This window comes from Petrocella sp. FN5, from assembly GCF_029210395.1.
Lineage (GTDB): Bacteria > Bacillota > Clostridia > Lachnospirales > Vallitaleaceae > Petrocella.
The window spans coordinates 1-57,671 of sequence record NZ_JARGDP010000012.1; the positions used below are offsets into that span (position 1 = coordinate 1).

Sequence of the window (57,671 nt, forward strand, 5' to 3'; positions counted from 1 at the left end):
ACTTTATTTACTTTTTACATTGTAGCATTATATATGAACTTCAACAATAGAGATTAACCGACCGTAGACCATAATTGACATTAAAATATTAGTATGGTAACATATCATATTATATTGATAGGAGGATTCCATGGTACTTAAGTTGATTGAAAGAAACAAATATGATTCTGTCAGAGAATATGTATATAATACATTACGTGAAAATATTATGAACTTGGACTTGAAACCAGGAACGAATATAACTGAGAAGGATATTGCTGAAATGATGGAAGTAAGCCGAACACCTGTTAGAGAGGCTTTGCTTAAATTATCTCAAGAAGATTTACTGAATATATATCCACAAAAAGGTACGATTGTGTCATTGCTTGATATTAATTATATTGAACAAGCGATGTTTATAAGAATGAGCCTAGAAGTTGCAATCGTCAAGCTGGCGTGTCAAAAATTTTCAGAAGAGATCCTATATGAACTCAGAAAAAATTTGAATGACATGGCTTTTCAAATCAAGCAATTGGATATTAATACGAAGCGCTTGTTTTCTTACGACACAGAGTTCCACAAATTGCTTTATAAAGGAACTGGGATGATGCAGGCATGGTTTGTCATAACTCAAGTAAGCACCCACCTTAATCGAGCTAGGTATCTAAAGCTACTCACTTCGGACATTCATTGGGAAGGTATTATAAAGCAACATACAGAATTAGTGGATGCTCTTGAAAACAGGGAAACAGAAAAGGCCATAAAAGTATTAAATGCTCATCTTGGAGGGTTTGATATGGAGATATACAGATTAAAAGAAAACCATCAAGACCTATTCGTATAAAGAAAACCAAATTTATTCCGATAAATTTGGTTTTCTTTTGTTCTCTAGGAGCGTCATACTCTAGTATTCAGCTTTAAAACATAGCTTCATTTCTTCTTTGTGGGGTATTGAAAATTCCATAAAAAATTGATAGGAAAAGGTTGACAAGCCATTACTACCATGGTACCATACATTTATTACTATGGTAGTTACACTAGAATACAAAGAAAGGAGGAGATGAGAATATGCGCAAACTAGGCATTGCAATAATTGGTCTAGGAGCAATATCCAGTGTACACATAGAAGGCTATCTTAATTTTAAAGAGCAATGTGACATACGCGTTCTTTGTGATATGAATGTAGAAAAAGCAGACAAGATCATAAAAGACTTCGATATTAAAAATGCTACTGTGATTACGGATTGGCAAAAAGTATTGGATAAGGATGACATTGATCTGGTATCAATATGCTTACCACCTAGTCTTCATGCTACGATTGCAAAGCGAATTCTTGAATCGGGCAAAAATGTCCTTATTGAAAAACCTATGGCACTATCTTTGAAAGATTGCGATGACATTATTAGAATAGCAGAAGAGAATAAAGTACTTGTTAGTGTTGTCTCTCAGAATAGGTATAAGATTCCTGTGATGAAAGTGAAACAAATCATTGATCGTAAAATTGCCGGTCCTGTTTTGACTTCAATAGTTAATTCTTTTTGGTGGCGAGGTGGAAATTATTACGATATCTGGTGGCGTGGTAAATGGCAGAGTGAAGGTGGTGGATGCCTGATGAATCATTCTGTTCATCATATTGATTTATTACAATGGATCAATGGCATGCCAAGTAGTGTAACGGCTGTTATTAACAATCTGGTTCATGATAATTCGGAGTGCGAGGATCATGCTGTGGTAATCCTACAGTATCCCCAAATGACAGCACAATTGACTTCCTCATTATTGGCTCATAATGAAGAACAAGAGCTGATATTTCAGACAACAAAATGTAGACTATCTATTCCATGGAAACCTGCTGCATCAAAGGCTTTGGCAAATGGTTTTCCTGAAGAAAACACTCAGTTCCTAGAAGAAATTCAAGCCTATTATGAGTCCGTTGAAGAAATAAAATATGAAGGCCATACGGCTCAGATTCTAAATGTCATAAGAGCTATTAATGGTGAAGAAGACTTGCTAATCGATGGTAATGAAGGTAGAAAGACGATTGAAATAATAATGGCGATATACAAATCAGCATTATTAGGTAGAACTGTGGATTTGCCTTTAGAAAAAGAGGACGATTTTTATAATTTTGACACTTTCATTCAGTCAATGCCACATTTTAATGAGAAAACAATTAGTACAGAAGGGTATTCAGAAAATGTAATTACCTTAGGTAGAAATGTAGGAAAATGATGTATAAAAATATATTGAATCGGGAGGAATAGAGAATGAAAAGAATAACATCAATGTTATTGGTATTAAGTTTGGTTGCTATAGTATTTGTAGGATGCGCTGGAAAGGATTCAAATGTAACAGAGCCAATAAAAGAGAATGAAGAAGTTGAAACATCAGAAAATGAACCACTAGTAGATGATACAGTATATAAACTTAGAACTTCCACCAATTTAGGAGAGGTAGGAACAACAGGTTTAGCCTTAAAATATTTTGTTGATCAAGTTAATGAAAGATCAGGCGGAAGAATCGAAGCAACAGCTAATTATGGATCTGAACTTGGTAGTCAACTTGAGCAAGTAGAAATGGCACAGTTAGGTGATTTGGAAATGGTATGTGCAGCACCCGGTACCGGATTGGGTGGATGGGTTCCTGAATTAGCTATGTATGAGTTCCCTTTTATTTTTGACGACAATGAGCAATATAGAAAAGTTCTAGTAGATACCGAAGACGAAGTTACTAAGCTGGTTTCTGAGTATGGATTCACAGCGGCATCGGGACAATCCCAAGGTGCCAGAAATATTCTGACGCTTAAGCCGATTAATACAATTGAAGATTTAGCGGGTGTCAAAATGCGTGGACCCAATGTTGTATATACAGATATGTTTGACGCCCTTGGTGCTGCAGGAACGATAACCGGATGGAATGACATTTATACATCACTTCAAACAAAAGTCATTGAAGGATGTGAAGCTTCACCAAGTGCTCTCTATTCAATGAATTTTCATGAGCAAGCAAAGAATATGACGGTAACCAATCACATTATTGCGTGTACATACTATTTCTTTAATACGGAGTGGCTTGAGAGTTTACCAGATAACTTGAAAACAATTGTACTTGAAAGCGCAGAAGATGCAAGAGAATACCATGCAAAACTATATGATGAAGAAGATGCAATAGCATTACAAGCGATGATCGATGAAGGTGTTAATGTGATAGAATTATCACCAGAAGAAAAAGCAAAATTTGTTGAAGCATGTTCTGGAATGTTAGATGAGTACAGAGCAAAAGGCGATAATTGGAATGCTTTTATAGATGTATTATTAGCCGCAAAAAATTGATATAATATGAAGAATTACTATTGTTGGCATGATTACATTCGTAATTATGTCAACAATAGTATTCTGATTTCTATTAGGAAAGAGCCACTTCCCTAACAGAAATCAGAATACTAGCTTTAATGCATGGTCCTCATATGTGCTAAGAAGAAAGATTTTTTGTAACGAACCTCTTAGGTTAATACTATTATGGAAGGAACTGAAGTGATGATCAAAAAAATATACATTATATTAGACAGAATACGTTCGGTTGGGATTGTAAGTATATTCTCATTCATGCTTTTATTAAGTCTTCTGCAAATATTTCTCAGATATTTTTCCTTTCTGGGTTTGAGATTATTTACTTGGGGAGATGAGATTGTTAGATTATCAAGTATATGGGTGGTGTTTTTGGCAGCAAGTTTGGGTGTAAAGGAAAAAGCACATCTAAGTGTAGCCTTTTTTTTAGAAAAATATCTTCCAAAAAAATTAATGGTCAGTGTACAAAACATTGCAAGTCTTATTGTCATAGTAACCCAAGTATTTCTTATATACTATGGAAGCAGATATGCTCTAAATGCTGTCGGTAAAACCTTGCAGAACATTGATATGTCCATTGCATGGTTTTATGCAGCAATACCTGTAGGCTGTTTTTATTTATTGATGGACTATATTCTCATTTTGGTATACAAAGAGCATCCGTATTCAAGAAAAAAATTAAGCATAGATAAGAATTAATAAAAAATGGGAGGAAAATATGATACAAATACTATTAGTTTTTGCATGCCTAATCCTTTTTATACTTTTAGGCTTTCCAATATATATGTCTACCATAATTACTGGCATTATATTTGTTCTAGCAATGGATATATCGCCGACACTTGTCATTATAAAAATGTTTGGTAGCATAAACTCATTTGCATTAATGGCAATACCTTTTTTTATCATTGCAGGTAATATAATGATGAAAGCAGGTATAACGGATAAGTTGGTTAATTTTGCGAACGCCATTGTTGGTCAAATGAAAGGCGGATTAGGACATGTCAATATTGTGACATCAATGCTTTTTGGAGGCATCCAAGGTTCAGGTGCAGCAGATGCATCAGCTATTGGAGGCATGCTTATTCCTGCAATGGAAAAGCAAGGTTATGAAAAAGACTATGCTGTTGCGGTTACAGCTGCTTCTTCACTACTAAGTCCAATCATACCACCGAGTATTGCAATGATTCTCTACTCTTTTTACACAGAGATGTCCGTTGGTAAATTATTTCTAAGTGGTATTATTCCAGGGCTTACAATCGGAATAACTATGATGATCATCAATGCGCTGCTATATCGAAAAAGAGGGTATAAGTTTGAACTTCAAAAATTCAATTTTAAGAATTTATTGGTCACCTTTTTGGATTCATTTGGAGCTCTAATAATGCCTCTTATCATAGTTCTTGGGATTGTATTTGGTGTTGTTACACCAACTGAATCAGGTGTATTAGCTATTATATATGGACTTTTCTATGGCTTTATTGTTTCTAGATCACTCAAGTTAGATATGGTACCCAAAATATTGTTAGAATCGGCCATTACGACATCGGTTGTCTTAATGACAATTTCGGCTGCCGGCATTATCAGTAATGTTTTTGTTAGGATGAATCTCCAAGGTGAGATTGTCAATTTCTCTGTAAATGTTATTGGAAATCCATATATAGCAACATTCTTCTTAATCTTAATCATGATGATATTAGGTTGTTTTTTGGATCCTACCATACTCATTGCAATGTTTGCCACAAGCATACTAAGTGTCGGAACCTCTTTAGGTTTTGATCCAGTACATTATGGTATTATTATGATTATTGTTATGCAAATAGGCGCCATCACACCACCTGTTGGAACTTTTTTGTTTATTAGCTGCGGAATAGCCGGACTTCCTATAGAAAAAAGTGTAAAACCATTGGTGCCATTTATTCTATGTGTTTTAGTAATAGTTACAATTATGATATTTGTACCTGGGATGGCAACCTGGATACCAAGTTTAATAGGTTAAGGATAAAGGATGGATAATATGAGTAGAGCAGACGGCATGAATTATGCACCAAAAGGAAAACAAAAACCAGTTTGCAAAAAGGGGGATTTTGTTTTCTCTGTAATAGGCTTGAATCACGGCCATATTTATGGGATGTGTAATGGTCTTATTGAAGCGGGTGCAGAATTAAAGTCGGTTTATGACACAGATGAAGAACGGCTAAAGAGATTTGTAGATACTTACAAGAATGTCAAAATAGCCAAAAGCGAAGATGAAATACTTAATGACCATAGGATAAATATGATTGCGAGTGCTACAATCACATCAGAAAGAGGACCACTAGGTATGAAAGTGCTGGAGAGTGGTAAAGACTACTTTGTTGATAAAGCACCCTTTACAACTTTAGAACAACTAGAAATAGCTAGACAGAAAACGAAATACACCGGTAAAAAGTATATGGTTTATTATAGCGAACGACTTCATGTAGAAAGTTCAGTATTTGCTGAAGAACTTATCAAGGATGGCGCAATAGGAAAAGTAATACAGGTCATGGGTCTTGGTCCTCATAGATTAAATCCATCGAGTAGACCGGACTGGTTTTTTGAAAAAGAAAAGTATGGTGGCATCTTATGTGATATCGGAAGTCATCAGATCGAGCAATACCTCACTTTTGCAAATGTTAAGGATGCTACAGTTGTAAGAAGTCAGATTGCAAATTATAATAATCCACAATATCCTGAGTTGGAAGACTTTGGTGAAGCCATGTTAATTGGAGACAACGGTGCTACCAATTATTTTAGGGTCGATTGGTTCACACCAAAAGGGCTTCGTACATGGGGGGATGGAAGGACGATTATACTCGGAACCAATGGTTATATTGAGTTGAGAAAATATATTGATATTGGTAGAGAAGACACTTCAGATCATGTATACTTGGTAAACAATGAAGGTGAAAAGCACATTCATGTAGCAGGGAATGTTGGTTTCCCTTACTTTGGTAAACTAATCTTAGATTCGCTGAACAGAACTGAAAATGCGATGACACAAGAGCATGCTTTCAAAGCAGCTGAATTATCCTTAATAGCACAATCCTTGGCAGTAAGAATTAACCACAAAATAAAAGGTTAGGGCTTTTATTATGCCTTGTTTTATGCTATTATAGTCAACAGTCAGTTCGTAACCATCCTGACTATAAACAAAACTAGGAGGCTTTAAAAATGAATAAGAAAACGAAGTATCTGGTCCAATCCGGTGTGATTGCGGCGATCTATGTGGTGCTGGCCCAAGTCTTTGGCTTTATTGGATTTGGACCGATTCAGTTTAGGATTGCGGAAGCTCTGACGGTTCTGCCATTTTTTACCCCGGCAGCAATACCAGGTGTATTTATCGGGTGTTTGCTTGCCAATATTCTATATGGCGGTGTTTTGCTTGACGTTGTATTTGGATCTTTGACAACACTTTTAGCGGCTTATCTATCGTTTAAGCTTAAGAAGAACAAATGGATGGTCACAGTACCACCAATTCTTCTAAACGCAGCCATCATACCCTTTGTACTGAAATATGGCTATGGTGTACCCGAAGGTATTCCTTTTATGATGGGTACCATTTTCTTGGGACAATTCATCGTTGTCGGCATTATCGGTATGGTACTGCTTCATGCCTTGTTGCCAATCAAAGATAAGATTTTTGAATAAAAAAATTGAATAAGTAACAAAAATACACAGAGTATAAAATTAGTTTTTCTTCTCTGTGTATTTTAATGCCAACTTTTATATTTCTTTGGATAGAATACTTTAACCTAGACTACTAGTATATGCGTTTCTTACTCTGACGATACTTATGAGGTGAGATACCGTATTCTTGTTTGAAAATATGATAAAAATAGCTTAAACTTTGAAAACCTACATCAAAGGCTAAATCTATAATTTCATGATCAGAGTGCATAAGCATGTTTGCGACATAGTTAAGTCTTTTTGAATTAATATACTTAACAGGTGTGGTATGAAGGTGTTTTCTAAATTCTCGACAGATATGTTCTTTTGTTTTACCAGAAAGATTTTCTAAGTTATCCAAACCATTTGCTAAATTATCAATACTATCAAGCGATTTTAGTAGACGTTCAAGCCAAATAGGTAATATTGCTTTATCTGAAGGTACCTTATTATAAGTAACGGGTATAAAATATTTGGACATTACATCTATTAATTGAATTCTAAGATAAGTACGTATTTTTTCTTCTTCCTGAACTGGAAAAAGACTTAAGCGTTCAAGACGAGATTGTAGAAGGTTTTTCTCATTATGGCAAAGGGTAGTAACGGGAACCAATGCTAGTGACAAAAGTGTTTCTTTTATATCTGAACTATAGAGGTATTCAAATAATGAATCAATTGTAGAAGATGGGAATGCTAAGTTAATATGTGTACATTCGCCTAGAGATATTTTTGAATGAACATCGCCAGGTCTGACAAAGACCAATGAACCTTCAGTTAGATTAAATCTTTGGTCGACCAACTCATAGAGCATTTTACCACGGGTTATTAATGTTAATTCATAGAAGTCATGTACCTGTGGATATTGAGATGGATCAATTTGTGTATGGAAGGCAAAATGAGTTTCACTATTCATGTTAATAACATTTTTTGTATTGATATTATGCATTTTTCATATCCTCCATAAAACTGTCATAATATCAATATACAGCAGTATTAAAAAAAATACAACAAGATTATTACATAGATATAATATACAATAAATCTATAAATCATGGTGTTGTGCACAAGAAATATAGATTTATATAAAAAAATTTATTCACTTTTATTGATTTATTCTGTAATAAGAGATAATTAATTATAATTATTAAAAAGATGCTTAATTAAAAAAATTAATACTGTCAGAAATGAGGAATAAAATGAAACTGGGTATGGGTTTATATAAACATATGTTAACGGATGAAAATTTCCAATTTGCAAAACAAACAGGATGTACACATTTAATTGTGCATCTTGCGGAATATTATTCAAAAGACATTGTAACAGCTACAGATGCAGTCAATAATTATGGAAACTCTAAAGCTTTTGATGAAATATGGGAATTGGATAGTATGCTAGAATTGAAAGCAAGGGCTGCTGAATATGATCTTGAAATATTTGGAATTGAAAATTTTAGTCCTGCTGATTGGTATGATGTTCTATTAGATGGCCCCAAAAAATATGAGCAAATAGAGTATCTAAAGAAACTAATCAGAAATGCAGGAAAAGCAGGAATTAAGTCTTTTGGCTATAATTTTAGTCTTGCTGGGGTTTGGGGACATCAAAAAAAGAACATCGCAAGAGGTGGAGCAATAAGTGCATGTTTCAATGCAGATGAACTTGATATTGAAGCTCCAATTCCTAATGGTGAAGTGTGGAATATGACTTATAATTCTAATGGAGAAGGTAAATCTACCGAAGATATCGGATATGATGAACTTTGGAAACGATTAGAATGGTTTTTAAACGAAATATTGCCTGTCGCTGAGGAAGCGGGCGTAGATATGGCACTTCATCCTGATGATCCGCCAATGCCTTTTTTAAGAAAAACACCGAGATTAGTGTATCAACCAGAGCTGTATGAAAAACTAATTAAATTGGTTCCAAGTGATTCTAATAAAATAGAGTTTTGTATGGGCAGTATCCAAGAAATGACAGAAGGTAATCTCTATGATGCAATAGAAAAGTATGCATCAATGAATAAGATTAGTTACGTTCATTTTAGAAATGTTATTGGAAAAGTCCCCGATTATAAGGAAGTATTCCTTGATGAAGGTGACATCGATATGTTAAAAGCCTTGAGGCTGTTTAAAAAACACCACTTTGAGGGCGTTCTAATTCCGGACCACACACCTTTAATGACTTGTGATGCACCTTGGCATGCTGGAATGGCCTATGCATTGGGTTATATGAAAGCTGCAATGCGAATAGTACAGGAGGAATAAGTATGGAAAATCAGAAGTATAAAAATAATGATGAAGCGCTTTTTGAGGTCATTAAGAAGGAATTATACACACCTGTGGTTGGAGATATTCTAGATAGTATGGGATACTGTCATCAATTTTTACCACAGCCGGTGCAATCGATTAGGGAAGATTTCATTGTCGTTGGTTGGGCAATGCCAGTCCTTATGATTGACGTATATGGACCACAAAAAAAACCATTTGGACTTTTGACGGAAGCACTTGACCAGTTATTACCGGGAGAAGTTTACATAGCAAGCGGGGGTGAAATGCGATGTGCCTATTGGGGAGAGCTTCTAACTGCAACAGCTCGAACAAGAGGTGCGGTTGGTGCAGTTATCAACGGTTGGCATAGAGACACACCTATGGTATTAAGTCAGAACTGGCCAGTCTTCAGTAGGGGACGTTATGCGCAAGACTCTTCTGTGCGTACACAAGTAGCAGATTATCGTTGCAACATTGAGATTGGGGATGTATTGGTTAGATCGGGAGATCTTGTTTTTGGCGATATAGATGGTGTTCTGATAATCCCAAAAGAAACCGTAGAAGAAGTGCTTGAAAAGTCACTAGAAAAAGTTAGGGGTGAAAAGGTAGTAAGAAAAGCCATAGAAGCAGGTATGAGTTCGACAGCAGCTTTTGAAAAGTATGGTATTTTATAAAAAGGAGGGCAATATGGTAGAACAATCATTTATAAATGCATTTAGTTTGGAAGGGAACATAGCGGTTATTACAGGCGCAGCAACGGGTTTGGGAAATGCAATGGCAAAATGCTTAACATCTGCAGGAGCGAAGGTTATTGTTGTTGGTATAGAATCTGAAGAAATCCTAAAAAAAGCTTGTGAGGATATTGGCAACGATGCTGGTTATTACCAATTTAATGTGACAGATACTGATCATTCAGAGGAATTAGTTAAGCGTATAATTGAAGACCATGGTAAGATTGATATATTAATAAATAATGCGGGCATACATTGTAAAAAGCCAGTGGAAGACACTTCTATAAATGATTTTAATCGTGTTTTAGATGTACATTTAGTTGGCGCTTTTGCGCTGACAAAGGCAGTGATTCCATCAATGAGGTCAAATAAAAGTGGAAATATCATATTTATTTCCTCGATGTCAGCGTTCTTTGGACTTACTTCTGTAACGGCATATTCCGCTGCTAAATCAGCCGTACTTGGGCTTACGAGATCAATAGCCAGTGAAGTGTCCTGCGACAATGTTCGTGTCAATGCCATTGCACCGGGATTTATTGATTCGATAATGTTTAGAAAAGCTGTTGAAGGTGATGAGGATCGCCAAAATAAGATTTTAGGAAGAACGCCAATGAATAAATATGGTGATGCAATGGATATTGGATGGGCTGCGGTATATCTGTGTTCACCTGCTGCATCTTTTGTAACAGGCACTTGCTTAGCAGTTGATGGTGGATGTTTAATAGGTTTCTAAAAAATATTATATAAAAAAGGAGAAAATTATGAAGAAAATATTAGGATTAATGGTAGCATTGTTAATTGCATTTGCAACATTGGTAGGATGTACCCAAAAAGATACAAAGGTAGAAGAAGCTGAAGTATCAACAACTGAAGCAACAGAAGAAGCTACGACTACGGAGCCAGAAAAAGTAAGTATGAGATTTGGTAATACTCAAGGAGATAAAGATACACAATCCATGGGGCTGGCTGAAGTAAAGAGAAGAATGGAAGAAGAAACTAATGGCAATTTCCAAATTGAACTCTACTTTTCTTCTGCACTAGGTGGAACAGATGACCTTACAGAGCAGGCAATGCAAGGAGCACCTATTTTAACGGTTTCTGACCCAGGTAGACTGGCATCATTTGTTCCAGAATTTGGTGTAATTCAAGCACCCTATCTTTTGGATGACCCTAGCCAGTTAAATAAGTTGGTTGAAACAGAGACTTATAAAGCATGGGAAAAAGAATTTGAAGATCAAGGCTTAAAGCTTATTACTTCCAATTGGTATTCTGGTGCTCGTAACATGGTGGTTGATAAAGAAATAAATACACCTGCTGATTTAAATGGATTAAAGATTAGAACAATTGGTAGCCCACTTTTTACTGAAACAATAAATGCTATGGGCGCTATTGCAACACCTATGGATTGGGCAGAGGTTTATCCATCAATTCAACAAAAGGCCATTGATGGGGCAGAAGTACAGACACCTTCATCCTATGCAACGCGTCTTTATGAAATCTCTAAGTACACGAATAAAACGGAACATTTTCAATTAATTGGTTGTTTGGTCATGAGTAAAGAAGTTTTTGATTCTTGGAGTACGGAATACCAGGAGCTTTTTGTTAGAATTTGTAAAGAAGTAGGGGCAGAAAACCAAAAACTCGTTGTTAAACTTTCTAAAGAGTACGAGGACGAAATGGTAGAGCAAGGCATGATCGTTAGAGAAGTGGATAAAACACCTTTCATAGAAGCGGTTCAACCTGTGTATGAAAAATTAGGTTATGCTGAATTAAGAGATCAATTATTAGAAGAAATAAGCAAATAGTTTCAGTTGAAATTAACACATCCGGGCTTTATGTAACTTTCAATACGGGTGTGTTAATTTTCTAAAGTATAATTTTTCATATAGGAGGTCTCCATGGGAAAAGTTCTAAAAGTGATTTTCAGAATTGAGGAATTCATTTGTTCCACATTTTTTATTACAATTATTGGACTGGTTTTTGCATCCGCGGTTTTTAGATACCTGAAAATACCGATCCAATGGTCAATCGACATTACACAGATTTTGTTTGCGTGGGTAGCGTTTCTAGGAGCTGATATTGCATTAAGAAATGGCAAACTTTTAGGTGTTGATATACTAACAAGAAAGTTTTCAGATGTAATACAATATTATTTAAAGCTTTTTTGTAATGTATTGATTATCGTTGTTCTTTTTATTTTCATAGTATATGGATTTAACTTAAGTATCAGTAGCTGGCAAAGGTCATTTCAAACATTACCAATTAGCTACTCATTTGTAACACTTAGTTTGCCTGTTGGTTCTATTTTCATGTTGATGTCCAGTTTCACTAATATTTACAAGAATCATATCAATAGAAAAAGCATGAAAAAGGAGGTTGTATAAGTGGGCTTGCTAATAATTCTATTTATTTTTCTATTACTAATTAATATGCCAATTGCCTTCGTTATAGGAATTTCTGGACTGGGTTATTTCCTAACAAACAATGATATCCCTTTTGCAATTTCTATACAGAGAGTAGTAACTCAGACTCAATCCTACGCTTTTTTAGCTGTCCCTTTCTTTATTTTTGCAGGAAATTTAATGAATGAAACAGGTATAACCAAAGGTTTGTTGAGCTTATCTACGGTATTAACGCGCAAGATGGTTGGAGGTTTAGCACAAGTTAATGTTATTTTGAGTACATTGATGGGTGGGGTCTCAGGCTCGGCTACAGCAGATGCTGCAATGGAAATTAGAGTTCTTGGACCAAGTATGATTAAGCGGGGGTATTCGAAAGGGTATATTGCTGCTGTAACTTGTCTTACATCACTGATTACAGCTACGATTCCACCAAGCTTGGGACTAATTCTCTATGGTTTTGTAGGTGAGGTTTCCATTGGTAAACTTTTTGCCGCTGGTATCGTTCCTGGGTTTTTAATGATGTCGACACTCATGATAACGGTTAATCTCACAGCAAAAAAACGCGGATATGATATACCGAATCCTGATATAAAAGCGGCGTCTCTAAAAGAGATTTTGATAAATCTAAAAAAATCAGTTTGGGCTTTTATATTCCCAATCATTCTTATAGTCGGTATTCGATTTGGCTTATTTACACCTTCAGAATCAGGCGCATTTGCAGTTGTTTATGCTTTATTTGTCGGAAAATTCATTTATAAGGAATTGACTTGGACGTCCTTCAAAAATGCATTACGACATTCCGTACAAGACACAGGTGCTGTTATATTGATCATATCCTTATCCGGAATTTTTGGCTATGCACTCACTTATGACAAAGTTCCGGTAAAATTATCTCAATTGCTTTTTGGTATAACAACAAATCCATCACTGTTATTAATTATTATTCTATTGTTTCTTCTTGTATCCGGCATGTTTGTCGATAGTAATGTAAATATCTTACTGCTCACACCAATCTTTTTGCCGATGGTTACCCAGTTGGGTGTGGATCCAGTTCATTTTGGTATATTAATGATGACGATTGTCACAATGGGTGTTATGACACCACCGGTAGGTACGGCACTCTATGTTGTATGTGGGATTGTTGAATGTCCGATAGAGGACTTTATTAAAGATGCAATTCCATTTTATGCTGCAGTGTTTGCATTAATTATTATCTTGGTATTTTTCCCTCAGGTAGTTATGTTCTTGCCAAACCTACTGTTTTAGAAATATATAAGGATTTGAAAACTAAACGGCTTAGATCCTATAGGAGAAAAAATGAAAAAATTTATGAGTGAAAATTTTATGTTGGATAATGAAGTGGCTGTAGAACTATATCATACATATGCAGTTCATCAACAGATTATTGATTATCATTGTCACTTGAGTGTGCGAGAAATATATGAAAATAAACAGCCTCAGAATATAACACAATTGTGGCTTTATGGTGACCATTATAAATGGCGTTTGATGCGTTCTAATGGTATTTCGGAGTTCTTCATTACAGGCAATGCGAGTGATTATGAAAAATTTGAGGCATATGCACAAGCCTTACCTTATGCCATTGGTAATCCTTTATATCATTGGACACATCTTGAACTTCAGCGTTATTTTTCAATAGATACATGGCTCTCTCCAAAAACAACAAAGAAAATATGGGACAGCTGTAATGATAAGATTGAAAAAGGCGATTATTCACCACGCAAGTTACTTGAAACATCAAACATCTACGCACTCTGTACGACTGAAGATCTAATGGATACATTGGAATATCACAAGCTTCTTGATCAGGATGAAAGCTTTACAGTGAAAGTTTTACCTGCGATGAGGCCGGATAAACTTTTAAATATTGAATCAGATGACTTTTCTATGTATATAAAGAATATGTCTGAAATCACGGACGTTGAAATCCGTAATTATCAAGATTTAAAAAAAGCTGTATTAATAAGAATAGAAGAATTTGTCCAATGTGGATGCATAGCAAGTGACCATGGTTTTGAAAAAATGCCTTATAGGCGATCAACAGAAGAAGAAGCTAACGCAATATTTGTGAAAGCTATGAACGGGCAGTCTATTTCTGAAGAAGATTCTGAAAAGTATAAAACAATGCTTATGTTATTTCTTGCCAAGGAATACCATCGTTTAGGTTGGGCAATGGAATTACATATTGGCCCTATACGAAGTAGAAACACAAGAATGGTAGAGATGGTTGGAGAGAGCTCTGGATTTGACTCGATAGGAGATCATAGTATGGCGATAGCGGTTTCTTCATTTTTGAATGATTTAGAGATGACGGTGCAGCTGCCAAAAACGATTTTATTCTCTATCAATGATAAAGATAATGGCGTAATAGCAACAATGTTGGGAAATTTTCAAGATGATAAATACCCATCTAAAATACAATTTGGTTCTGCATGGTGGTTTCAAGATCATAGGGATGGTATGGAAAAACAAATGCGTGATTTGGCGAATGCCGGCCTCTTGGGTAGATTTATCGGTATGTTAACAGATTCGCGAAGCTTTTTATCCTATCCAAGACACGAGTATTTTCGACGTATCTTCTGTAATCTGATTGGGTCATGGATAGAAAACGGTGAATACCCATATGATTTAGAAGCCATTGAGATGTTGGTTACAGGTGTATGTTTCAAAAATGCAAAAGAATACTTTGGAATATAATTGACCAATCAATTTCTGGTATTAAATAAAAAATTTCCAAAACTAATGTTGAGGTGATATATTCGCTTCAACATTTTTTTGAGCTTATACTGATTATTACGTTCCAGTTCCTAAAAGCCAAGAACAAAGAGGCTACGCCTCGCTTTGCAAAGCAAATTGTTCCGGCAGGAAAGATTCCCTTGATAGTTAATGCGTTGTTCCAACGCATTAACATAGCAGAGACTTTTTGGAGAAGAAAAAGGTCTCTAAGTGTTCACTTAGAGACCTGGTTAACTCACGAATATAGGGATTACCCCTAACTGATAAAGAGCCTTATTATTTTAGATTCTCTGGGTTCAGTGGCAAGAGGGCCTCATGTACAAATTGCCCGTCTTTACGAATCAGCACGCCGTCAAAATAGATCTCACCACCACCATATTCAGGGGTCTGAATACACACGAGATCCCAATGAATGGCGGACTTGTTACCATTGTTGCATTCATCATAAGCGCTACCAGGGGTAAAGTGGAAGCTGCCCATGATTTTCTCATCAAATAAAGTATCTTTCATAGGATCAAGGATATAAGGGTTGACACCAATGGCAAACTCGCCAATATACCTTGCGTTCTCGTCGGTATCAAAGACTTCATTGATTCTCTTAGTATTATTGGCTTTTGCATCCACAATCTTACCATCTTTGAAGGTCAATTCAATATTTTCATAGGTAAAGCCTTGGTATACGGCCGGCGTGTTGTATCTAAGTGCACCATTGACAGAATCACGTACCGGTGCACTGTATACTTCACCATCAGGAATATTGACTTGACCATCGCATTTGATGGCCGGTAGACCCTTAATTGAGAATCTCAAATCCGTTCCCGGACCTAGGATATGCACTTGATCGGTTTTTTTCATAAGTTCTACCAGTGCATCCATAGCGATGGACATTTTACCATAGTCTAAGTTACAGACATTGTAATAAAAATCTTCAAAGCCAGAAGTGCTTTGGTTGGCCAATTGAGCCATAGAAGCGTTGGGGTATCTAAGCACAACCCATTTGGTTGTGTTGACCCTGATGTCACTGTGTATGGGGTTGAACCAGTATTTCTGGTAGAGAGCCAGTTTTTCAGCGGGCACATCGCTCCACTCTGAAACATTATCAGACCCACGTACACCAATATAACAGTCCATCTCCTGCATACGAATGGATTCCCATTTACATTTGATTTCAAAAAATTCCTGAGTCGCACCAAGGAGCTGTTCTCTTACAACACGATAATCTGTTGCCTGAAGAAAAGGATACCCCCCAGCTGCTAATACTTCTTTGACCAGTTTCCTTGCCAAATCCTCTGTTTCTGAACCGATGTATTCTATAAGGACTTTTTCTTTCGGTTGAACTTTACATGCGTAATTGACTAAATTCTTAGCCAAGGTTATAATTCTTGCATCCATTTTATGTTCCTTTCTATTAAAGAACCCTTTAAGGGTTCAAGTATTATAGGTATCTCTAGTTCTGCATTCTTTTCACTCTATTATACCAAAGATGGTTAAGAAAGAAAAGAGCGTTAAAATATTTTTTACGTCTATGAAAGCTAGACTCATTTTTTTGATGCCCTAAATATTATTTAAAGAATTTGTCATATATGAAGTTAAGGAATATGCTACAATAGTCATAAGATCAACGAATAGAAAATAAGCCCACTTGGGAAAAACATTTTGAGGAGATTAGTGATGAATAATACTGAAGTAAAAGCTATTTACAAGCACCCGGAAGCCTACTATGGGGATAAAATTCAGATTTCAGGCTGGATTCGAAGCGTAAGGGCATCTAATGCCTTTGGTTTTATGGTGCTGAATGACGGAACATGCTTTAATACGATTCAAGTGGTTATGGACAGTGATCTTGAAAACTATAAGGAACTTTCCAAGCAAAACGTAGGTGCCGCTGTTGTTGTTGAAGGTGTAGTGGTAGAGACGCCGGAAGCAAAACAGGCTTTTGAGATCAAAGCCGATAAGATTACAGTTGAGGGTGAATCAGCCAGTGATTATCCCCTTCAGAAAAAACGCCATGGTTTTGAATACCTACGTACCATTGCTCACTTAAGACCTAGAACCAATACTTTTTCAGCTGTATTTAGAGTACGCTCTCTTACGGCTTTTGCCATTCATCAGTTTTTTAATGAAAAAGGCTTTGTTTATGTACATACCCCAATCATAACAGGCAGTGACTGTGAAGGTGCTGGGGAGATGTTTAGAGTATCTACTCTGCCACCTCTTGATGTACCCAAAAATGAAGAAGGTGCAGTGGATTACAAGGAAGATTTTTTTGGCAAAGAAGCCAATCTTACAGTCAGTGGTCAGTTAAATGTGGAAACCTATGCTATGGCATTTAGAAATGTATATACTTTTGGACCGACTTTTAGAGCGGAAAACTCTAATACGCCAAGACACGCGGCAGAGTTTTGGATGATTGAGCCGGAAATGGCCTTTGCAGATCTTAAAGATGATATGGACCTTGCAGAAGAGATGATCAAATATATTATTCGTTATGTAAGGGAAAAGGCACCGGAAGAAATGGCTTTCTTTAATCAGTTTGTGGATAAATCCTTGTTTGACCGCTTAGATAAGGTTGCCAATAGTGATTTTGAGAGAGTGACTTATACCGAGGCAATAGAATTACTTCAAAATAGCGGCAAAGCTTTTGAGTATCCTGTTAGCTGGGGCGGGGATTTACAAACGGAACATGAGCGCTACTTAACAGAAGAGGTCTTTAACAAACCAGTGTTTGTAACGGATTATCCTAAGGACATTAAGGCTTTTTATATGAAGATGAATGAGGATGAAAAAACAGTTGCTGCCATGGACCTTCTGGTTCCGGGTGTTGGAGAGATTATTGGTGGTAGTCAAAGAGAAGATGACCTAGATAAGCTGCTAAGCAGAATGGAAGCGATGGGTCTTAATGAAGAAGATTATTGGTGGTATTTGGACATCAGAAAATACGGTGGCACGCGTCATGCCGGTTTTGGCCTAGGCTTTGAGCGTATGATTATGTATATCACCGGTATGAGTAATATTCGTGATGTTGTATCATTCCCTAGAACAGTTCATAATCTGGAAATCTAAATTAATGGAGGGTTAAGTTATGTCAGAAGAAAAAAAAGATGAATTATTGGATAACTTAACAGTGAAATTGGAAAAAGGAATCAAGTCGATGGCTACCTTAAAATCATTTGCCATTGGCCTCTTTATTCTTTTTGTGCTTGGGTGTGCCATATTGACCTACATGCAATTTGCTACATTTGAGCAGTTCCAAAAGGGTGAGTCTGCCATGGAATATATAGAAAAAGATAAAGAAAATTGGGTATATGAAGATCATGGTCTGGATATTCTTATTTCTGAGAATGTTATTGCCCACGAACTGTCCATCTTGATTGCTAAAGATGTGAAAGATACAGCCTATAATTTGGAACATCTCTATTATGATGGTAAGAAGCAAGCTTTGAAGTTGAATCTGACCTTTGCCGGTTTCTATCTTCCGATTGTATATTATATGGAATATTCTGAAGATGAAGGCAACCTTAGAGTGTCTTATGATAAGGTTGGTATAGGACGACATGAATTCAAAGTCATTGGTCCATTGAAATATCTGATAAATAGAGGTAGAGTAAGCCGGCTGATTCATGAAATGCGTATTGATTTGACCCAATATGGCAAGCCATCAGGCCTTGATCTTATGTATGTTGTGCCCATGGACCAAGACTTGAAGCTTAACTTTGTCGTGAATGAAGAAGAGATACAGGTTGTTATTGAGCAGATGAGAGGTGCCATAAACAAAGAACTACTACCTATTTACAGGGCCAGTTCATCCCCTCTAGCAGCAGAGGCTGTTGATCTATTAGAACAGATTTATCCTTTATCAGCAGACCAAATGAAACGTATGATTAAAGATGTAACCGGTGGGCGAGAACTGGTCAGACATTTATTGGTGTTAACCAATGAAACAATGACCAACCAGATTGTATTAGAGCTCCAGAAACAAGGATTTGATCTTGACAGGGAACAAATTGCCCTTGATCGAAAGGCACTTGAAGGCCAGATTATTGATGAGTATGCTGTAGAGATTTTTAATGGTTTGGAAGCATATTTTTCAGATCAGATTGTGGCTTATAACAACGGACGTCCTTTTGATTTGCTCAATATGAAAACAGTCACGATCCAAGATATCGTCAGAAACTATAACATTAAGATTGAGGATAGCATATTGGAACGTATGAACTTTGTATTAGTGGATGGCTTTAGTATTGCCTATGAAGTCGACCCATCGACCTATTATATTAAGTCTTTAGATGGTTTTGAGGTACTTTCAAAGGAAGACTATGAACAGCTTCCGGGATCAGGACCCTATATCGAACCAAAACTTGTAACAGATTTAGAGATGTGGCAAGAAGTTGAGACTATCCTTATGGAAAAATTCGAGGTGGAACGGATATTTATTCGTTATATGAAGACAGATGGTAGATCAATTTTTACCATAGCATCTCCTGTTAATAACCCACAGATATATTTGAGTGTTGCCATGATAAAAGACGACACCATTAAAATATTAGAGGATAATGTACAATCTATAGAAGCTTTATTAGAGGCACATCCCGACTTTAACATTGAGACGGTAACGCGAGAAATTGAGACCGTTCAACTGAAGAAAATATCTGAAGAAATACAGGCCTATATACTTGAAGATATGTATCAACAGGGAAAACTTAACCACCCTAGTAATTATACGATAGAATACAGCTCATTTGACGGTAAGTATATATCATTTTTAGTTTCAAATGGAGAAGAATACGTCTATAGGGTTGAGGATACATCTTTTGGTACCTATTTGGCAACGGTTTATGACAAGGAAAAGGCCATCAGAAATTGGCGAGACATACCTAAGATTATTTTATTACAAGACAAACCTTAAGAAGGACTATAATATGATGGATATGAACTATATTAAGGAACAACTCAGTAGTTTGGTTGGCATTCACAGTCCCAGTGGTTTTTGTGATGCTGTCACCGATTATGTGAAAAAAGAAGCCAGCCGTCTTGGTTATGAGGTGAACTATACTCAAAAAGGCGGTATCTATATCACCATAAAAGGCGTCAATGACAAGGAAGCCATTGGCATGGCTTCTCATTTGGACACCCTTGGTGCTATGGTTAGATCCATTAATGACGATGGTACGATTCGGTTTACCAGTATTGGTGGCTATATGATGTCAACGATTAATGGTGCCTATTGTAGCATTTATACAAGAGACGGTAAGATCTATAAAGGTACTATGCTGTCTAAGAAAGCTTCGGTTCATGTTTATGAAGACATAGATGATTATAAGCTCATAGAAGAAAATATGTTGATTCGTGTAGATGAGCAAGCAAGTACTAAAGCAGATATCTTAAAGCTTGGCATTGAAGTTGGGAATTTTATTGGAATTGATCCTATGTACCGAGAAACAGAATCTGGCTTTATTAATTCCAGACACTTGGATAATAAAGCAGGTGCAGCTGTATTACTTGGTTTGCTTGAGACCATCAAAAGCGAAAAAATAGTATTTAAAAATACCTTGCAGGTTATTTTTACAACCTACGAAGAAGTGGGGCATGGTGCTTCTTTTATTCCGGATAATATTAAAACACTGATTGCTGTAGACATGGGTGCCATAGGTGAAGACCTTAGTTGCACAGAACAAGACGTTTCCATCTGTGTAAAGGATTCTTCCGGACCCTATGACCATAAACTGGTATCAGAGCTTCTTGAGATTGCTAAGGACAAGAAGCTGAATTACGCACTGGATGTCTATCCCCACTATGGTTCAGATGCCAGTGCAGCCCTTAAAAGTGGTGCTAATATCAGAGCCGCTTTGGTAGGGCCTGGGATTCATGCATCCCATGGTATGGAGCGCACCCATGAAAAAGCCTTGGAACAGACCCTATTGTTGTTACTAGGTTATTTGGAAAAGATTAAATAAATCGTCATTTCGTCAATAAAAAGCTTATATTTACATACATTAGCAGCCTATAATACCAGAAGAAGCCAACATCGACCATGAAGTTCCTGGAAGCAGTGTATGTGATGAAGTTAGTCAGCATGGATGCTGACCGTCGACTTTTGGTGCATGGATGCATCAATCGGAGACCGTAATCATATACACTGTGGAAGAGTTTTCATGGGACCCATTTTAACACAGCATACCATCTTATTCATGAAACTGTTCTATGGTGAAGATATTCTTGTCCCCACGATAACGGGATATGGTGTACTCTACCGGTGTATCAAACTTATTATAACCAGTATAATGGAAAAGTTGGATGGCTGTGGTTTTGGTGATGTCCAAGAGGTCACAATCTTCTTTGGTCGGAATGACAGCTTCAATATTTCTTACAACACGATAGATTTTTGTATTAACATTTTGTGCCAGTATTTTGTAAAGAGATTCCTGACCCATGTCATGATCCAAGATATGCTTACAAAAGGAATAAGGCATATATGTCTGAGTAATGACGATGGGTTGACCGTCAGCGTAACGCAATCTTTTCAAACTAATGACATCTGTGTTGGCAGTGATACGAAGTGCACCGGAAACCTCAGTGTTGGCTGGTATGACTTTTAGGTCGATGACTTCGGAAGAAGGTGTGTACCCTTTACGCGTCATTTCTGCATTATAGCTTTCAATCTTGCGGATAAAATCTTGATTGATTTTGTTCTGAGCTACAAAAGTACCACGCCCTTTAACACGGTGAAACTTGTTCTCATTCACCAATTCGGTTAAAGCTTGTCTTATTGTGGTACGGCTAATTCCGAATATATCACATAACTCAAACTCGGTTGGAATCATATCACCGGCTTGAAGTTCGCCATTTTTCATCATATTTAGTAATATATTCTTAAATTGGAAATAGAGGGGAATGGGTGTTGTTTTATCGACAACATACTGCTTGAATAAATCAATTTTTGTCATTTTCGTCACCTTGTCATCATAATATAGTTGTAATATGTTATGCTTATGCTACATACACTATTTTACAGGAATCTTAGGAAAAATCAAGCGTTATTTAGGACAAATCAAGGTTTATAAGATTTTATTATTGAAGACTTGGGTACTTTACAAGGTAAAACGGATGAATAGGTATGTATGTAATGACATAATAAGTGAAAAGTTGGGTTATAACTTAGCCTTTTGTCATGAAGAGGGATATGGTATCATGATAATAGTGTATAACACAAACCCATCAAGTTCATAAGGATTAGGAGTGGTAGAATTGAAAAAACGAATAGGTATTTTAACCAGCGGCGGAGATTGTCCAGGTCTTAATGCAGCCATTAGAGGTGTTGCAAGGGCTTCTTATGATTTGCTGGATTGTGAGATTATTGGGATTAAAGGTGGATATAAGGGCTTAATTGATGGCGATTATAAAGTTATGGCTTCTCATGATTTTTCAGGTATATTGACACGAGGTGGTACGATTCTTGGGACCCATCGAACGCCTTATAAACAAATGAGAAAAATAGAAGAAGACGGAATTGATAAAGTGGCCAATATGGTCAAAAACTACAATCAATTAAAGTTGGATTGTTTGGTGACCATCGGTGGTAACGGCACCCACAAAAATGCTAATCTCCTAAGAGAAGAAGGCTTAAATATTATTGGTTTACCAAAAACCATTGATAATGATATCTATGGTACAGAAATGACATTTGGGTTTCATAGTGCGGTTGACATTGCTACAGAGGTGATCGATCGAATCCATACAACAGCGGATTCTCATGACCGGGTTATGTTGATTGAGCTTATGGGACATAAAGCCGGATGGTTGACTTTATTTTCAGGTATTGCGGGTGGCGCCGATGTTGTATTGATACCGGAGATTCCATACAGTGAAGAGAAAGTATATGAAGCACTTGAAGAAAGACGTAGAAAAGGCAAAGACTTTTCAATCATTGCCGTGGCAGAAGGTGCTGTTAACAAGGCAGAAGCGGCTATGAGTAAAAAGGATTTTAAACGTTATAGAGAAGAAATGGCGGATCAAACAGTTTCTTACCGTTTGGCAAGACAAATCAGCGCCAATCTGGGCTTAGAAACAAGGGTCACCATCCCCGGACATCAACAAAGGGGCGGTTCTCCATCTGCTTATGATAGGGTATTAGCCACCAAACTAGGTGCCTATGCAGCAAGACTGATTGCAGAAGAGGATTATGGCAATACGGTTTCTATTGTAAACAATAAACTAAGAGCAACACCTCTTGAAGAAATGGCAGCAAAGCTTAAGCTGGTTACACGGGATGATGATTTGGTCAAAACCGGTGAAGCGGTTGGATTAACATATGGTGATTAAGAACTCATCTTTCTCAGATGATTTCTATATTCTTGGTAGCACATTAGTCTAATCTACTTATAGAAATCCAATAAATAGGAAGTTGAATTTATAATTAAGGAAGTGAAGCGGTTGATGGTCTTAGATAAGAATATAATATTTCAGGTGGGATTATTATTGACATTAATCGTGGTATGGACCTGTTTTCTCATTTGGTACAAGGTTAGAAAGGTAAAAGAGATGGGTTTTCCGAATCTAAATATCCTTTCGATAGTGGGTATAACAATATTAATCTTGCAAATGATGGATACCGTGACAATTGGTTTACCTATTGATGTTTTTTTTAAGAGGCTGATTCGGTATTTGAGTGTTATTTTTTATGGACTCATGATCATATATTTGTTGGTTAAAGTGAATCGAATAAGAAAGAAAGAATATTTTGTCGATCAATCAACGGACTTAAAAACAGTGTTCTATTCAATGGATGATTTGGCTGTCATTATTGATCATCATGGGGTTGTCGTAGAGTTAAACCATCCGATGGCTTATCAAAGCATTTTTGGAAACGATACCCATATAGATGAAATTCTTAATAGGATTGTAAAGACGACTAAAGACTTTGACTTCATTTCCATAAAAGAAAGCCTTATAAAAGAAGGTAAAAAAAGACCGATTAAAATCATACTTAAGATTTCAGAAAAGACATTTTTAGTTACATTTTCTTCAATTATGAGTAAAGATACCTTTATTGGAAATGCCATGGTTGTTTATGATGTTACCGATCAAAAACAAGTGGAGAAAAAACTGGAAGATCAAATAGCCTATATGGCGTTGGCCAATAAAAAGCTTAGGGATTCAGTAGCAATCACAAATAATTTGGAAAGTGAAAAAGTAAGGCTTGAATTGGTGGATCAAGTTCAAAAAAACCTCATAGTAAAAATAGAGAAAATGGTGACTCAGGTACATTATATTCAAAAAACACATTACAATACGATGCAAGAATATCATAAAGCGATTCATGATGTTGCAGACTATTTAAGAGAGATATATAAAGATGTTCGAGATTCAATCAAGGAATTGTTCTCAAATCAAAAGGGGGTTTTGTAAAATGAGAGTTCTATTGGCAGATGATCAGCTGCTTTTTCGAACCATGTTAGAAGAGATGCTAAAGAAAGACCATGAGATTGAAATTGTTGCTTCAGCATCTAATGGAGAAGAAGCTGTAAAAATGACAAAAAAATATAAACCGGACATGGTATTGCTGGACATTCAGATGCCTGTTCAAACTGGTATTGAAGCTTTAGTAGAGATAAAATCCAGTCTACCAAATACTAAAGTTGTCATGTTAACAACCTTTGAAGATTCAAAAAATATATCGGCGGCCTGTTGCTCCGGCGCTGATGGGTATTTGGTCAAAGACATGAAGCCGGAGGCCCTTGTTTTAGCAATTAAATGTCTTCAGTATGATATGGTTATCTTTCATAAAGCTGTTTATGAGACTATTTCTATACATAGTTCATTGGGACTTAGGTGTTCATCTGAGAAGTTAGAAATAGATGATTGTGTATTTGATGCCATTGACCTGGCGATTATCAGACAAATTGTTGAAGGTAAGACAAACAAAGAAATTGCTAGTAGCATCAACTATAGTGAAGGTACAATCAAAAATAGAGTCTCTAAAATACTGAGTATGACGGGACTGCTTGACCGAACACAAGTCTCTGTATTTGCAATCAAAAATCAGATTGTATAATCATAGAATCGGTATAGAACTTTGGTAATGTAGCGTGAATATTAAAACCATGAACCCCATCTGAACCGAAGTTAACATGACCGCCAAGAGATGAAAACCTTTCTTCTATGCCTTTTAATCCATAGTTCTTAATGATTGAAGTACATCCATTACCATCGTCAATAATAAACAGATGGATGAAAGCGGGTTCAAAACGAAGAACAATATGTAGATTTTTGGCTTGTCCATGTTTGATTGCATTTGTCATGGCTTCTTGACACAAACGAAAAACAGCCTCAGTCTGAGGACTATCAAGTTCATATACTTGCCCTTGAACCAGAAAATCTAATTGGATTTTCTGGTTTTTTAAACAATGAATGGCATGGGTGAGTGAGGTCGTACCCCATGAGGATTCTCCATTAATAAAAGTGTTTTTTAAATCATTTAAACCGTTGGTAAGAAGCTCGCTAATTTGCATGAGTTTTTGATGAGAGGCTTCAAGATGCTGGTCTGTTGCTGCAAGTTCAGCTGTGCCGATTACAACCGTCAGGCTATGGCCTAAAATATCATGCATATTTTGTGCTATTTTTGATTTTGCTTTTGCAATAGCTAATTCTTTTGTTTTTTGAGCCAGTGTATCTAATTTATGATTGGTAAGGGTTAATTGATGCTTTTGATTCGATAAAGCGTTTTGTTTGGAGACCAGATTAGAAATGTCTTTAAAGCATATCAGAAATTGTTTTTTTCCTATATTTTTTTTAGATACTTCATAAACAATAGAAGGCTCTAATTCTAAGCTATAGGGAATCATACTTTTTTGATCCGTTAAAAAGGCATGTAAATGCTTATGTTTATCTTTCTTTTGAAAAATACAATTTTTATAGAAAGTATTTAGTGAGTTGGCATCTGTATAATCCGGAAACATTTGAATAAAAGCAGGATTTGCACCATACATATATTCTTTAGAACTATGTATAAATACAATACCTTGAGGAAGTCCAGAATAAATATGATAATAGGAAATGGGTGAGTGATCAAAAAAACGAAAGCGCAGAGCCGGTATCATAAAAAGAACAATGGCAATAGAACCGGATATAGGGGTAAAATCAAAAACTGGAAATGGAAAAATCCAAGTCATAAGGTCCAACTTAAAAAGTATATAATAAAAATTGGTAAATAAGGGTAGAAGCGTAATAAGGGCAAAGAATCTTCCCCATATGCGTCTGCCAAAAAATCCGGGTTGGCGCGTATAATTTTTTGATAAATATATAATAGCAATAAAAATATAAAGGTACTGAAAAATCTGTATAGGATAGAAAAAAGGACCAAACCGATCTCTATAAAAGTCAAAATATGAATAGAAACCCATATGCAAAGGATTTGTTAATACAGTTACAAAAGCGAGAAGAGGGAAAAGAGCTAAAAAAAACAGTAATCTTTTAGAGGGAACAGTATTTTTTTGATAAATATAGGCAAAAACCAACATGAAATAACCAAGAAAACAAACGCCAACATATTGAGTCACAATAAAGAACCATCTTAAGTCTTGAGTTGGTGCGATGGTTTTAAACAGTTTTGAAACAATCCAAATAAGTAACATCATTACAACTATGAGATAGCTATAGAGTAAGGGTGTTTTTTTTGCTTTCAAATAGATATAAAAGCTAAAACCTAATAAAAGCATTAGAGAAACAATATGAAAACTAAAAATTGTCAAGATTTCAATCGCAAGTTTTTCAGATACTTCCATTAAAACAACCCCTCTTTATTGGCAATATTATTGAATGCATTATAGCATTCTAAGTTAAGGCTTTCAAGGTAATTCATTTTTAGAAGTTTTTGTACAAGAAGATAATGCCTACCTAAGTCACTTAAAATGACCACCTATACAAAAAGCAATGACTTTAAATAGGACAAATGGCACTATAATAACAACAGAATAAAGAATAAAATGATAAAGAGGCAGATAAAAAAATAGACAGGAGGATTAAAAAGGATGTACAAGAGGAAGGAGAGCAAATGAGATTCAAACAGGTAATTGTTATACTTCTTTGTTTTTTGTTGGTAGGATGCGGGGAAGAGCATGCTGACAAGATAGAAACAAAAACAGATAGGCATCAGGAAAATAAAGAGATAGAAGAGGTTTTAAAGGATGATGTGACATCCCTTAGCCAAATTAATTCAAGTTCAGAAGAAGATATACAAACAGAGGATGGGATAAGTGATGAAGGGGTTAATAATACAACTAAGCAAGAAGAAACAAGTGCCGACAGACTAAAAATCCAAGAGAAGTCAAAGACAGAAATAATGACAAATTGGGATAAGGCATTGATGGAAAAGTCTAAAGAACTAGGTTTTGTAGACGTTGAAGACAGTGTAGAAGAAAAGCTGAGTCATGCTTTGGAAAAGGATACACTAAGTTATGATGGACGTTTAAAAGGCTTGGAATTATTCCAATCTGTTGTCCACAAAGGATTTGATCAACTTAAGATCATTTATGAAACACAAACCTATAATTGGACAGAATTTTTTGGGGAATATAATTACAGCCTGCAAGAAGAGGAACGTATTGTTTATCTGAAAGGGAAAAATATTCATGAGGCAGTCCTAACCAATCCAATGGCCAAACAGTATAGGTATTACCGTGAGGATCATGGTATGCACTATGAAGTATCAGAGTTAGTTATGGATTCTATGGATGAAGCTTCAGACCAAGATGCTACAGAAAGAAACGTAAAAAAATTTGGTATGTGCTCATACTTTGATGTCTTTTTGGATATAAACCCACCAAGCCACAATCCCTTTTTATTAGAAAAAGATATGTTTGTGGTGGATTGTAGGATAAGTACAATAGAAGATGAACCAGTTATCTACATAGAAAAAAGTATGCGTGTGGAAAATGGTCATAAGCTAATAAAGGAATGGGTTTCCATAAAAGACGGTATCGTTATTAAGAGGGAATCTTACAATGAAAAAGGCGTTATCGAAAAATTGGAAGTTGCCAAAGCCGTTTCCTATGAAGCAATAGAGGATCAAATATTTTTTGAACCTACAGATGTCGATTATAAGGATTTGACTTTTTTTATCTATTTGTATGATGAAGAAAATAAAAAAGAGTTTCAGGAAGCATTTAGAAATACTTTTATCGATGAACCCTTCTCCATGGCGCTAATAAACCTTGATACTAAAGAAAAGCTTAAGCTATATAGTACAAGTGGCGAAATGAAACAAGTACTAATAGAAAGTACTGCCAGCAATGCAGCAGGAAAAAGCATGAAGGCTTTTTATTTTCGTGATGTTAATGCGGATTACTTTACAACCATTATTCCGGAGCTTAAGCTCATAGAACACTATAGAAGTTCAGTAGTAGATATGAAATGGTTTGCTTTTGAAGCATTAGGCTTTAGAGGTAGGCGCGTAGACGATGGCAAAGCTGTATTCACGTTTCAGGATTTAGGAATGGGCGGCGTTCATGATTATTATACTTTCTATGACTATAGTATTGATTTAAAAAGCGGTAAGTTTGTACAAATCGATAGCTATTTGAAGGAAAGCCTTAAAGGAAAAGAAGTACCTGGTTACAGAAAAAGATATGTACTATCAGAGCTTAAAAAAGAAAGCATCGATATTTTTGATCAATTAGGTGGGTACAAAGAGATTAAACATGAAACACATTATGATGGTGAACATCCACCATCTTGGTGGGACTAACATAAAGTGGTTAAAGGGTCAAAACTAAGTTTCACTATATAGTTTTGACGCCTTAACCATTAAGTAAATAAATGAATATTTTTATTAGAAATGGGGTAAAGAAATGAAGATGATTAAAGTTTTTGTATGCATGATTGTAGTCGTACTTTTGGTAGGTTGCGGTAAAGATGAAACACCAACACAAAACACAGTTTCAGAAAATAGTACCCAAGAAACAGCAAATACAGAAGAAAGTAGCAAAGCGCTTACAGAAGAAAAGACGGAAGAGAACGAAGATAAAGAAGAGGTAATGGATTTGTCAGAGGTTAAAGGCAAGGCTAAGATTACTTATGATTCTAGTTTGACAGGGGAAGATTTATTAAAAAGTATTGAGCTTAAAGGTGAAGGTAATTTCTTTGATAACATAGCTTATAAATCAATCATGGAAACAAAAATGTATACAGGCTCTGACATTCAGACGACGCAAATAGAAGTGGTTCAAAACAAAAATGGTGATCTGTATATGAAGTCTATTTCACCGCTAGGTGTGGGAATTACTTTAACTAAAGAAGTTGACGGAATTGACATGACATACTCATACATGGAGGGTGAAGCGACGGGCTATTTAATGAAAGATTCAATGGAAGATGAAATGTATGATGACTTTTATGAAGAGGGTCTTGGATTCTATGATTCTGAGTATGAAATATTATTGGAAGCCAAAGTCGAACAATTAGATGGTAAAGAGGTCATTTACTATGAAGTGGAAGATGGAGATACCATAATGAAAAATTGGTTTTCACCTGAGGTTGGTAGTCCTATAAAGACAGAAGTGTGGGTTGGCGACCTGTTGGTCATGGAAAACAACATAGCCAAATTTGAAATCTTAAATAAGGTCGACGACAAATATTTCCAAATCCCGAACAATGTAACCTTTCAAGAGATGGATTATTAATCCGATTAAATAATGAACCGGTGGTGGGTATAGAATGAAACGTGCTGTTTTTGAAATAAAAAGAAACGCTGTGGGACAATACTTCTTTGTTTTTAAAAAGATTGAAGGAAATAGCGCAGTTGTTTCTATGAGCTTTTCTGAAAGGTCTAGTCTTGAACATTGTCTATCGCAAGTTAGAGAAAAGTCTAAAATAGCATGTATTGTCGAGGCGTCCATTGATCAAGACAAGTTGCCTCAGTTCTTAATCCGGTTGGAATCATCTGGTTATGCTTTTTACTTAATTGGTTTTGAATGCGAGATTATTCTTGCAAGTGAGCATTATGAAGATAAAGAACCTTGTATTCAAGGCATATTGGCCCTTAAGGCCTTGTCTTATGATGCAGGCATATTAGACTTGACGGACTAAAAGAAAGGAGATATGGTGACGTAGTCATCATAAAAACAAATGAAAAAATATGGTATATGGATAGGTATGATTAGTTTATTGGTTTTTATATTTGCAGGATGTGGTAATAATAAAGAAGATGAGGTAGCTCAAGGACTAGGTGCTTTAATAGAAAACGTTGAATCATTAACAGATGAAACGCTCATACAAGATACCATGGAAGTTGTAGCACAAGTGGAAGAAGCTGTAACAAAAGAAGATAATTTTGCAAGTATAGTGCAACTTTCTAACAAGTTTGAAGATTTTTATAATGTATTAGAAGAGGCAGGAGAAGACATTGATGATTTTGCGTTTTTAGGAGATATGATGACATTTAGTACCTTGCAAATGATTAATGCCGATATTGAACTTGAACAGGCACTACATTTAATGGCAGATTCATGGGAAGATGCTAAGAAGGATATGCCAAATGGTGCCGGTCAATATGATAGCGCATTAGTAAAAGAAGGCGATCAATATCATTATAGCTATAATGCCTACTGGAATTCAGGCAAGGTATCTAAAACGATGTTAACCTATGATCCTAAGGAGAAGACGATTGATTATAGTCGTGTGAGTGATGATGAATCAGATACCAACCGTTATATGCAACAGTTCATCGACAAAGACGGTAAATTCTATGTAACCTATAGTGAAAAAAATTTAGCAAACAATGAAGGTGGAGAGATAATCATCTTCTTTGATGGAACTCAAGCTTCCTATGCCCGAAATGTCAAAATTGAAGGTTATGACGTCACAAGTAGATTGGATATCATTTTGGATAAGCCAAATACGTGGGAGGCGCTGGTGAAAGATAAAATCTACACGACCATGTTTATATTTGATGGCACTCAAGTGAACTATCAAAATAATTAAGAAGAAATCTATAGATGCCCAAGATAATTCGAAGCCTAAAGCAATAGTTGTTTAAGTCAGAGAAAAAGTCTGCTAAGTATCCGAAAGGATCAAAGCAGACTTTTTCTTGTGAAAAATCATTTTTAGAGCTATGATATAAATATGACTATAAGATATGGCATGATGAACCCATGATAAGAATAGATCATTAGAGGAGGAGGCAAATAGATGAAAAAAATCATAGTTATGATTATGATTATGGCTCTAGCGTTATCAGTAAATACAGATATAAAGGTCCATGCTATGGGTGAAAGTAATTTCATAGCAGCAGGGTGGGGTACAACTTTTTTTGTTAAAGAAGATGGAAGTCTATGGGGATATGGAAAAAATGACCAAGGCTTGCTTAGAAGCGAATTGGCGTATATAGAGGAACCAAAACAACTCCTAGAAGATGTAAAAAGCATAAGTGTAAACCGTTATGCAGTCCTTGTCGTTAAAAATGATGATACATTATGGTATTGGGGCAGGCTACCAAGTCACAAAAAAACAATAGTACCTATCAAAATCCTTGAGGGTGTTGCCATGGCCACATTAGATGGGTATAATAATCAACTCATTTTTGTTCTTAAAACGGATGGGACACTTCTTCAACTAAACAAAACCATGTTTGAGTCAGTATTTCATAGTAGCAAAGTCAAATTCATAACAATTGGGGGGTATAACCGATTTTTAATCAATGAAGCAGATGAGTTATGGGGTTGGAACGATATTAGCAACACGACGTACGGTGCTTTAGGGGTTGGACACACAGAACCGATGCTTCAACCAGTGAAAATATTGGAAAATGTCGAGTATGTCGTTGGTGATTTGACCAGTACGATGATTATTAAGAAGGATGGAACATTGTGGATGTGCGGTAGGGGCAATCAAGGAAGATTTTTTGATGGTACGAAAGAGATTAATGGACCGATACTTGAGCCGGTGAAAATCATGGAGAATGTCATGCATGTGGCCTTACGAGATACTGCCTTTTTTGTTATAAAAAATGACTACACGATATGGACATGGGGTAAAAACAACAATTATGGTTTAGGCATGACGCATCTATCTTCTCCGGTAATATGGACAACAGATGTCTACAATATGACCGTAGGCTATCAACACCAAGTGGTTCTAAAGTCGGATGGCACATTGTGGACAGGTGGTAGAAGAGATGGTGTTTATAAAGCACTTCATAGTACCCAGAATGTATTAAGACAATCCGCCACAGGTCTTGTGGATGTCCCTGCATCATGGGCGGTGACTGAAGTTAGAGAAGCAGAAAACATCGCTTTGATACCGAATTTTTTGCAAATGGACTATGCAAAAACCATTAATAGAAGTGAGTTTTGTACTCTGGCCATTACGAGTATTGAAGTGACAATGGGTATGACCATTGAAGCTTATTTGGATATAATGGACTTGGAAATGCCTTCTAAATCACCTTTTGAAGACGTAGCAGCCTTAACAGAGACATCTAGAAGAAATATACTGGCAGCATATGCCCTAGGCATTGTCGAAGGTACTTCAGAAACAACTTTTGAACCTAAGAATCCTATTACGAGAGAGCAAGCCGCAAAAATGCTTACAGCGACAGCCGCTGCACTGAATATGGAGACAGAAGCGACACTCCCGGTTTTTGAAGATGGATCACTCATATCTGAATGGGCCAAACCCTATATTGGATATATGTTTGACACCAAAATCATGGGTGGCGTTGGTGAGAATCGCTTCGACCCCAAAGGTGGTTTTCAACGGCAACAAGCGTTTATGACGGTATTGAGACTAAATAAAATAACTAAAAATTGACAATGTTTTCCAGCTGATATATACTTAATAAACAAAAATCACAAAGATATCTACGATTACCGGAGTGTGAGTAGATAAGTATAAGCGAGGTTCAAATGAAATCAATCATAATTGGTCTTGTTTTATGTCTTGGAATATTATTAAGTAGTACCGGCTGTAAAAGCCCAAATCAAAATGTTGATATAATAAATCCCAAACCTCTAGAAATAGAATTTTGGTATGGTTTAACAGGCGTACAGGGAGAGGCAATGGAAGCATTTATTGCGGAATATAATATGATTCAAAAGACACACATAATTAAAGGTGTGTCTTTTGATAGTTATGATGTTACTTCTAAGGCCCTTGAAGCTGCGCTTGCAAGAGGTAAAGGACCGGGCGTTGTTCTCTTAGAAGATTATCAAATGTATAGTTTTGCAAAAAAGGGAGGGTTAAGATCTTTAAATATGTTTATTGATCAAAGACCGGACTTTGATTTGAGAGATATTTTTCCTAAGTTTCTAGCCCAAGTTACGGTAGATGAAAAGATATATGGTTTACCCATATATGGGACAACGCAGATTCTCTATTATAGAAAAGATTTGTTTAAGCAAGCAGGACTTAGTGAGGCCAATCTCAAAACATGGGAAAGTCTTGCAGAGGCAGCTGAGAGATTAACCGTTACCGGACAAGACGAGATTCTGGTATATGGTTGGGAACCAATGCAAGGTAGAGAAAACCTGATTGATGCCACCATCAATCGTGGTGGTAGGATACTGAATGAGGAGGGTACGAAAGTATTGATTAACGAAGAGCCCTGGATTTATACATGGGAGCAGTTTCGAAAATGGATACATGAAGACCAAATCATGAAAGTACATTATGGTGGTGAAGGTTGGCAATATTGGTATGCTACCATCGACGATGTATTACAAGGAAGGGCTGCCGGTTATACAGGTTCGGCAGGCGATGCAAGAGAACTGGACTTTAATATTATTGGAGCGCAAATGCAACCTCACTGGGAAGGCTTTGAAGGTCAACCGGTTGGTGTCCATAATGCGCATACGATTTGTATTCCTACTTTTACGAAAGATGAAGTAGCCATGGCGGCGTTTGAATGGATTGAGTATTTTACCAGTAAAGAAATGACCGGCAAATGGTCCATGGAGACAGGGTATTTGCCAATTCGTATGTCAGTCATTGATCATAGTGAATTTAAAAGTTATATGGAGAAGAATGAGCATCTTAAAGTGGCCATGGAACAAATGAAAAAAACAACCAGTATAACGTACGATCCTACAGGCGGTGCAATATATGAAGCTTTAAGAATTGCAGCTGAGAAAGTAGAGATTCTAAATATCCCGACAAAAACAGCCCTTGATGAAGCTCAAAATGTTGCCCAACAGGCTTTGGATGAGTATCTTATTAGAGGTGCACAATGAGAATCAAACATCTAAGAAACAAGTATTTTTTATTCATAACAGTTTTAACTATTGGTATCATTGTTATACTTGGTGCTATTTCGATCACTATATTTTCCAATGCCATGCTAAAAGAAGTTAAAACGATTGCAGATCAAAAAATTCAAATAATAAGTAGTGATTTGGAAGATGAATTAAAGAATGTGTTTAGCTTAAGTGAAAGAGTTCTTAACAACCAAGAGTTGGAAAGAAGGTTGTTACTTGCTGAAAACAATTATGAAAGTATGTATGAGAAAATGCGTGCTATTTCAGAAATAACAAGAGCCTATGCTTATGCGGATGTAGGTATAAATTCTATATTCTTTATGGATAAAGATCATCAAATATATGATCCATTCTATATGATATCGCCATACAAAGAAATAATTGATCAGTATGAAGCTTATCAAGACTTCAAGGCTTCAGGAGTCTACTCATCATTTTCATTACCAACAAACTTTCCAAGTAAATTTGACACTGAGCTAGGCAACAAATCTACCATAACATTTTTTGAGATGTATTTATCAAGGGATGATTATCAAGAGATAGGGACAATTTTAACCAATGTAAAAATAGATTATTTATTTATGACGTTTAGAAATGCCTGTAAAACTGAGTTTCATTCAGCGTATGTGGTTGACTCTGAGGGGAATGTCATTTATAAAGTTGAAGATGACAATAGAGATGATGTCCTATCAGTAAATGAAATAATTAGACTAGGCGGTCAAAGTGGTATCTTAAATATTAACGATAAGGACTTTTATTTTATTAAAAAGGGCTTGGATAGCTACTCTGATTGGCAAATTATAGGTATCATGGAATATAATCATTTAAAAACAGGCATAAATGCTATATTGAAATATTACTATGTTATTGGGTTTTTGAGTGTCATCGTTATTATTATAGCATCCTTTATATTTGCAAAAAGAATTACAAAGCCAATTTTATTACTAAAAGAATCTATGGATATTTTGGCTACAGGAGAGTGGCCACAACCATTGGTACCGACAACCCATGATGAGATAAGATCGCTTATTGAAGGCTATAATAATATGTTGGCCGAACAGCAAAAGCTCATTGAACAGATTTATTTAGAGCAAGAAGATAAAAAGAAAAAAGAAGTTGAAACAGTAGAGCTTAAATTAGATTTATTACATTCCCAAATCAACCCTCATTTTATTCATAATACTCTACACACTATGCAATATTTGTTGAAAATAAATAAAACAGAAGGGTTACTGGAAATATTAACATCCTTTAATCGTTTATTGAGATTCAATATGTCTATTGATAAGACATTTATAACTCTTAAAGAAGAAAAAATGTGTATTGACAGTTATATCAAGATTTTAGAATACCGTTATAATAAAGTGTTCGATATTACCTATGAGTTGGATGAATCTTGTCGTCATTTTATGATTCCAAAACTTATCTTACAACCCCTTGTTGAAAATGCAATCTATCACGGTATCATACCGAAAAAATCAGATGGGAAAGTTATCATAGCGATGGCACTGGATAGAACTTTCTTAAAAATCAAAATAGAAGATAATGGTGTTGGCATTGAACCCAATAGGATTAAGGATATACTTTTAAACAAAGAAAAAGGTAGTAGCGGTTCCTTTAATCAAATCGGAATTCATAATATCGATAAAAGGTTACGCCTTATTTATGGCGATGAAGCCAGGCTCAAAATCATAAGCGCAGTAGGTGAAGGTACTGTGATATCTTTTTGCATACCACTGAATCAGCTTGAAAGTGAACAGCAATAAAAAGTTATGGAGGTTACGGATATGAAAAAGTCCATTATAATTATTGATGATGAAATGCCATCTAGGGAATCACTAAAAGCGTTTATGGCTTGGGATAAGACAGACTATTATATTTTGGAAGAATTCGATAATGGTCCTGAGGCCATAGCATTTTATCGGAATAATAAAGTAGACATCATTATTACGGATATTCAGATGCCGATTATGGATGGCTTGGCGTTCATCAAAATCATTAAGAGTATAAACAAGCAACAAGAGATTATTGTGCTAAGTTGCCATGAAAAATTCTCATACGCTAGAGAGGTCATGCGCTATGGTGTCAATGACTATCTCATTAAGGATATGCTTACCAAGGAAGACCTTCTTGAAGCGCTTAATAAGAGCAAAAGACAGCATCAAGATTTTATTGAAGAAAAAGGATTTACTACCTCTTTGGATGTATCTATTGATAAGCTATTAGAAGAGGATGCTACTTATGACTGCTCACCAGAGGTTGTAGCGTGTTATCATATTCTTTTAGTTGTAGCTTTTGATGCGCCTGTAGTTAGCAATGATACGATGAACTGCGATGTTGATTCGGAAGGTATAGAAAAAGTTAGAAACGCTTTAGGAGTGAAATTAGGTATTTCAGGAAATCGATTGGCACAAAAAGGAAGTCTTGAATGGGTCCTCCTTACAGAAATAAATCAGGTAAGCAGCCAGCTAAAGTATATTTATGATAGTCAGAACATGGCAACAAGGGTCAGGAAAATCATATCTGAAATTATGCTTTGTGATTTCACCATTGGTATCAGTCGAGGTTTTAAGGGCGTCACGGATATCGTATCAAGATATGAAGAGGCAAGTGAAGCATGTAAATACAGGGTTTTTCTTGGTGAGAACAAAAATATATTTTATAATACAGTTTTTACACAAATGACGAACTTCAATCCAAATCGTTTGGATAAAATGATCGATAGGGCACAAAAGTATATGGATGAAGGCAATTTAAAGGCGATGCTGGAGACGGTTGAAACGATTTACTTAGAAGACATTAAGGGATTCATGCAGTACAATTATATTCGTTATGTGAATGCGCGTATTGTTTCCCTGCTGGTTGACTATATCGGAAAAAATGATTTATCTTATGCGTGGGTCTTTGGCAAAAACTTTATTCCACTAAATGAGTTGGAGGAAAGCAATACCATTGAGGAAATCATTGCTTGGTTTTCAAGAGTTATAGAGAGAGTTGTTAAGAAAGATCAGACTGAAGTGGAAATGAAATATAGCTTGAGGGTTATGCAAACCATTCATTTAATCAATAAACATTATACAGAAGGCATACAGCTTACGGATTTATCTCAAAGGTTAGGCATACATAAAGTATATTTATCCAGAATTTTCAAAGAAGAGACAGGGAAAAATGTAACTCAATATATACAGGAACTGAAAATTAATGATGTAAAAAAGATGTTGATAGGAGCCAATCAATCTATCCAGGAAATAGCTGAGACGTTAAATTATTCAAGTTCACAGCAACTCTCATCCGTATTTAAAAAAGAAACCGGTATGACCCCAAAAGCCTACAAAAAATTAATGTTTGGAAAATTGGTTAAGGCGTCAAAACTATATAGTTGAACTTTCTCATACCATATATAGTTACGAATGTATCAACGTAATCTATATATGGCATGTGAATTAAGTGAAACTTAGTTTTGACCCTTTAACCAAAAATAGAGTTAAATTAACGTACAAAAGGTTAATTCGGGCTCTTTTTTTTTTGTGCAAAAAAACATATACTCATATAAATTCAAGGTAGAAAGCATGAAGAAAGGGGCAAATAATGATTATTGGACACAAAGGAACCTCCGCATACGCACCGGAAAATACACTGCCATCCATAAGAAAAGCTGTTGAGATGGGTGTGAAATGCATAGAAATCGATGTGCAGTTGACGAAAGATAAGGAAATCGTCGTTATTCACGATTACACCCTTAATCGAACAACCAATGGAAAAGGTTGGATCAAAGAAAAAACTTTGAAAGAAATTAAAGATTATGATGCAGGTAGTTGGTTTGGCAAAGCATTTGAGGATGAAAAAGTACCGACACTTGCGGAAGTGGCTGAGATTATACCGAAGGATGTATGGTTGAATATCGAAATCAAAAGCATTGCCAGAGAGCGAGGCGATATTGAGGCGCGTATATGGGCCATTATAAAAGCTCATGACATTTTAGATAGGGTTATCATATCATCTTTTGACCATGTAAGCCTGCTTAAGTTTAGAAAGCTGGATCAGGATATAAAAATAGGTCTTTTAATCTACGCTTATTGGATACACCCATGGGAAATGATTGAGCAATCCGGTATCAAACCCTACAGTATTCATCCGGCAATAGAATATTTAGATGAGGCTTTTGTAGCAGAAGGTAAGAAAAGAGGTTACAAAGTGTTTCCATATACGATCAATACAAAAGATGAATATCTCTATGCTATGAAATTAGGTGTAGATGGGATTTTTAGTGATTATCCGGATATGGCAGAAAGAAATCAGTAAAGGGCTAGAATGCAAAATTCATTTAATGAAATTGCAAATATAAGGAGGAAGTGAAATGAACATAATTAAGAAATTCAAAGAAGGACCGAAGATTGATAAAGCAATTTATTGGCCTTCAGTAATCATCACCATTGCACTTGCAGTCTATTTTGTATTGAATCCAAAGAGCAGTTTGGTCAAACTGAATGCCGTATTCAATTATATGACAAATGAGTTGGGATGGACTTACATTTGGTTTACCTTAGCGGCTTTTGCCAGTGCGATTTATTTGATATTTGGTAAGTATGGTAAGGTTATATTGGGGGCACCTGGGGAAAAACCCGATTTTTCAACCTTCTCTTGGATCGGTATGATTTTTACCGCATCGACAGGTTCTTCATTGCTTTATTGGGGAACCATTGAATGGATTTATTACTGGCAGTCACCACCTTTTGGTGCAGAAGTAGGATCATGGCAGGCAGCTGAATGGGCATCTACTTATGGTCTATTCCACTGGGGAGCAACAGCTTGGGCCATGTATGCAGTTGTATCGGTCGCCATCGCTTATGTCTATCACGTAAGAAAAAAACCGATACTAAGATTATCAGAAGCCTGCAGAGGTTTAATGGGTGACAGAGTAGACGGTTGGATGGGTAAACTTATTGATATATTTTTTGTGTTTGGTCTTATAGGTGGTGTTACAACTTCCATGGGACTTGGAACACCGATGCTTACAGCAGGTATTTCTAAGCTTACTGGTATTGTGCACACTCAGGAATTGGAGATTATAGTTATTACAGTATGGACATTATCCATCGGTGTTACAGTATTCCTTGGTCTTGAAAAAGGTATTAGAAGACTTTCAGATCTTAATATTTACTTGGCATTTGGTGTGTTGACATTTTTGCTCGTACTTGGTGGGCATACAGTATTCATTCTTAATCAATCAACGACAGCAATGGGACTTATGTTCTCAGAACTCATTAATATGAGTTTTTGGACAGATGCCGTAGGTCAATCCAAACATCCACAATGGTGGACAATTTTCTACTGGGCTTGGTGGGTAGTCTATGCTCCGGCTATGGGTCTGTATATTGCTAAAATATCAAAAGGTAGAAGCATTAAGCAAGTTGTTCTAGGTTCTGTTTTTTGGGGATCTCTAGGTTGTTGGGTATTCTTCTCAATCCTTGGCAACTACTCCATGGGTCTTCAGTTGAGTTTTAATAATCCGGAATTATTTCCTGGCAGAGGTTTAGATGTCATATCTATATTTGAAAATCTAGGTCCTGCATGGGCAGTTGTGGAGACGATAGCAGCAGCACCTCTTGGAAATATACTTCTGTTTGCATTTATTCTACTGGCCTTTATTTCTATGGTAACCGGACAGACGACAATTGCTTTTACTTTGGCATCGGTTACGACAAAAGAGTTAAAAGAAGACGATGAACCTGCCAGATGGAATTCCTTTTTATGGGCATTGATATTAGGCTCCATATCTATCTCCCTCCTATTATTCAATGCATTAAAGCCATTGCAGACCACCTCTATTGTGGCCGCTTTCCCCTTAATGTTCGTATTGATCATTGTAGCGGTCTCATTCTTTAAAATGATAGAAAAAGATAAGGTGGTTGAAAAAAGGGAAGGAAATAAGGAGTAGTATTTCCAGATTTTGGAGAAAGCCATGGATGACTCCATGGCTTTCATTAATAATAGGGGTGTGACTATGTTTGAACTAATTATAGAAAGAATAAGAAACAAAGTTGTATTTATTTTATCAATTTTAATTATTTCAGCTACTTCATTATGGGGAATATTTTCCCCTGATTCCTTAGGAAAAATGGCTTCATCTGCTTTTGGATTTTTAGTAACAAGATTTGGTTGGTTTTATCTTTTGTCGGTATCTATTTTTCTTTTCTTTTGTATATACTTAATATTTAGTCCATACCGTAACCTGAAGCTTGGACAAGATGAGTCAAAACCTCAATTTTCTAACTTCTCATGGTTTGCTATGCTTTTTAGTGCAGGTATGGCCATTGGTCTTATATTTTGGGGTGTGGCAGAACCACTCAGTCATTTCATAAATCCGCCCTATGGGCTTGCAGAAGCTGGTAGCCAAAAAGCAGCAGAGTTATCACTTCGGTTTTCATTTTTTCATTGGGGTTTGCATGCTTGGGCGAACTATGCATTATTTGGTCTTGCTATAGCCTATTTTCAGCTAAGAAAAGGTTATCCGGGTCTCGTCAGTAGTATATTTATACCAATTATAGGTGAACGACATGCAAAAGGGATTATCGGCATGTTAATAGACTTATTAGCCATTTTTGCTACGGTAACAGGTATTGCTACAGATTTGGGATTAGGAACACTTCAGATTAACAGTGGATTAAACATGCTTTATAATGTACCTGAAACAAGAACCGTTCAGGTAATCATCATACTCGTAGCGACAGTTTGTTTTATCACTTCAGCAGTAAAAGGCCTAGATAAGGGTATAAAGAAGTTGTCAGTTTTTAATTTGGTATTGTCCATATTCTTGCTTGTTATAGCAGTTGTAATTGGCCCCCAATTAGAAATGGCGAAAGGTCTGATAAAAGGTATACAAGATTATGGTTTGCATTTTATCGGTGATGGTTTACCATGGTTTGCTTTGAAGGATCATAGTGAGTGGTTGGGCAATTGGACAATTTTCTATTGGGCATGGTGGATAGCTTGGACACCTTTTGTTGGCACTTTCATAGCACGCATCTCATGGGGAAGAACCATAAAGGAGTTTATTCTTGGTGTTTTATTCATACCTACTCTAGGTTCCATGGTTTGGTTCTGTGTTTTTGGTGTACTTGGAACCCATCAAGGCCTTGAAGTTGCTAAAACTGCCTTAACATCCATTCCAACAGCTTACTTTACTATAATGGATTGGTACCCCTTAAGTGGATTAATTTCCTTTGTCACGGTGCTATTATTATTCATTTTTTTTGTGACCTCTGCAGACTCATCTACTTTTGTTCTTGGTATTTATACATCAGGTGGGAACCCTAATCCCTCAACAAAAAAGAAAGTGGCTTGGGGGGTTACTCAATCTTTTTTAGCCTTGGCATTATTGCTTGCAGGAGGGCTTGAGGTTTTGCAAACAGCCAACATTGTAGCTGCATTTCCTTTTGCTATTATTATGTTACTTTCGATTGTTGCATTAATGAAGTCTCTTAGGGAAGAAGTAGTGACGTGTACGACAAAACTAAAAACAAATAAATTAAGTTCTTATTATTTGACAAAAAAACAGGATACTTGATTGTTGTTTTTTAGCATAAGGTGTATAGTAGCAATAATAGTATTTGAAATTCAATAAAATGAAACTAAAGATAGGTAAGAGATACTTTGATGGAGAAAGAAGCTTTTCTTTTATTTTGCGTTCAGTTGGATACAATTAGTTTAAGTAGGGGTGTTAAAATATGAATAAAATGAGTCAAAAAAACATTGCCATTAATGAAAGCAACAAAAGTCATATATGGAATATACCGGCTTTTTTGGTCATCAGTGTATTAACGATGGTAACGGGCGTTTTACTACTGATTGACTTACCAAGACTTCAATTACTGGATTATGTCGTAGATTTGAATGCTTTGATTAAAAGCATGTTTACCATATTTTTAGCTTGCGTTATTGGCTCTACCATTGGCTGGGAGCGGGAGAGCCGAAATAGACCAGCAGGTCTTAGAACGTACGCACTTGTGTGTATGGGTTCAGCGCTTGTTATGATTACTTCATTTAGTATTTTTGAAGCCTATCATACAGTGGTGAATTCGGACCCAGCTAGACTCGGTGCTCAAGTTATAAGCGGTATTGGTTTTCTTGGCGCTGGTACCATCATCAGGGATAAATTCTCTGTTAAGGGACTTACAACAGCAGCTTCCTTGTGGGTTGTGGCTTGTATTGGATTGGCTATTGGGTCCGGTATGTACTTGACCAGTATGATTATCAGTATTGTGGTTTATTATATCTTACATAATTTAAGGTGTATGGAAGACATTAAGGCTGAAAAAATGAACTATGAGATTCTCATTCGTTTAAAAGAAGAGAATGGGCAAATAAAAGCCATTCACAAAATTATGGATAAATATGAAATTGTTGTTAGGGATATTAACATTGTTTATGGTCAAACCAGTTTTTTAGAAGAGGACAATGAAGATATTAATATTGTGATTCATGCCATGATTTTGGATCATTTTATTGATAAATTGATTGTTGAATTGAGTGGCCTAAGTGGTGTTGTATCGTTTTCATGTGGTGAGGAGTAGGAGGGGGCATGGTCGATTTAGGCTTTTGTAACATCCTTTTGATAGTAGACAACACTTAGTAATTCATTGTGTTTTTCTGCAACATTAACAAGTCTGCCGCCATATATAAAGCCTTTTTTCTCATGCAGTAGGATACTTCCTTGATTGCCTTCCGTAATAACAGAGATTAATTGTTTTATTTTTGGAGCATGATAAGCGGCTTCTATAATAGCATCCATTAGACGACTTCCTACCCCTTTGCCTTGAGCCTTTTTACTAACATATATGGAGATTTCTGCACTACAATATGCAGTCTCTCGTTTTCTACCATATGGCGATAAAGATGCAAAACCAAGGAGTTGACCATCATCTTCAAAAATCAGAATGGGATAAGCTTCTTGGTGTTCTTTTAACCATCTTTGACCTTCTTCATAGGTCAGCGGTTCCTCTTCAAAGGAGGCAGTACCGTTTAGAATACTATCATTATATATGTCCAGTAATACCGGAATATCATTTTCCATTGCTTTTCTAATCATATCGCTCCTCCCAAATGCCATAAAAATTTAAAGTACTAACAGTTTATCACATAATCTGTATAAGGTACAAAATGAGAATGAAAAAAGTATAAAATAGGGAGACAAAAAAGCTGTAAAATCTTATAGAATCAAGGTTTTACAGCTTTTTCATTTAGCGCACGCAGTAGGACTTGAACCCACAACATTCTGATCCGAAGTCAGACGCTCTATCCAATTGAACTATGCGTGCTTATATCTAAACCTTATGGGTTAAGATCTATAAAAACTTTTGTAAGCGAATATCGGAACCGATAAAGCCTACAGATAAGTAATTACCATAAATACGTGAAACAATACGATCGGTATATTGGTTGCTCCATGCACTTGGTGGTAAGTTTGTTGAGATGACAACAGGCTTCTTGTCCAGCATGCGTGTGTTAATGATATTAAACAGCTCCGATGTAGTAAAAGCATTGTTGATCTCAGTACCAAGGTCATCAATAATGAGTAAATCACATTCGTATAGGTTTTGAATCTCGTCTAATGTTACATGGCCCTCTTCGTTATGAAAGCGGTAAGTCTCAAGAAGCTTGAACAAACCAAAGGCCGTCAGATAGATAACCGTGTGTCCTGTATCTAGTAATACTTTTGCAATACAGTTACACAGATAAGTCTTGCCTAAGCCGGCTTGACCGTAGAGAATGAGATTGTTGTATTTTGTGTCAAATTGCTCAGCAAAGTTGTAACAGATTTTATAATTGAAGGCTGCAATATCTCTTGGTGATTTACCAATATTTTTATCTACCTCATTACTATAATGGTCAAGAGAGAAATTGTCAAAGTTTTCTTTTTGTAAAATGGCATTTAAATGACTTTGCTCATAGGAAAAGTTGATGATTTCTTGGTTGAGGCAATGACATTTAGCATGTTCGATGTAGCCGGAATCCTTACAATCTTCGCAATCATAGATGGGTGCCAGATAATCACTTGGGTAACCTGCATCTTGCAAGACTTTCTTTTTCTGTTGAGATAAACGACTGACTTTTTCTTGCAGATCTGTTAGGAGTGCCTGTCGCTTATTTGGGTTTTCCACAATTTGCCGTGTTAAGGAAGCGGATAAGGATGAAATCTGCTCATCAATGGCCTGAAGTACAGGGTACGCCTTATAAACCTTATCTTTTCTGGCATAATAAATCTGCTGGTTTTTTAAACGACGTTGGTCGATAATATTTAGGATATGTTTAAACTGTGATCTAGTAAGACCCATATTAAGACCTCTTTTCCACCGTTTCGACTTCAATCATCTGTCGCATGCGTTTTTCTATCAGATCATGGTCATATTGACGTTGGTTATGGTTGTGAAATCGATTACTGGCTTTTGCAGCTACGTCTTTTTTTGCAGATTTTTTATCGACTTGGCCTGATTTATACTGTATATCCAATTCTTTAACAGCATTAATGGATTTTGCACCTTTGTTTTGCCAGTTGGTTAAAATTGTATCCACATATTTGAGCTCAGGTTTATTAATAGCCTCAATGGTTTTTTCGCAGGCGATTTCAATAACTTCGATTGCAAAATTATATTCAACCAGCCATTTTTCCATTAGTTTTGTCTGAGCCGGTGTGGGGTTACGACTTGATAAACCTAAGGCTTTGAAGATTTTGTAATAGTTCTTATTGAAGTTCTCCGTTAAGTCTTTGGCCTGCTTTACATTTCGTATGCCCTTATCGGACCAGTCCATAGCCACTTTTTCTATGTAATTCATATGACGATGATCGTTGGATGCACAATATTCAATCAAATATTCTACAACTTCTATAGTTAAACCTAGCCAATCCATAAAACCAACTAAGATATTTACATCAACCTGTGTTAATTGCTTGCCCAAATATTTTTCGGTAATATAAATAAGCTGTTGAAATTCTGATTGACCGGCTATAACGGCAATCTCTTCCATGGTGTATTCCGGTCTCTCATAGAGCTTTGGCTTTGGAGTATTGGCTTTATTCTTTCCGGTTTTATTGGAAGCGATAACTGTATCTTCTGTCTTTTCAAGACTTAATAAACCGATAGAGGTAATCTGATCATCTTCGTACTGAACTTCAATGACTTTAAGTTCGTCCCAGTAATTAATAGCACGAATGACATCGGATTCTATAAGATGTAACTGCTTTGCGATTTGTTTTGTCGTAAAAGCACATTGATTGCTACAAATCAGCCTAAGCAAATACAAATAGACTTTCACATAGTCCCCGTTGGATTTAGGCATATAATGATCAATAAATAGGTTATTTATGAGCGTGTGTTGATGAATGTTTTGAGATTGTAAATTTATTTGACTCATATGAACCCTTTCCCACATTATGTAAACCATTACCATCCATGTGTATAACTTTATATTTATTATACCATCATAGCATATACTATACGATGGGAAGTATAATGATATAGAACTATGGGCTATAAGTCAAGAGGAAATAGGAAAAAAATATGAGAAAGCCCTATAAATAAAGGCTTTCTTCAGAAGACCTATCGATTGGCTAATAAATGTGTAAAGTGTGGATAAGATGGTGTATAACATTATCTACATGGATAAGATGGCTATAAATGGCGGCTAAACCCAGTGAAATAAAGGTGTTCAGGTATCGCAATAATATACGTTATGTAAACCAGTTATACACGTCTGTTTTTGTACGATATGTGAACAAGTCTGTGGATAATGTGGAAAACTATGAATCTAGTAGGTATTCGCCTAACAAATACACGTCTCCGGCGCCCATAGTTATCAACAGGTCATTTGGGATACAATGGGTCAAAATATGGTAGCTGATTTCATCGAAAGAAGAAAAATATTCACAAGGTGTACCATAGGCCAAAATTCTAGATTGTATATCCCGTGCATGAATGTCACCAAAATCCGCTTCACGACCTGCAGAATAGATGTCCATTAAGATGACGTGGTCAGCTAAACTTAAAGACTTTGCAAAATCGTCTAAAAAAGCTTTTGTTCTAGTGAAAGTATGAGGCTGAAAGACAATCCAAAGCTTGTTGAAATCCATATTAGCGGTTGATTTTATTGTGGCTTCTATCTCGGTGGGATGGTGTGCGTAATCATCTACAATATGTACACCTCCAAGAGAGCCTTTGTATTGGAAACGGCGATGGGTACCGGTGAAAGCACAAAGGCCTAAAGCTATGGAGGCCAAGTCAATATTAAGTTCCACAGCGGTTGCAATGGCAGCAAGTGCATTGCTGATGTTGTGATCACCAGGTACGGACAATTGGAATCGACCAATAGACTGATTTTTATAGATGACATCAAAGGCGCCGTGACCAAGTGAGTTATACACAATATTGGTGCCATAAAAATCACAGTTTGCATTGGTCAAGCTATATGTAGTGATTTTTTTTGTTGTTTCCCTTAGTATAAGGTGTGCATCCTTGATGTCGGCATTGATAACAATGCTACCATCTGTTTTTGTATTCTCTAAAAAAGTGTGAAATGAATCATGAATATGATGGATATCTCTAAAATAATCCATATGATCTTCTTCTACATTCAGTATAACGGATATTTTTGGGAAAAAATGATGAAAGCTATCAAAATATTCGCAGGCTTCTGTTACAATAAATGGTGATTTACCTACGGCCACATTGCCACCTATTAATGGCAATATACCGCCAACCATAACCGTTGGTTCGGTCTGGGCGGATGTTAGAATATGCGCTATCATAGAGGTGGTGGTGGTTTTACCATGTGTACCGGATACAGCAATACTATTTTCATAACCGTCCATAACCTGACCCAGCAAAGTACCACGATCTATGATGGGTATGTCCATTTTGTTAGCTTTTTCAATTTCAGGATTGTCTAATTTAATAGCTACAGTGTAGACAATCAAGTCGATGTCAGAGGTTATATGATCTTGGTGATGTCCTTTATAAATATGTGCACCCATGGTTGTCAACTTTTTTATAGAGCCATTGTTACCGATGTCAGAACCGGTTACTCTAAAGCCACGATTAAGCAACAACTGAGCCAATGCGCTCATGCTAATACCACCGATGCCTATGAAATGAACATGTATGGGTGTTTCAAGGTTGATTTTATACATTTTTATCTCCTTAAGAATCTGTAGGAATTCAATTAACAATCGATTAGATTCTTCTATATTATACATTCTTTTTATGAAATATGAAAGAGTCGAATATTTCGAAGAAAAGGACTTATAATATTCGGAGATGTAAGTTATAATATGGTTAAAGTGTTAAAATCAAGCTTCTCTAGATACACATATGAGACATAGCTTTAATACCTTAGCCTATAGAGAGAATAGAACTAGAGGAATAGTGATGAATAATAAAATAAGCAAGACAGAGCGTATAGCTTTGATTACAAAAACTTTAATAGAAAATCCATCTCAGATATTTACACTAAACTATTTTTCAGAGATGCTAGACCATGCCAAGTCAACATTAAGTGAAGACATAAAAAGTATTGAAACATCCTTTGAAAAACACCATTTGGGTAAGATATATTCCATATCCGGAGCAGCAGGAGGGGTATACTATTTACCAATTGCTAACAAAGAATTTGTTCATAAAGTACAAATGGATTTATGCAATAAGTTATCAGAAACCAGTAGAATTATACCTGGTGGTTATTTGTATATGAATGATCTCTTATACGATCCTTCATGGTTGGAAAAGATAGCCCTATGTATAATTGCTTATTATGAAAGTGCTTCAATTGACTATGTTGTGACCATTGAAACAAAGGGTATACCTTTGGCTTTGGCGGTGGCTAGAATCCTAAACAAGCCAATAGTAGTTATTAGAAAATCAGCAAGATTAACAGAAGGTACGACCTTACAAATGAACTATGTAACCGGATCGAAACAAAACATAAAAACCATGTCTATGCCAATAAAATCTATTAGGAGAGGTGCGAATGTTCTATTTGTAGATGATTTTATGAAGGCGGGTGGAACGGCAAAAGGTGTTGTGGATTTTATGAAGGAGTTTGAAGCTAAGGTGGTTGGAGTTGCGGTTATGATGTCCACTATTACATCTGACGAAAAACTGGTTCAGTCTTATTATTCCTTAATCGATTTTAAGGGTATTGATGAAAAAAACAAAATCATACATATGACCCCCTCCAATATGAAGAAATAAATACTTACTATGTTTTAGCTTTTTAAATACGCCCCTAGTAATAGACAGTTGATGGAAGACTGCAATTACTAAGAGGGGCTTTTTGTGTTTTGAGAGCACAAGATATTGTATAAAAATAAACAGTAAGTTAACCGATTTTATAACAAGTTGTCTGTAAAATTAGGAGCCAAAATATAAAAAATATGATATCATATAGCCATAAGAAGGGAGGCGTATTATGAGAAAAAAAGAAATTGTTGCCATGTTATTGGCCGGTGGTCAAGGCAGTCGATTAGGTGTGTTAACGTCCCATGTTGCAAAGCCGGCAGTATCCTTTGGTGGTAAATATAGAATTATTGATTTTACACTAAGTAACTGTATTAATTCTGGGATTGATACGGTTGGGGTATTGACTCAATACCAACCATTATTATTGAACCAGCATATTGGTATTGGCATACCTTGGGATTTGGATAAGAATTTTGGAGGTGTCACCATTTTACCACCATTTGTAAGCAAGGATAACAACGCTTGGTATACCGGTACGGCAAATGCTGTATATCAGAACATTCCATATATTGACTATTATAATCCGGAATATATATTAATTCTTTCAGGGGATCATATTTATAAAATGGATTATGAAATGATGTTAAACTACCATAAGAAGAAAAAAGCGGATGTAACTATTGCTGTCTATAGAGTGCCTATAGAGGATGCCCATCGATTTGGTCTGGTGAAAACAGAAGAAGATGGTAAAATCTACGATTTTGAAGAAAAACCTCCAAACCCAACCAGTGATTTGGCTTCCATGGGTATATACATATTCGAGTGGAAAGCTTTTAGACAAGCCCTTATTTTATCTGAGGAAAGTTATGAAGACAGTGACTTCGGGAAGCATATATTGCCTTATATGTTAAGTAAAAACTTTAATCTTTATGCTTACGAGTTTGATGGTTTCTGGAAAGACGTGGGTACCTTAGAAGCTTATTGGGATGCCAATATGCAATTGATTGATCTGGTTCCTGAGTTTAATCTTTATGAGTCCTATTGGAAAATCTATACCAAAAATGAAGTACAACCACCACAATTTATTGGTCAAGGCGCCAGTGTGGAAATGTGCATATTAGGTGAAGGCGCCGAAATATATGGTCATGTTTACAATTCTGTCATTGGTTCTAATGTCATCATCGAGAAAGACGCAATCATTCGAGATTCAATTATTATGAACAGTGCGATAATAGGCGAAGGTGTTCAGATATATAAAAGCATTATTGCTGAAAAAGCACTAATTGGCGCTCATACAAAAATAGGTATGGGCGAGGATGTTATAAATGAGGAACAACCTCATATCTATTACTCAGGTATTTCTGTTGTTGGTGAGAAGACAGTCATACCTCCTAATGTTGAAATTGGTAAGAATTGTGCAATTGATGGTCCTGTGACCAAGTCTTCTTTTATTGACAATAAACTGGCCAGTGGTAAGAATCTAATTATAGGGGAGGGTTCAGATTGAGAGCGTTGGGTATTATATTAGCAGGTGGAAAAAATGAGAGATTAAAAGATCTATCTACAAATAGGGCGTTGGCTGCGATGCCCGTTGCCGGTAGCTATCGTTCAATTGATTTTGCATTAAGTAATATGACCAATTCAGGGGTAAGCAAAGTGGCAGTTGTGACCCAATATAATTCAAGATCCCTCATCGAGCATCTAAGCTCTTCAAAGTGGTGGGATTTTGGTCGTAAGCATGGTGGTTTACATGTTTTTACGCCTTACATGACCAATGAAAATAGTTTTTGGTACCGAGGTACGGCAGATGCCATCTATCAGAATCTAAGCTACCTTAAAAATAGCCATGAGCCCTATGCCATCATTGCCCAAGGGGATGGTGTTGTTAAGGTTGATTATAGTAAAGTCTTACAATACCATATAGAAAAAAGAGCCGATATTACGATGGTTTGTTATGAAGAGAAAAACAAGCGTGAGCTGAATAGGTTCGGTATTGCGACGGTAGATCAGGATAATCGAATTATTGAATTTGAGGAAAAGCCTATTGAGCCAGAAGGGAACCTAGTTTCAACGGGTATGTATATTATTCGTCGAAGGTTGCTAATTGAATTAATTGAAAGTTGTGCAAAAGAAGAACGCCATGATTTTGTAAGTGATGTCATTGTACGCTATAGGAAACAAAAGAAGATTTATGCCTATATCCATGAGGGTTACTGGAGAAGTATTGCAAGTCTAGAATCTTATTTTGAAACGAATATGGATTTTTTGGACAAGTCCATACGAGATGATTTTTTCAGGAAAACACCGAATATCATGTCTAAAGTAGAAGATGAACCTCCGGTAAAAATAAACTATGGATCTACGGTTTCAAATAGCTTATGCTCTAGTGGGAGTATTATTAATGGTAATATTGAGGACTCAATTCTTTTTAGGAAAGTTTTTATAGGTAATAATTCAGTGGTTAAAAATGCCATAATTCTTAATGATACCTACATTGGAGATCATTGTCATATTGAAAATGCCATTATTGATAGTCACTGCAACCTTGAGGAAGGTACTGTAGTCAAAGGTAAAGAAAACGAAATTATTATTATAAAAACCAAGGATAGTTCCTATAAATAAAATACAAGGATGGTTAAAGTGTCAAAACAAGTTAAATCAATAAATTTCATGGAATATGGCTCTAAAGGCGTGATGAAAAAGAGTTGTCATCCTATTGATAATATACTATAATAATTGTAGTGGTGATTTTACAGAGTAATGGCCTTTAATGCTAATATTTTCCTGCAATAAGGGGACGAGATAGATATATGTATGATATTAGTATTAGGAGCAAAGTGGACAGTTAGTTACTTATAGTCAGAGCTACTTATGGAAAGGGGTACATATGGAGATTACAGATGTAAGAGTAAGAAAAATTACTAAAGAGGGAAAAATGAAAGCAGTGGTATCGGTTACCTTTGATAATGAATTTGTTGTACATGATATCAAAGTAATCGAAGGAGAAAAAGGTCTGTTCATTGCAATGCCAAGTAGAAAAGCCTTAGATGGAGAGTTTAGAGATATTGCGCATCCCATTAACTCCATCACACGGGATAGAATTCAAAAGTCAATACTTGAAAAGTACGAAACGATTTCTTTGGATGAAGGCGAAGTATACGAAGAAATGGCTGAAATGGAATGATTTTTGGCACTTCTATCTAGAAGTGCTTTTTTATTGAGTTATTCCTTGAACATATATAATATCTAGTGTAAAATGTACCACGGACAGTATTAATTTTATGTTAAGTTGAAAGAGGTGTCTTCATTGTCAAAAGTACAGGCCATCATTTTGGCTGCCGGTGGCGGAACCAGAATGAAATCTAATAAACCAAAAGTCATTCATGAAATTCTAAAAAAAACATTAGTGGACTATGTCATTGAATCGGCTAAAGAAGCAAGTATAGAAGATGTGTGTGTGGTAGTAGGACATCAAAGTGAGGTTGTTGAAGCGGCCATATCTCATGAAGTGGTGTATGCTAAGCAGACAGAACTACTTGGGACAGGTCATGCGGTTATGATGGCAGAAGATTTCTTGGATGTTGAGGGAAAGACTTTGGTTTTATTTGGTGATACGCCCTTAATTACAAGTGATACATTGAAGGCGATGATAGAGCATTGTGAGACAACTAAGAGTGATGTTGTCGTTTTATCTACGAGGGTAGAAAACCCTAGCGGTTATGGGCGAATTATAAGGGACGAAGATGGACAGTTTCTTAAGAGTGTGGAACACAAAGATGCATCAGAGCAGGAAAAAATGGTGTGTGAAATCAATTCAGGCATGTACTGCTTTGACTCGAAAGCGCTTAAAAGCGCATTGAGTCAGTTAACCAATGATAATGCTCAAGGTGAATACTACCTTCCGGACACCATGAAGATTATTATGGATATGGGTGGCAAGGTGGAAGTATTGGTCACGGAAGAAAGCGATGAGATTCTAGGAATCAATACAAAAGTACAATTAGCTGAAGCCGGTTTGATTATGCAAAGACGTATTAATGAGAGATTGATGCTTGAGGGTGTCATTATGGTACACCCTGATCAGTGCTATATTAGTAAAAATGCTGTTATTGGTTTGGATACTGAGATTTATCCCAATACTTTTATAGAAGGTCATACAAAAATTGGCGAAGGGTGTATAATTGGACCTAACACTAAAATAGTGGACTGCGAGCTTGGAGACCGAGTTCATATTGAACAGTCTACAGCATTGATGAGCAAGATTAGTCATGATACCACTGTTGGACCGTATGCATACATACGTCCAAATTCAAATATAGGTCAAAATATAAAAATAGGTGATTTCGTAGAAATCAAAAACGCAAGCATTGGTGACGGGACGAAAGTATCTCATCTTACGTATATTGGAGATGCGGATGTTGGAAAGAACGTCAACTTTGGATGTGGGACCGTAGTGGTGAACTACGATGGACAGAAAAAATATAGAACGACAATCGAGGACGAAGCATTCATAGGTTGTAATACGAACCTTGTCTCTCCTGTCACTGTACATCACAGAGCTTACACAGCTGCTGGATCGACAATAACCCATGATGTACCGGAATCCGCACTAGGTATAGCAAGAACAAGGCAAACAAACATTGAGGATTGGGCTAAGAGAAACAGATAACGTGAATGCATGAACCTAGGAGGAAGACGAATGACCAGTGTAATCAGAAACAATGATGGCATTAAAGTTTTTTCAGGAGGCGCAAACCAAGAACTGGCAATCAACATAGCTAAATCATTAGGAACAGAATTATCCATTGCAGAGGTTGGCAAATTTAGCGATGGTGAATCTTATGTAAAAATCGGGGAAATGGTAAGGGGTGTTGACTGCTTCATTATTCAACCCACATCATTCCCAGTCAATGACACTTTGATGGAAACACTTATTATGATTGACGCCTTAAGAAGAGCATCAGCCGGTCGTATTACGGCGGTTATGCCTTATTATGGCTATGCAAGACAAGATCGTAAGGCAAGGGCTAGAGATCCTATCACAGCACGTTTGGTAGCGGATATGCTACAGATTGCAGGTTGTGATCGTGTTTTAACAATGGATCTCCATTGTGCGCAGATACAAGGATTCTTCACGATACCTGTGGATCATATGTTAGGTAATCCTCTTCTAATTAAGTATTATAGAGAAAAGTTCCAAGATAAGAAAGAAAACTTGGTTATTTGCTCACCGGATATCGGATCAGTCAAGCGTTCCAGAAGCTTCGCTGAAGCCCTCGATGTACCGATTGCCATTATTGATAAGCGTAGACCGGAAGACAATGTAAGTGAGGTCATGCACATCATTGGTGATGTAAAAGGTAAGAATGTTATTTTGGTTGATGATATGATTGATACTGCCGGTACGATTTGCAATGCGGCTAATGCCCTAAGTGATCAAGGTGCAATCGAGATATACGCTTGTTGTACACACCCTGTTTTATCCGGACCGGCGATAGAAAGAATTACGAAGTCAGCGATTAAAGAACTGCTTGTTCTTGATACAATTGCTTTGCCGGAGGGTAAAAAGACGGATAAGATTAAGCAGTTGTCGGTGGCAGATATATTGGCGGATGCGATATCAAGGATTCATCACAATGAGTCTGTTTCTAAGCTCTTTGTATAAGTAGATTATGAGGTCTCTAAGTGGATAAAGCTTAGAGGCTTTTTTTAGTGGGGAAAAAGAGTGTTATAAATAGGTCCCATGAAAACCCTTCCACAGTGTGTATGATTACGGTCTCCGATTGGTGCATCCATGCACCAAAAGTCGACGGTCAGCATCCATGCTGACAAACGCCATCACACACACTGCTCTAGGAACTTCATGGTCGGTGTTGGTATGGCGGTAATATAGGAAGGTCCCATGAAAACCCTTCCACAGTGTGCGGTTCTTTTTTTGGTAAACTTTGTAATAAATGGAAATGATTCCTAGTACATGGAATTGTTTCCATTTTTGTGTTATATAAACATATATGTCATTAATATGAAATAATTAAAAGAAAATCAGTTAATTATCAAAAACTTCTTGCAATTTCCAGAGGGTCTCCATATAATATATAAGAGTATGGTGTATCAAAGAATTAGGATGGGGAGTGAATGAGTTGGAAGATACATTGTTGGCAGGGGTTGTTCTCTTTGAACGCTATAAGATTATCAGGCCTCTTGGTATTGGTGGGACCAGTATCGTATACTTGGCGCAGAACAATAAGATAGGGAGCTTGGTTGCCATTAAAGCCATAAAGAAAACAGAGGATGAGATTGATTTACTGGCAGAAAAAAATATATTAATTGAACTGCGTCATCCTTCAATTCCAATAATAATGGATATTGAAGAGGACGAAGATCGAATCTATCTTATTGAGGAATACGTTGAAGGCAAGGTACTTGAGAAGTATAAGAATAAGCTGACAGAACAAGAAATTATCGATATTATGTTACAACTTTGTGATGTTCTGAATTACCTGCATACCTTTCAAGAACGACCTATTATTTATAGAGATTTAAAGCCGAGTAATGTTATCAGAATGCAAAATGGACATATTAAGCTGATTGATTTTGGTATAGCTAAAAAGTACAGTCACGAAACGACGAGAGATACAACTCAATTTGGAACAAGAGGGTATGCAGCACCAGAGCAGTTTGGATTTTCTAAAGCAGATGTGCGGACAGATATATTTGCTCTGGGTGTAAGCATGTACTATTTATTGACAGGAAAGAATTTAAGTACACCACCGTATAGGCTACAACCTCTAAGAGATGAAAATCCCTATATCAGTTCGGGTTTAGAACAAATCATTATGAAGTGTATGGAGACAGTGCAAGCCAAAAGATATCAAAACATTGCCACTCTACGACAGGATGTTAATGCTCTTGGCAATCGGAAGAATGACAATAATGATTACGATGTTTTTCTTGAAAAGAGTCGTAATGTTATAACGGTTACAGGCATAAATAGGTCTTTAGGTACAACGCATGTAGCCATCATGCTCGCTCATTATTTCAAAGAACAAGGTCAAAAAGTTGCCTTGATTGAGTGGCAAGCGCATCATGATTTTATAAAAATTTGTAATATGTATAAAACCATTAAAGAAGAGAAATTTTACTTTGTTTTTAATGCTATTCATTTTTACAGTTATCAAAATAATTTGTCCTATGATAAGAGTATGGTAGCTAATTATGATGTGATTATAGTAGATGGCGGTCAGTATGATGACTTGGAACAAAAAGGTAGTTATCAGAAAAGTCACCAAGTTTTGATGCTGTGTGGTGGTAAGGATTGGGAAATAGACAGTTTTGAAGAGTATTATTTTGGTAGTCCCAACAAATCTTATTATTATATGTTCAATTTTATGGATGATACGTCCTTTCGTGTGGTAAAAGAAAGTATGGCTAATTTTAAGTGTCATCAGGTGCCATATAATCCAAACCCATATTTGATAACGGAGACTACACAAAAGATACTAGATGATATTTTTGGTGTAGTTGCTACAAAAGCCCTAGGTATAAAAAGGAGTAAGTTGGATGATGTTAAAGACCATATTAGATCAAAAATTCAAGTATTCAAAAATACAAAAAGAAAAGAGCAAAGTCATAGCGGTGACGGGCGTGGCTAGAGGCATTGGTGTTACTCATTTTTGTATTATGATGGCATATTATTTGGCCAAACAAAGAAGAAAAGTTGCCTTAGTGGAACTTAATGATACGGGGCATTTTGGTAAAATTGAAAAAGCATATGAAGGCTTACACCATGATATCATGTCAACAGAATCTTTTAATATTAAAGGTGTTACATATTATAAAGGAACGTCGAAAGAAAAACTCATGGATTTGTATCAGGCAGATTATCATTATATATTGCTTGATATTGGTGAGGGTATAAAGAATTATGCAGAAGAGCATAAGCGTGCAGACATACCCTTAGTTATAGGGCATGTGAGTGATTGGAAGATAGATGAAGTAGATGACTTTAGAATCAGATATTCTATGCTCATGACCAAGAGATGTAAATGGCTTTTTCCGGATGGAAAAAAAGATGAGTTGTTGGAGTTGGGTAGAAAAATAGGCATGACTTTTCATACAATACCTTATTGTGTCGATCCTTTTGTTAGAAAAAAAGTGACCCAAGATCATATGAAAAGAATCATTGGACTGGAGGTGTAATATGTCAATCATACGACAACGTACAAAAAATTTATTGATGGCAGGATTTCTAGGCCTAATGATAAGCCTTGTCCTAATTTTGGTATTGTCTTTGATTTTTAGAGAAGAGGTTTCAGAATATTTTGCCTCTACAGTAGGTCAAGAGCAACAAGAAACGTTGACCTATCCTGTTGTTGTTGCATCTAAACCATTGAAAAAAGGAAGCATATTGACACGAGAAGATGTAACACTATCTCTGATGGAGGCAGAAAAGCCAATCTCATCCGGTTACACGGAAGTATCTCTCTTGATGGGTAAAAAGCTTTTAATAGACATAGATAAAAATTTGCCATTAACCCCACCTATGTTTATGGAAGAAGCATTGGTGAGTAAAAATCTTAGAATATATGAATTTGGGTTTATAGAATTACCGTATTTACTGGATGATGCAGATGTGGTTGATATTAGAATTGCTTTTCCGACAGGTCAGGATTATATCGTATTGGCCAAAAAGCCAATTCAATCTTTTGAGCGTTCTAGAGATCAGGTTCATGTCGGCCTTATAGACTTAGCCCTTGAAGAAGAAGAGGTTCTACGTATGTCTAGTGCTATGGTAGATACCTATCTGACAGAAGGTACTAGGGTGTATTTGGTCAAATATATCAATCCGGATCAACAGGCATCATCCATTGTTAACTACCCGGTAAATCAAAGTGTTTTAGCACTTTATATGGAGAATCCGAATATATTTGAGATACCGAATGCAGAGCAGATTTTAAGTAAACGACATGTGTTGGAGGTATCATTAGTATCTTTACTAGATGAAGCAGGCGTTCGTTTTTTTGAGA

The 57,671-nt window shown here is 36.3% G+C and carries 49 protein-coding genes and 1 tRNA gene (1 of these 50 running past the window's edge); 41 read left to right on the forward strand and 9 right to left on the reverse strand.

Going from position 1 to position 57,671, the window contains the following annotated elements:
* The first annotated feature begins 130 nt into the window (after positions 1-130).
* The 7 genes from P0N36_RS05130 (at position 131) to P0N36_RS05160 (ending at position 6,998) form a co-directional block, all read left to right on the forward strand.
* Positions 131-823: a GntR family transcriptional regulator gene (locus P0N36_RS05130; protein ID WP_275841767.1), complete on the forward strand. Its 693-nt coding sequence runs from the start codon at positions 131-133 to the stop codon at positions 821-823.
* A gap of 224 nt (positions 824-1,047) precedes the next feature.
* Positions 1,048-2,211 carry a Gfo/Idh/MocA family protein gene (locus P0N36_RS05135; RefSeq protein ID WP_275841768.1) on the forward strand — a complete coding sequence of 388 codons (1,164 nt, stop codon included), beginning with the start codon at positions 1,048-1,050 and terminating at the stop codon, positions 2,209-2,211.
* Between the two features lie 35 nt (positions 2,212-2,246).
* A complete protein-coding gene (locus P0N36_RS05140; protein ID WP_275841769.1) occupies positions 2,247-3,311 on the forward strand; it encodes a TRAP transporter substrate-binding protein in 1,065 nt (354 codons plus the stop codon).
* Positions 3,312-3,584: 273 nt separating this feature from the next.
* Positions 3,585-4,025, forward strand: coding sequence for a TRAP transporter small permease (locus tag P0N36_RS05145; protein WP_275841816.1), 441 nt, complete (start codon positions 3,585-3,587; stop codon positions 4,023-4,025).
* Positions 4,026-4,044: 19 nt separating this feature from the next.
* Entirely contained in the window at positions 4,045-5,325 is a 1,281-nt protein-coding gene (locus P0N36_RS05150) for a TRAP transporter large permease (RefSeq protein WP_275841770.1), read from the forward strand.
* An 18-nt stretch (positions 5,326-5,343) separates the two neighbouring features.
* Positions 5,344-6,432, forward strand: coding sequence for a Gfo/Idh/MocA family protein (locus P0N36_RS05155; RefSeq protein WP_275841771.1), 1,089 nt, complete (start codon positions 5,344-5,346; stop codon positions 6,430-6,432).
* A gap of 89 nt (positions 6,433-6,521) precedes the next feature.
* Entirely contained in the window at positions 6,522-6,998 is a 477-nt protein-coding gene (locus tag P0N36_RS05160) for a QueT transporter family protein (RefSeq protein ID WP_275841772.1), read from the forward strand.
* Between the two features lie 112 nt (positions 6,999-7,110).
* On the opposite strand, the gene P0N36_RS05165 is transcribed toward P0N36_RS05160, so the two are convergent.
* Positions 7,111-7,962 carry a helix-turn-helix transcriptional regulator gene (locus P0N36_RS05165; protein ID WP_275841773.1) on the reverse strand — a complete coding sequence of 284 codons (852 nt, stop codon included), beginning with the start codon at positions 7,960-7,962 and terminating at the stop codon, positions 7,111-7,113.
* Between the two features lie 250 nt (positions 7,963-8,212).
* Between P0N36_RS05165 and P0N36_RS05170 the strand changes: the two genes are divergently transcribed.
* The 7 genes from P0N36_RS05170 (at position 8,213) to uxaC (ending at position 15,131) form a co-directional block, all read left to right on the forward strand.
* The gene (locus P0N36_RS05170) at positions 8,213-9,277 is read left to right on the forward strand and encodes a mannonate dehydratase (protein ID WP_275841774.1); all 1,065 of its coding nucleotides are present in this window, start codon (positions 8,213-8,215) and stop codon (positions 9,275-9,277) included.
* A gap of 2 nt (positions 9,278-9,279) precedes the next feature.
* Positions 9,280-9,954 carry an RraA family protein gene (locus P0N36_RS05175; protein WP_275841775.1) on the forward strand — a complete coding sequence of 225 codons (675 nt, stop codon included), beginning with the start codon at positions 9,280-9,282 and terminating at the stop codon, positions 9,952-9,954.
* 13 nt (positions 9,955-9,967) lie between these two features.
* On the forward strand, positions 9,968-10,744 hold the full coding sequence (locus P0N36_RS05180) for an SDR family NAD(P)-dependent oxidoreductase (protein ID WP_275841776.1): 777 nt from the start codon (positions 9,968-9,970) through the stop codon (positions 10,742-10,744).
* Positions 10,745-10,772: 28 nt separating this feature from the next.
* The gene (locus P0N36_RS05185) at positions 10,773-11,816 is read left to right on the forward strand and encodes a C4-dicarboxylate TRAP transporter substrate-binding protein (RefSeq protein WP_275841777.1); all 1,044 of its coding nucleotides are present in this window, start codon (positions 10,773-10,775) and stop codon (positions 11,814-11,816) included.
* A gap of 93 nt (positions 11,817-11,909) precedes the next feature.
* Positions 11,910-12,395, forward strand: coding sequence for a TRAP transporter small permease (locus P0N36_RS05190; protein ID WP_275841778.1), 486 nt, complete (start codon positions 11,910-11,912; stop codon positions 12,393-12,395).
* Entirely contained in the window at positions 12,396-13,679 is a 1,284-nt protein-coding gene (locus tag P0N36_RS05195) for a TRAP transporter large permease (RefSeq protein WP_275841779.1), read from the forward strand.
* Between the two features lie 51 nt (positions 13,680-13,730).
* Complete coding sequence (uxaC, locus tag P0N36_RS05200) at positions 13,731-15,131, forward strand: glucuronate isomerase (protein WP_275841780.1); 1,401 nt, start codon at positions 13,731-13,733, stop codon at positions 15,129-15,131.
* A gap of 315 nt (positions 15,132-15,446) precedes the next feature.
* Here uxaC and P0N36_RS05205 read toward each other — a convergent pair whose 3' ends face one another.
* Positions 15,447-16,562 (reverse strand): aminopeptidase, encoded by a 1,116-nt coding sequence (locus tag P0N36_RS05205; protein ID WP_275841781.1) that lies wholly within the window; start codon positions 16,560-16,562, stop codon positions 15,447-15,449.
* Between the two features lie 279 nt (positions 16,563-16,841).
* Between P0N36_RS05205 and asnS the strand changes: the two genes are divergently transcribed.
* The 3 genes from asnS to P0N36_RS05220 are packed head-to-tail and all read left to right on the forward strand — an operon-like array spanning position 16,842 to position 21,124.
* Positions 16,842-18,233 carry an asparagine--tRNA ligase gene (gene asnS, locus P0N36_RS05210; protein ID WP_275841782.1) on the forward strand — a complete coding sequence of 464 codons (1,392 nt, stop codon included), beginning with the start codon at positions 16,842-16,844 and terminating at the stop codon, positions 18,231-18,233.
* 19 nt (positions 18,234-18,252) lie between these two features.
* Positions 18,253-20,076, forward strand: coding sequence for a hypothetical protein (locus P0N36_RS05215; protein WP_275841783.1), 1,824 nt, complete (start codon positions 18,253-18,255; stop codon positions 20,074-20,076).
* A 13-nt stretch (positions 20,077-20,089) separates the two neighbouring features.
* Entirely contained in the window at positions 20,090-21,124 is a 1,035-nt protein-coding gene (locus P0N36_RS05220) for a M42 family metallopeptidase (RefSeq protein ID WP_275841784.1), read from the forward strand.
* Between the two features lie 228 nt (positions 21,125-21,352).
* On the opposite strand, the gene P0N36_RS05225 is transcribed toward P0N36_RS05220, so the two are convergent.
* On the reverse strand, positions 21,353-22,114 hold the full coding sequence (locus P0N36_RS05225) for a GntR family transcriptional regulator (RefSeq protein ID WP_275841785.1): 762 nt from the start codon (positions 22,112-22,114) through the stop codon (positions 21,353-21,355).
* Positions 22,115-22,415: 301 nt separating this feature from the next.
* Here P0N36_RS05225 and P0N36_RS05230 point away from each other — a divergent pair, with 301 nt between their 5' ends.
* From P0N36_RS05230 to P0N36_RS05240, 3 genes are all read left to right on the forward strand, one after another.
* Positions 22,416-23,489, forward strand: a complete 1,074-nt coding sequence (locus P0N36_RS05230; protein WP_275841786.1) for a 6-phosphofructokinase — start codon at positions 22,416-22,418, stop codon at positions 23,487-23,489.
* Between the two features lie 156 nt (positions 23,490-23,645).
* Complete coding sequence (locus P0N36_RS05235; RefSeq protein ID WP_275841787.1) at positions 23,646-24,575, forward strand: hypothetical protein; 930 nt, start codon at positions 23,646-23,648, stop codon at positions 24,573-24,575.
* 1 nt (position 24,576) lies between these two features.
* Positions 24,577-25,221, forward strand: a complete 645-nt coding sequence (locus tag P0N36_RS05240; RefSeq protein ID WP_275841788.1) for a response regulator transcription factor — start codon at positions 24,577-24,579, stop codon at positions 25,219-25,221.
* Here P0N36_RS05240 and P0N36_RS05245 read toward each other — a convergent pair.
* Entirely contained in the window at positions 25,202-26,950 is a 1,749-nt protein-coding gene (locus tag P0N36_RS05245; protein ID WP_275841789.1) for a sensor histidine kinase, read from the reverse strand. The genes P0N36_RS05240 and P0N36_RS05245 overlap by 20 nt on opposite strands.
* Positions 26,951-27,219: 269 nt before the next feature.
* Between P0N36_RS05245 and P0N36_RS05250 the strand changes: the two genes are divergently transcribed.
* The 12 genes from P0N36_RS05250 to P0N36_RS05305 all read left to right on the forward strand — a co-directional run bounded on the left by P0N36_RS05250 (position 27,220) and on the right by P0N36_RS05305 (position 42,987).
* The gene (locus P0N36_RS05250; RefSeq protein WP_275841790.1) at positions 27,220-28,911 is read left to right on the forward strand and encodes a hypothetical protein; all 1,692 of its coding nucleotides are present in this window, start codon (positions 27,220-27,222) and stop codon (positions 28,909-28,911) included.
* 103 nt (positions 28,912-29,014) lie between these two features.
* Positions 29,015-29,845: a hypothetical protein gene (locus P0N36_RS05255; protein WP_275841791.1), complete on the forward strand. Its 831-nt coding sequence runs from the start codon at positions 29,015-29,017 to the stop codon at positions 29,843-29,845.
* A 34-nt stretch (positions 29,846-29,879) separates the two neighbouring features.
* A complete protein-coding gene (locus P0N36_RS05260; protein ID WP_275841792.1) occupies positions 29,880-30,251 on the forward strand; it encodes a hypothetical protein in 372 nt (123 codons plus the stop codon).
* Between the two features lie 66 nt (positions 30,252-30,317).
* On the forward strand, positions 30,318-31,145 hold the full coding sequence (locus P0N36_RS05265; RefSeq protein WP_275841793.1) for a hypothetical protein: 828 nt from the start codon (positions 30,318-30,320) through the stop codon (positions 31,143-31,145).
* Positions 31,146-31,352: 207 nt separating this feature from the next.
* Positions 31,353-32,972, forward strand: a complete 1,620-nt coding sequence (locus P0N36_RS05270; RefSeq protein ID WP_275841794.1) for an S-layer homology domain-containing protein — start codon at positions 31,353-31,355, stop codon at positions 32,970-32,972.
* 95 nt (positions 32,973-33,067) lie between these two features.
* Complete coding sequence (locus P0N36_RS05275) at positions 33,068-34,390, forward strand: extracellular solute-binding protein (protein ID WP_275841795.1); 1,323 nt, start codon at positions 33,068-33,070, stop codon at positions 34,388-34,390.
* Positions 34,387-36,180, forward strand: coding sequence for a sensor histidine kinase (locus P0N36_RS05280; RefSeq protein WP_275841796.1), 1,794 nt, complete (start codon positions 34,387-34,389; stop codon positions 36,178-36,180). The genes P0N36_RS05275 and P0N36_RS05280 overlap by 4 nt, the downstream gene beginning before the upstream one ends.
* 21 nt (positions 36,181-36,201) lie before the next feature.
* Positions 36,202-37,797 (forward strand): response regulator, encoded by a 1,596-nt coding sequence (locus tag P0N36_RS05285; protein ID WP_275841797.1) that lies wholly within the window; start codon positions 36,202-36,204, stop codon positions 37,795-37,797.
* Between the two features lie 205 nt (positions 37,798-38,002).
* A complete protein-coding gene (locus tag P0N36_RS05290) occupies positions 38,003-38,716 on the forward strand; it encodes a glycerophosphodiester phosphodiesterase (RefSeq protein WP_275841798.1) in 714 nt (237 codons plus the stop codon).
* Between the two features lie 55 nt (positions 38,717-38,771).
* Positions 38,772-40,352: a BCCT family transporter gene (locus P0N36_RS05295; protein WP_275841799.1), complete on the forward strand. Its 1,581-nt coding sequence runs from the start codon at positions 38,772-38,774 to the stop codon at positions 40,350-40,352.
* Between the two features lie 66 nt (positions 40,353-40,418).
* Positions 40,419-41,981, forward strand: a complete 1,563-nt coding sequence (locus P0N36_RS05300) for a BCCT family transporter (RefSeq protein WP_275841800.1) — start codon at positions 40,419-40,421, stop codon at positions 41,979-41,981.
* A gap of 160 nt (positions 41,982-42,141) precedes the next feature.
* On the forward strand, positions 42,142-42,987 hold the full coding sequence (locus tag P0N36_RS05305) for an MgtC/SapB family protein (RefSeq protein ID WP_275841801.1): 846 nt from the start codon (positions 42,142-42,144) through the stop codon (positions 42,985-42,987).
* A gap of 17 nt (positions 42,988-43,004) precedes the next feature.
* On the opposite strand, the gene P0N36_RS05310 is transcribed toward P0N36_RS05305, so the two are convergent.
* The 5 genes from P0N36_RS05310 to murC all read right to left on the reverse strand — a co-directional run bounded on the left by P0N36_RS05310 (position 43,005) and on the right by murC (position 47,597).
* The gene (locus tag P0N36_RS05310; protein WP_275841802.1) at positions 43,005-43,502 is read right to left on the reverse strand and encodes a GNAT family N-acetyltransferase; all 498 of its coding nucleotides are present in this window, start codon (positions 43,500-43,502) and stop codon (positions 43,005-43,007) included.
* 155 nt (positions 43,503-43,657) lie between these two features.
* Positions 43,658-43,731 (reverse strand) — tRNA-Arg (locus P0N36_RS05315).
* A 27-nt stretch (positions 43,732-43,758) separates the two neighbouring features.
* Entirely contained in the window at positions 43,759-44,748 is a 990-nt protein-coding gene (locus P0N36_RS05320) for an ATP-binding protein (RefSeq protein ID WP_275841803.1), read from the reverse strand.
* A 1-nt stretch (position 44,749) separates the two neighbouring features.
* Positions 44,750-45,826 carry a DnaD domain protein gene (locus P0N36_RS05325; protein WP_275841804.1) on the reverse strand — a complete coding sequence of 359 codons (1,077 nt, stop codon included), beginning with the start codon at positions 45,824-45,826 and terminating at the stop codon, positions 44,750-44,752.
* Positions 45,827-46,211: 385 nt separating this feature from the next.
* Positions 46,212-47,597: a UDP-N-acetylmuramate--L-alanine ligase gene (gene murC / locus P0N36_RS05330; RefSeq protein WP_275841805.1), complete on the reverse strand. Its 1,386-nt coding sequence runs from the start codon at positions 47,595-47,597 to the stop codon at positions 46,212-46,214.
* Positions 47,598-47,835: 238 nt separating this feature from the next.
* On the opposite strand from murC, the gene purR reads away from it, so the two are divergent.
* The 9 genes from purR to P0N36_RS05375 form a co-directional block, all read left to right on the forward strand.
* On the forward strand, positions 47,836-48,657 hold the full coding sequence (gene purR / locus P0N36_RS05335; RefSeq protein ID WP_275841806.1) for a pur operon repressor: 822 nt from the start codon (positions 47,836-47,838) through the stop codon (positions 48,655-48,657).
* Positions 48,658-48,874: 217 nt separating this feature from the next.
* A complete protein-coding gene (locus P0N36_RS05340) occupies positions 48,875-50,152 on the forward strand; it encodes a glucose-1-phosphate adenylyltransferase (protein WP_275841807.1) in 1,278 nt (425 codons plus the stop codon).
* Entirely contained in the window at positions 50,149-51,267 is a 1,119-nt protein-coding gene (gene glgD, locus P0N36_RS05345) for a glucose-1-phosphate adenylyltransferase subunit GlgD (RefSeq protein WP_275841808.1), read from the forward strand. Before P0N36_RS05340 ends, glgD begins: the two co-directional genes overlap by 4 nt.
* Positions 51,268-51,532: 265 nt before the next feature.
* Entirely contained in the window at positions 51,533-51,829 is a 297-nt protein-coding gene (spoVG, locus tag P0N36_RS05350) for a septation regulator SpoVG (RefSeq protein ID WP_125136858.1), read from the forward strand.
* Positions 51,830-51,952: 123 nt separating this feature from the next.
* Entirely contained in the window at positions 51,953-53,314 is a 1,362-nt protein-coding gene (glmU, locus tag P0N36_RS05355) for a bifunctional UDP-N-acetylglucosamine diphosphorylase/glucosamine-1-phosphate N-acetyltransferase GlmU (RefSeq protein ID WP_275841809.1), read from the forward strand.
* Between the two features lie 30 nt (positions 53,315-53,344).
* Positions 53,345-54,310: a ribose-phosphate diphosphokinase gene (locus P0N36_RS05360; protein ID WP_275841810.1), complete on the forward strand. Its 966-nt coding sequence runs from the start codon at positions 53,345-53,347 to the stop codon at positions 54,308-54,310.
* 466 nt (positions 54,311-54,776) lie between these two features.
* The gene (locus P0N36_RS05365) at positions 54,777-56,297 is read left to right on the forward strand and encodes a serine/threonine-protein kinase (protein WP_275841811.1); all 1,521 of its coding nucleotides are present in this window, start codon (positions 54,777-54,779) and stop codon (positions 56,295-56,297) included.
* A complete protein-coding gene (locus tag P0N36_RS05370; RefSeq protein ID WP_275841812.1) occupies positions 56,206-56,844 on the forward strand; it encodes a hypothetical protein in 639 nt (212 codons plus the stop codon). The genes P0N36_RS05365 and P0N36_RS05370 overlap by 92 nt, the downstream gene beginning before the upstream one ends.
* Position 56,845: 1 nt before the next feature.
* Positions 56,846-57,671, forward strand: the 5' portion of a protein-coding gene (locus P0N36_RS05375; protein ID WP_275841813.1) for an SAF domain-containing protein. Its footprint extends 188 nt past the window's final position; the window shows 826 of its 1,014 coding nt (coding positions 1-826); it begins with the start codon at positions 56,846-56,848; the stop codon falls past the right edge of the window.

Excerpts from the sequence above, each read along its gene's own strand:
- P0N36_RS05220 (WP_275841784.1), top strand. The coding sequence starts at position 20,090 with ATGATGGATATGAACTATATTAAGGAACAACTCAGTAGTTTGGTTGGC.
- P0N36_RS05165 (WP_275841773.1), bottom strand. The coding sequence starts at position 7,962 with ATGCATAATATCAATACAAAAAATGTTATTAACATGAATAGTGAAACT.
- P0N36_RS05275 (WP_275841795.1), top strand. The coding sequence starts at position 33,068 with ATGAAATCAATCATAATTGGTCTTGTTTTATGTCTTGGAATATTATTA.
- P0N36_RS05185 (WP_275841777.1), top strand. The coding sequence starts at position 10,773 with ATGAAGAAAATATTAGGATTAATGGTAGCATTGTTAATTGCATTTGCA.
- P0N36_RS05245 (WP_275841789.1), bottom strand. The coding sequence starts at position 26,950 with ATGGAAGTATCTGAAAAACTTGCGATTGAAATCTTGACAATTTTTAGT.
- murC (WP_275841805.1), bottom strand. The coding sequence starts at position 47,597 with ATGTATAAAATCAACCTTGAAACACCCATACATGTTCATTTCATAGGC.
- P0N36_RS05240 (WP_275841788.1), top strand. The coding sequence starts at position 24,577 with ATGAGAGTTCTATTGGCAGATGATCAGCTGCTTTTTCGAACCATGTTA.
- P0N36_RS05180 (WP_275841776.1), top strand. The coding sequence starts at position 9,968 with ATGGTAGAACAATCATTTATAAATGCATTTAGTTTGGAAGGGAACATA.
- asnS (WP_275841782.1), top strand. The coding sequence starts at position 16,842 with ATGAATAATACTGAAGTAAAAGCTATTTACAAGCACCCGGAAGCCTAC.
- P0N36_RS05175 (WP_275841775.1), top strand. The coding sequence starts at position 9,280 with ATGGAAAATCAGAAGTATAAAAATAATGATGAAGCGCTTTTTGAGGTC.
- P0N36_RS05170 (WP_275841774.1), top strand. The coding sequence starts at position 8,213 with ATGAAACTGGGTATGGGTTTATATAAACATATGTTAACGGATGAAAAT.
- P0N36_RS05145 (WP_275841816.1), top strand. The coding sequence starts at position 3,585 with ATGCTTTTATTAAGTCTTCTGCAAATATTTCTCAGATATTTTTCCTTT.
- P0N36_RS05310 (WP_275841802.1), bottom strand. The coding sequence starts at position 43,502 with ATGATTAGAAAAGCAATGGAAAATGATATTCCGGTATTACTGGACATA.
- P0N36_RS05140 (WP_275841769.1), top strand. The coding sequence starts at position 2,247 with ATGAAAAGAATAACATCAATGTTATTGGTATTAAGTTTGGTTGCTATA.
- P0N36_RS05160 (WP_275841772.1), top strand. The coding sequence starts at position 6,522 with ATGAATAAGAAAACGAAGTATCTGGTCCAATCCGGTGTGATTGCGGCG.
- P0N36_RS05285 (WP_275841797.1), top strand. The coding sequence starts at position 36,202 with ATGAAAAAGTCCATTATAATTATTGATGATGAAATGCCATCTAGGGAA.
- P0N36_RS05250 (WP_275841790.1), top strand. The coding sequence starts at position 27,220 with ATGAGATTCAAACAGGTAATTGTTATACTTCTTTGTTTTTTGTTGGTA.
- P0N36_RS05300 (WP_275841800.1), top strand. The coding sequence starts at position 40,419 with ATGTTTGAACTAATTATAGAAAGAATAAGAAACAAAGTTGTATTTATT.
- P0N36_RS05150 (WP_275841770.1), top strand. The coding sequence starts at position 4,045 with ATGATACAAATACTATTAGTTTTTGCATGCCTAATCCTTTTTATACTT.
- P0N36_RS05295 (WP_275841799.1), top strand. The coding sequence starts at position 38,772 with ATGAACATAATTAAGAAATTCAAAGAAGGACCGAAGATTGATAAAGCA.
- P0N36_RS05265 (WP_275841793.1), top strand. The coding sequence starts at position 30,318 with ATGATTAGTTTATTGGTTTTTATATTTGCAGGATGTGGTAATAATAAA.
- P0N36_RS05360 (WP_275841810.1), top strand. The coding sequence starts at position 53,345 with ATGACCAGTGTAATCAGAAACAATGATGGCATTAAAGTTTTTTCAGGA.
- P0N36_RS05255 (WP_275841791.1), top strand. The coding sequence starts at position 29,015 with ATGAAGATGATTAAAGTTTTTGTATGCATGATTGTAGTCGTACTTTTG.
- P0N36_RS05260 (WP_275841792.1), top strand. The coding sequence starts at position 29,880 with ATGAAACGTGCTGTTTTTGAAATAAAAAGAAACGCTGTGGGACAATAC.
- P0N36_RS05130 (WP_275841767.1), top strand. The coding sequence starts at position 131 with ATGGTACTTAAGTTGATTGAAAGAAACAAATATGATTCTGTCAGAGAA.
- P0N36_RS05305 (WP_275841801.1), top strand. The coding sequence starts at position 42,142 with ATGAATAAAATGAGTCAAAAAAACATTGCCATTAATGAAAGCAACAAA.
- P0N36_RS05270 (WP_275841794.1), top strand. The coding sequence starts at position 31,353 with ATGAAAAAAATCATAGTTATGATTATGATTATGGCTCTAGCGTTATCA.
- spoVG (WP_125136858.1), top strand. The coding sequence starts at position 51,533 with ATGGAGATTACAGATGTAAGAGTAAGAAAAATTACTAAAGAGGGAAAA.
- P0N36_RS05190 (WP_275841778.1), top strand. The coding sequence starts at position 11,910 with ATGGGAAAAGTTCTAAAAGTGATTTTCAGAATTGAGGAATTCATTTGT.
- P0N36_RS05135 (WP_275841768.1), top strand. The coding sequence starts at position 1,048 with ATGCGCAAACTAGGCATTGCAATAATTGGTCTAGGAGCAATATCCAGT.
- P0N36_RS05155 (WP_275841771.1), top strand. The coding sequence starts at position 5,344 with ATGAGTAGAGCAGACGGCATGAATTATGCACCAAAAGGAAAACAAAAA.
- P0N36_RS05325 (WP_275841804.1), bottom strand. The coding sequence starts at position 45,826 with ATGAGTCAAATAAATTTACAATCTCAAAACATTCATCAACACACGCTC.
- P0N36_RS05280 (WP_275841796.1), top strand. The coding sequence starts at position 34,387 with ATGAGAATCAAACATCTAAGAAACAAGTATTTTTTATTCATAACAGTT.
- P0N36_RS05290 (WP_275841798.1), top strand. The coding sequence starts at position 38,003 with ATGATTATTGGACACAAAGGAACCTCCGCATACGCACCGGAAAATACA.
- P0N36_RS05205 (WP_275841781.1), bottom strand. The coding sequence starts at position 16,562 with ATGGATGCAAGAATTATAACCTTGGCTAAGAATTTAGTCAATTACGCA.
- P0N36_RS05370 (WP_275841812.1), top strand. The coding sequence starts at position 56,206 with ATGATGTTAAAGACCATATTAGATCAAAAATTCAAGTATTCAAAAATA.
- P0N36_RS05225 (WP_275841785.1), bottom strand. The coding sequence starts at position 22,114 with ATGACAAAAATTGATTTATTCAAGCAGTATGTTGTCGATAAAACAACA.
- P0N36_RS05215 (WP_275841783.1), top strand. The coding sequence starts at position 18,253 with ATGTCAGAAGAAAAAAAAGATGAATTATTGGATAACTTAACAGTGAAA.
- uxaC (WP_275841780.1), top strand. The coding sequence starts at position 13,731 with ATGAAAAAATTTATGAGTGAAAATTTTATGTTGGATAATGAAGTGGCT.
- purR (WP_275841806.1), top strand. The coding sequence starts at position 47,836 with ATGAATAATAAAATAAGCAAGACAGAGCGTATAGCTTTGATTACAAAA.
- P0N36_RS05320 (WP_275841803.1), bottom strand. The coding sequence starts at position 44,748 with ATGGGTCTTACTAGATCACAGTTTAAACATATCCTAAATATTATCGAC.
- P0N36_RS05340 (WP_275841807.1), top strand. The coding sequence starts at position 48,875 with ATGAGAAAAAAAGAAATTGTTGCCATGTTATTGGCCGGTGGTCAAGGC.